Annotated in this window: 49 protein-coding genes and 2 rRNA genes (2 of these 51 cut by a window edge); 33 read left to right on the forward strand and 18 right to left on the reverse strand. The window is 69.7% G+C overall.

What is annotated here, in order from left to right:
* The 3 genes from L3Q67_RS20320 to L3Q67_RS20330 form a co-directional block, all read left to right on the forward strand.
* Positions 1-2,604: ribosomal RNA gene (locus L3Q67_RS20320) — 23S ribosomal RNA — on the forward strand (it extends 512 nt beyond the left edge of the window).
* 83 nt (positions 2,605-2,687) lie between these two features.
* Positions 2,688-2,804, forward strand: a 5S ribosomal RNA gene (gene rrf / locus L3Q67_RS20325).
* A gap of 272 nt (positions 2,805-3,076) precedes the next feature.
* Complete coding sequence (locus L3Q67_RS20330; RefSeq protein WP_499190972.1) at positions 3,077-3,709, forward strand: hypothetical protein; 633 nt, start codon at positions 3,077-3,079, stop codon at positions 3,707-3,709.
* A gap of 62 nt (positions 3,710-3,771) precedes the next feature.
* On the opposite strand, the gene L3Q67_RS20335 is transcribed toward L3Q67_RS20330, so the two are convergent.
* The gene (locus tag L3Q67_RS20335) at positions 3,772-5,112 is read right to left on the reverse strand and encodes a DUF6801 domain-containing protein (protein WP_499190973.1); all 1,341 of its coding nucleotides are present in this window, start codon (positions 5,110-5,112) and stop codon (positions 3,772-3,774) included.
* A gap of 88 nt (positions 5,113-5,200) precedes the next feature.
* Positions 5,201-5,830 carry a DUF6801 domain-containing protein gene (locus L3Q67_RS20340; RefSeq protein ID WP_499190974.1) on the reverse strand — a complete coding sequence of 210 codons (630 nt, stop codon included), beginning with the start codon at positions 5,828-5,830 and terminating at the stop codon, positions 5,201-5,203.
* 411 nt (positions 5,831-6,241) lie between these two features.
* Here L3Q67_RS20340 and L3Q67_RS20345 point away from each other — a divergent pair, with 411 nt between their 5' ends.
* Complete coding sequence (locus tag L3Q67_RS20345) at positions 6,242-7,222, forward strand: RCC1 domain-containing protein (RefSeq protein WP_499190975.1); 981 nt, start codon at positions 6,242-6,244, stop codon at positions 7,220-7,222.
* Here the strand turns inward: L3Q67_RS20345 and L3Q67_RS20350 are convergent.
* Positions 7,203-8,198 carry an LLM class flavin-dependent oxidoreductase gene (locus L3Q67_RS20350; protein ID WP_499190976.1) on the reverse strand — a complete coding sequence of 332 codons (996 nt, stop codon included), beginning with the start codon at positions 8,196-8,198 and terminating at the stop codon, positions 7,203-7,205. The two genes, L3Q67_RS20345 and L3Q67_RS20350, sit on opposite strands and share 20 nt — an antisense overlap.
* Positions 8,199-8,376: 178 nt before the next feature.
* Positions 8,377-10,506, reverse strand: a complete 2,130-nt coding sequence (locus tag L3Q67_RS20355; protein ID WP_499190977.1) for a HelD family protein — start codon at positions 10,504-10,506, stop codon at positions 8,377-8,379.
* 108 nt (positions 10,507-10,614) lie between these two features.
* Here L3Q67_RS20355 and rsmD point away from each other — a divergent pair, with 108 nt between their 5' ends.
* The 10 genes from rsmD (at position 10,615) to L3Q67_RS20405 (ending at position 17,191) form a co-directional block, all read left to right on the forward strand.
* Entirely contained in the window at positions 10,615-11,175 is a 561-nt protein-coding gene (rsmD, locus tag L3Q67_RS20360) for an RsmD family RNA methyltransferase (protein WP_499190978.1), read from the forward strand.
* Between the two features lie 10 nt (positions 11,176-11,185).
* On the forward strand, positions 11,186-11,668 hold the full coding sequence (coaD, locus tag L3Q67_RS20365) for a pantetheine-phosphate adenylyltransferase (protein WP_499190979.1): 483 nt from the start codon (positions 11,186-11,188) through the stop codon (positions 11,666-11,668).
* A 99-nt stretch (positions 11,669-11,767) separates the two neighbouring features.
* Entirely contained in the window at positions 11,768-12,178 is a 411-nt protein-coding gene (locus tag L3Q67_RS20370; protein WP_499190980.1) for a guanyl-specific ribonuclease, read from the forward strand.
* A gap of 123 nt (positions 12,179-12,301) precedes the next feature.
* Positions 12,302-13,018 carry a flotillin family protein gene (locus tag L3Q67_RS20375; protein WP_209669608.1) on the forward strand — a complete coding sequence of 239 codons (717 nt, stop codon included), beginning with the start codon at positions 12,302-12,304 and terminating at the stop codon, positions 13,016-13,018.
* A gap of 85 nt (positions 13,019-13,103) precedes the next feature.
* The gene (locus L3Q67_RS20380) at positions 13,104-13,697 is read left to right on the forward strand and encodes a YceD family protein (protein WP_499190981.1); all 594 of its coding nucleotides are present in this window, start codon (positions 13,104-13,106) and stop codon (positions 13,695-13,697) included.
* A gap of 69 nt (positions 13,698-13,766) precedes the next feature.
* Positions 13,767-13,949: a 50S ribosomal protein L32 gene (rpmF, locus tag L3Q67_RS20385; protein WP_209669604.1), complete on the forward strand. Its 183-nt coding sequence runs from the start codon at positions 13,767-13,769 to the stop codon at positions 13,947-13,949.
* 16 nt (positions 13,950-13,965) lie between these two features.
* Complete coding sequence (gene rnc, locus L3Q67_RS20390) at positions 13,966-14,712, forward strand: ribonuclease III (protein WP_209669602.1); 747 nt, start codon at positions 13,966-13,968, stop codon at positions 14,710-14,712.
* Positions 14,696-15,562: an Fpg/Nei family DNA glycosylase gene (gene mutM / locus L3Q67_RS20395; protein ID WP_499190982.1), complete on the forward strand. Its 867-nt coding sequence runs from the start codon at positions 14,696-14,698 to the stop codon at positions 15,560-15,562. Before rnc ends, mutM begins: the two co-directional genes overlap by 17 nt.
* A gap of 88 nt (positions 15,563-15,650) precedes the next feature.
* Complete coding sequence (locus L3Q67_RS20400; protein ID WP_153036910.1) at positions 15,651-15,974, forward strand: PadR family transcriptional regulator; 324 nt, start codon at positions 15,651-15,653, stop codon at positions 15,972-15,974.
* On the forward strand, positions 15,971-17,191 hold the full coding sequence (locus tag L3Q67_RS20405; protein WP_499190983.1) for a DUF1700 domain-containing protein: 1,221 nt from the start codon (positions 15,971-15,973) through the stop codon (positions 17,189-17,191). Before L3Q67_RS20400 ends, L3Q67_RS20405 begins: the two co-directional genes overlap by 4 nt.
* A 78-nt stretch (positions 17,192-17,269) precedes the next feature.
* Here the strand turns inward: L3Q67_RS20405 and L3Q67_RS20410 are convergent, their stop codons facing one another.
* The 3 genes from L3Q67_RS20410 to asnB all read right to left on the reverse strand — a co-directional run bounded on the left by L3Q67_RS20410 (position 17,270) and on the right by asnB (position 21,339).
* Positions 17,270-17,788, reverse strand: a complete 519-nt coding sequence (locus L3Q67_RS20410; RefSeq protein ID WP_499190984.1) for a YflT domain-containing protein — start codon at positions 17,786-17,788, stop codon at positions 17,270-17,272.
* A 314-nt stretch (positions 17,789-18,102) separates the two neighbouring features.
* Positions 18,103-19,404: an ROK family protein gene (locus tag L3Q67_RS20415; protein WP_499190985.1), complete on the reverse strand. Its 1,302-nt coding sequence runs from the start codon at positions 19,402-19,404 to the stop codon at positions 18,103-18,105.
* A 96-nt stretch (positions 19,405-19,500) separates the two neighbouring features.
* Positions 19,501-21,339 (reverse strand): asparagine synthetase B family protein, encoded by a 1,839-nt coding sequence (asnB, locus tag L3Q67_RS20420; RefSeq protein ID WP_499190986.1) that lies wholly within the window; start codon positions 21,337-21,339, stop codon positions 19,501-19,503.
* A 187-nt stretch (positions 21,340-21,526) separates the two neighbouring features.
* On the opposite strand from asnB, the gene L3Q67_RS20425 reads away from it, so the two are divergent.
* Genes L3Q67_RS20425 through L3Q67_RS20455 form a run of 7 tightly spaced genes read left to right on the forward strand, consistent with a single transcriptional unit; the run spans position 21,527 to position 29,279 of the window.
* A complete protein-coding gene (locus L3Q67_RS20425) occupies positions 21,527-21,685 on the forward strand; it encodes a hypothetical protein (protein ID WP_499190987.1) in 159 nt (52 codons plus the stop codon).
* Positions 21,682-21,777, forward strand: coding sequence for a K(+)-transporting ATPase subunit F (gene kdpF, locus L3Q67_RS20430; RefSeq protein ID WP_308159028.1), 96 nt, complete (start codon positions 21,682-21,684; stop codon positions 21,775-21,777). Before L3Q67_RS20425 ends, kdpF begins: the two co-directional genes overlap by 4 nt.
* The gene (gene kdpA, locus L3Q67_RS20435) at positions 21,777-23,438 is read left to right on the forward strand and encodes a potassium-transporting ATPase subunit KdpA (protein ID WP_499190988.1); all 1,662 of its coding nucleotides are present in this window, start codon (positions 21,777-21,779) and stop codon (positions 23,436-23,438) included. Before kdpF ends, kdpA begins: the two co-directional genes overlap by 1 nt.
* The gene (gene kdpB / locus L3Q67_RS20440) at positions 23,435-25,444 is read left to right on the forward strand and encodes a potassium-transporting ATPase subunit KdpB (RefSeq protein ID WP_499190989.1); all 2,010 of its coding nucleotides are present in this window, start codon (positions 23,435-23,437) and stop codon (positions 25,442-25,444) included. The genes kdpA and kdpB overlap by 4 nt, the downstream gene beginning before the upstream one ends.
* A gap of 56 nt (positions 25,445-25,500) precedes the next feature.
* A complete protein-coding gene (locus L3Q67_RS20445) occupies positions 25,501-26,025 on the forward strand; it encodes a potassium-transporting ATPase subunit C (protein WP_499191596.1) in 525 nt (174 codons plus the stop codon).
* 15 nt (positions 26,026-26,040) lie between these two features.
* Positions 26,041-28,554 (forward strand): sensor histidine kinase, encoded by a 2,514-nt coding sequence (locus L3Q67_RS20450; RefSeq protein ID WP_499190990.1) that lies wholly within the window; start codon positions 26,041-26,043, stop codon positions 28,552-28,554.
* 29 nt (positions 28,555-28,583) lie between these two features.
* Positions 28,584-29,279 (forward strand): response regulator transcription factor KdpE, encoded by a 696-nt coding sequence (locus tag L3Q67_RS20455; protein ID WP_499190991.1) that lies wholly within the window; start codon positions 28,584-28,586, stop codon positions 29,277-29,279.
* A gap of 116 nt (positions 29,280-29,395) precedes the next feature.
* On the opposite strand, the gene L3Q67_RS20460 is transcribed toward L3Q67_RS20455, so the two are convergent.
* Complete coding sequence (locus L3Q67_RS20460) at positions 29,396-29,959, reverse strand: hypothetical protein (RefSeq protein WP_499190992.1); 564 nt, start codon at positions 29,957-29,959, stop codon at positions 29,396-29,398.
* A gap of 130 nt (positions 29,960-30,089) precedes the next feature.
* On the opposite strand from L3Q67_RS20460, the gene L3Q67_RS20465 reads away from it, so the two are divergent.
* The 3 genes from L3Q67_RS20465 to L3Q67_RS20475 all read left to right on the forward strand — a co-directional run bounded on the left by L3Q67_RS20465 (position 30,090) and on the right by L3Q67_RS20475 (position 34,711).
* Entirely contained in the window at positions 30,090-30,410 is a 321-nt protein-coding gene (locus tag L3Q67_RS20465) for an acylphosphatase (RefSeq protein WP_499190993.1), read from the forward strand.
* Between the two features lie 97 nt (positions 30,411-30,507).
* On the forward strand, positions 30,508-34,281 hold the full coding sequence (gene smc, locus L3Q67_RS20470) for a coiled-coil domain-containing protein (RefSeq protein ID WP_499190994.1): 3,774 nt from the start codon (positions 30,508-30,510) through the stop codon (positions 34,279-34,281).
* Positions 34,282-34,324: 43 nt separating this feature from the next.
* Entirely contained in the window at positions 34,325-34,711 is a 387-nt protein-coding gene (locus L3Q67_RS20475; RefSeq protein ID WP_499190995.1) for a VOC family protein, read from the forward strand.
* On the opposite strand, the gene L3Q67_RS20480 is transcribed toward L3Q67_RS20475, so the two are convergent.
* The 3 genes from L3Q67_RS20480 to L3Q67_RS20490 are packed head-to-tail and all read right to left on the reverse strand — an operon-like array spanning position 34,708 to position 37,321.
* Complete coding sequence (locus L3Q67_RS20480) at positions 34,708-35,286, reverse strand: LppA family lipoprotein (RefSeq protein WP_499190996.1); 579 nt, start codon at positions 35,284-35,286, stop codon at positions 34,708-34,710. The genes L3Q67_RS20475 and L3Q67_RS20480 overlap by 4 nt on opposite strands.
* Entirely contained in the window at positions 35,283-37,010 is a 1,728-nt protein-coding gene (locus L3Q67_RS20485) for an alpha/beta hydrolase (RefSeq protein ID WP_499190997.1), read from the reverse strand. Before L3Q67_RS20485 ends, L3Q67_RS20480 begins: the two co-directional genes overlap by 4 nt.
* Positions 37,010-37,321: a hypothetical protein gene (locus L3Q67_RS20490; RefSeq protein ID WP_499190998.1), complete on the reverse strand. Its 312-nt coding sequence runs from the start codon at positions 37,319-37,321 to the stop codon at positions 37,010-37,012. The genes L3Q67_RS20485 and L3Q67_RS20490 overlap by 1 nt, the downstream gene beginning before the upstream one ends.
* A 127-nt stretch (positions 37,322-37,448) precedes the next feature.
* Here L3Q67_RS20490 and L3Q67_RS20495 point away from each other — a divergent pair, with 127 nt between their 5' ends.
* Entirely contained in the window at positions 37,449-38,240 is a 792-nt protein-coding gene (locus tag L3Q67_RS20495) for a DUF3239 domain-containing protein (protein WP_499190999.1), read from the forward strand.
* A gap of 113 nt (positions 38,241-38,353) precedes the next feature.
* Here the strand turns inward: L3Q67_RS20495 and L3Q67_RS20500 are convergent, their stop codons facing one another.
* Together L3Q67_RS20500 and L3Q67_RS20505 are read right to left on the reverse strand one after the other, a co-directional pair.
* Positions 38,354-39,922: a sodium:solute symporter gene (locus L3Q67_RS20500; protein ID WP_499191000.1), complete on the reverse strand. Its 1,569-nt coding sequence runs from the start codon at positions 39,920-39,922 to the stop codon at positions 38,354-38,356.
* A gap of 9 nt (positions 39,923-39,931) precedes the next feature.
* Positions 39,932-41,143, reverse strand: a complete 1,212-nt coding sequence (locus L3Q67_RS20505; protein ID WP_499191001.1) for an anhydro-N-acetylmuramic acid kinase — start codon at positions 41,141-41,143, stop codon at positions 39,932-39,934.
* Between the two features lie 142 nt (positions 41,144-41,285).
* On the opposite strand from L3Q67_RS20505, the gene ftsY reads away from it, so the two are divergent.
* Both ftsY and L3Q67_RS20515 read left to right on the forward strand, forming a co-directional pair.
* Positions 41,286-42,638 (forward strand): signal recognition particle-docking protein FtsY, encoded by a 1,353-nt coding sequence (gene ftsY, locus L3Q67_RS20510; protein ID WP_499191002.1) that lies wholly within the window; start codon positions 41,286-41,288, stop codon positions 42,636-42,638.
* 127 nt (positions 42,639-42,765) lie between these two features.
* Positions 42,766-43,260 (forward strand): GNAT family N-acetyltransferase, encoded by a 495-nt coding sequence (locus L3Q67_RS20515; protein WP_499191597.1) that lies wholly within the window; start codon positions 42,766-42,768, stop codon positions 43,258-43,260.
* Here L3Q67_RS20515 and L3Q67_RS20520 read toward each other — a convergent pair.
* On the reverse strand, positions 43,247-44,008 hold the full coding sequence (locus L3Q67_RS20520) for an IclR family transcriptional regulator (RefSeq protein WP_499191003.1): 762 nt from the start codon (positions 44,006-44,008) through the stop codon (positions 43,247-43,249). The two genes, L3Q67_RS20515 and L3Q67_RS20520, sit on opposite strands and share 14 nt — an antisense overlap.
* 54 nt (positions 44,009-44,062) lie before the next feature.
* Here L3Q67_RS20520 and aceB point away from each other — a divergent pair, with 54 nt between their 5' ends.
* Together aceB and L3Q67_RS20530 are read left to right on the forward strand one after the other, a co-directional pair.
* Positions 44,063-45,640, forward strand: coding sequence for a malate synthase (aceB, locus tag L3Q67_RS20525; RefSeq protein ID WP_499191004.1), 1,578 nt, complete (start codon positions 44,063-44,065; stop codon positions 45,638-45,640).
* A 4-nt stretch (positions 45,641-45,644) separates the two neighbouring features.
* A complete protein-coding gene (locus tag L3Q67_RS20530; protein ID WP_499191005.1) occupies positions 45,645-46,856 on the forward strand; it encodes an aldolase/citrate lyase/malate synthase family protein in 1,212 nt (403 codons plus the stop codon).
* Between the two features lie 16 nt (positions 46,857-46,872).
* On the opposite strand, the gene L3Q67_RS20535 is transcribed toward L3Q67_RS20530, so the two are convergent.
* A complete protein-coding gene (locus L3Q67_RS20535; protein ID WP_499191006.1) occupies positions 46,873-48,315 on the reverse strand; it encodes a helix-turn-helix domain-containing protein in 1,443 nt (480 codons plus the stop codon).
* A gap of 124 nt (positions 48,316-48,439) precedes the next feature.
* Here L3Q67_RS20535 and L3Q67_RS20540 point away from each other — a divergent pair, with 124 nt between their 5' ends.
* The 4 genes from L3Q67_RS20540 to L3Q67_RS20555 are packed head-to-tail and all read left to right on the forward strand — an operon-like array spanning position 48,440 to position 53,449.
* On the forward strand, positions 48,440-49,321 hold the full coding sequence (locus L3Q67_RS20540) for an FAD binding domain-containing protein (protein WP_499191007.1): 882 nt from the start codon (positions 48,440-48,442) through the stop codon (positions 49,319-49,321).
* Positions 49,312-49,833 carry a (2Fe-2S)-binding protein gene (locus L3Q67_RS20545; RefSeq protein WP_499191008.1) on the forward strand — a complete coding sequence of 174 codons (522 nt, stop codon included), beginning with the start codon at positions 49,312-49,314 and terminating at the stop codon, positions 49,831-49,833. The genes L3Q67_RS20540 and L3Q67_RS20545 overlap by 10 nt, the downstream gene beginning before the upstream one ends.
* Complete coding sequence (locus L3Q67_RS20550; protein WP_499191009.1) at positions 49,830-51,185, forward strand: amidohydrolase family protein; 1,356 nt, start codon at positions 49,830-49,832, stop codon at positions 51,183-51,185. Before L3Q67_RS20545 ends, L3Q67_RS20550 begins: the two co-directional genes overlap by 4 nt.
* Complete coding sequence (locus L3Q67_RS20555; RefSeq protein WP_499191010.1) at positions 51,182-53,449, forward strand: xanthine dehydrogenase family protein molybdopterin-binding subunit; 2,268 nt, start codon at positions 51,182-51,184, stop codon at positions 53,447-53,449. The genes L3Q67_RS20550 and L3Q67_RS20555 overlap by 4 nt, the downstream gene beginning before the upstream one ends.
* Before the next feature lie 385 nt (positions 53,450-53,834).
* Here L3Q67_RS20555 and L3Q67_RS20560 read toward each other — a convergent pair whose 3' ends face one another.
* The 3 genes in view from L3Q67_RS20560 to pucL are tightly spaced (at most 15 nt apart) and all read right to left on the reverse strand, a layout consistent with a single transcriptional unit that may run on beyond the window.
* Positions 53,835-54,407: a TetR/AcrR family transcriptional regulator gene (locus L3Q67_RS20560; RefSeq protein ID WP_499191011.1), complete on the reverse strand. Its 573-nt coding sequence runs from the start codon at positions 54,405-54,407 to the stop codon at positions 53,835-53,837.
* A gap of 15 nt (positions 54,408-54,422) precedes the next feature.
* Positions 54,423-55,733, reverse strand: coding sequence for a nucleobase:cation symporter-2 family protein (locus L3Q67_RS20565; protein ID WP_395902100.1), 1,311 nt, complete (start codon positions 55,731-55,733; stop codon positions 54,423-54,425).
* Positions 55,730-56,579, reverse strand: partial view of a urate oxidase gene (gene pucL, locus L3Q67_RS20570; RefSeq protein ID WP_499191012.1) — the 3' portion only. 23 nt of this gene lie beyond the right edge of the window; only the last 850 of its 873 coding nucleotides appear in the window; the start codon falls outside the window, past its right edge; the stop codon is at positions 55,730-55,732. Before pucL ends, L3Q67_RS20565 begins: the two co-directional genes overlap by 4 nt.

Consider the following 56,579-nt stretch of genomic DNA (forward strand, 5'->3'; position numbering starts at 1 on the left):
ATACTTCCTGATGACCGATAGCGGACTAGTACCGTGAGGGAAAGATGAAAAGTACCCCGGGAGGGGAGTGAAAGAGTACCTGAAACCGTGTGCTTACAAGCCGTCAGAGCTGTAATAAGTGATGGCGTGCCTTTTGAAGAATGAGCCTGCGAGTTAGTGCTGCGTGGCGAGGTTAACCCGTGTGGGGTAGCCGTAGCGAAAGCGAGTCTGAATAGGGCGTTTGAGTCGCGTGGTCTAGACCCGAAGCGGAGTGATCTACCCATGGCCAGGGTGAAGCGCCGGTAAGACGGTGTGGAGGCCCGAACCCACTTAGGTTGAAAACTGAGGGGATGAGCTGTGGGTAGGGGTGAAAGGCCAATCAAACTCCGTGATAGCTGGTTCTCCCCGAAATGCATTTAGGTGCAGCGTCGCATGTTTCCCATCCGGGGTAGAGCTACTGGATGGCCTAGGGGCCTTACCGGGTTACCGAAGTCAACCAAACTCCGAATACGGGTGGGTGAGAGTGCGGCAGTGAGACGGCGGGGGATAAGCTTCGTCGTCGAGAGGGAAACAGCCCAGAACACCAGCTAAGGCCCCTAAGTGTGTGCTCAGTGGGAAAGGATGTGGGATTGCCCAGACAACCAGGAGGTTGGCTTAGAAGCAGCCACCCTTGAAAGAGTGCGTAATAGCTCACTGGTCAAGTGGTCCTGCGCCGACAATGTAGCGGGGCTTAAGCACACCGCCGAAGCTGTGTCATTGACACATTCGATCCGCTCAGCCTTTCGGGGTTGTGTGTAGTCGTGTTGATGGGTAGGGGAGCGTCCTGCATCCAGGGAAGCCGCGGTGTAAACCAGCGGTGGAGGGTGTGGGAGTGAGAATGCAGGCATGAGTAGCGAATGCAGAGTGAGAAACTCTGCCGCCGGATGACCAAGGGTTCCTGGGCCAGGCTAATCCGCCCAGGGTAAGTCGGGACCTAAGGCGAGGCCGACAGGCGTAGTCGATGGACAACGGGTTGATATTCCCGTACCCGAGCACGTGCGTCCCTGATGAGGCAGTTGATACTAACCACCCAAAGCGCATGGTGAAGTCTTCGGATGGATCTGTGTTGTGGAGCGTGGGGCCTGATTCTGTAGTAGTCAAGTGATGGGGTGACGCAGGAAGGTAGCTCCGCCAGTGAATGGTAGTACTGGTGTAAGCGTGTAGGCCGTCATGTAGGTAAATCCGCATGGCATATAGGCTGAGACGTGATGCGTAGCCGATTGAGGTGAAGTAGAGTGATCCTATGCTGCCGAGAAAAGCCTCTAGCGAGTGCGTGCACGGCCCGTACCCCAAACCAACACAGGTGGTCAGGTAGAGAATACCAAGGCGATCGGGTGAACTGTGGTTAAGGAACTCGGCAAAATGCCCCCGTAACTTCGGGAGAAGGGGGGCCAAACATCCTGAAGTCCTTGACGGACTAGGGGTGGGTGGCCGCAGAGACCAGCGGAAAGCGACTGTTTACTAAAAACACAGGTCCGTGCGAAGAAGTAATTCGATGTATACGGACTGACGCCTGCCCGGTGCTGGAACGTTAAGAGGACCGGTTAATCCCTTCGGGGGTGAAGCTGAGAATTTAAGCGCCAGTAAACGGCGGTGGTAACTATAACCATCCTAAGGTAGCGAAATTCCTTGTCGGGTAAGTTCCGACCTGCACGAATGGCGTAACGACTTTCCGGCTGTCTCAACCACAGGCCCGGCGAAATTGCAGTACGAGTAAAGATGCTCGTTACGCGCGGCAGGACGGAAAGACCCCGGGACCTTTACTATAGTTTGGTATTGGTTTTCGGTTCGGTTTGTGTAGGATAGGTGGGAGACTGTGAAGTGCTCACGCTAGTGGGTGTGGAGTCGTTGTTGAAATACCACTCTGACCGGATTGGGAATCTGAACCTACGCCCATGATCTGGGTGAGGGACAGTGCCTGATGGGTAGTTTAACTGGGGCGGTTGCCTCCCAAAGAGTAACGGAGGCGCCCAAAGGTTCCCTCAGCCTGGTTGGCAATCAGGTGTTGAGTGTAAGTGCACAAGGGAGCTTGACTGTGAGACTGACAGGTCGAGCAGGGACGAAAGTCGGGACTAGTGATCCGGCACCACCTGGTGGAAGGGGTGTCGCTCAACGGATAAAAGGTACCCCGGGGATAACAGGCTGATCTTGCCCAAGAGTCCATATCGACGGCATGGTTTGGCACCTCGATGTCGGCTCGTCGCATCCTGGGGCCGGAGTAGGTCCCAAGGGTTGGGCTGTTCGCCCATTAAAGCGGCACGCGAGCTGGGTTTAGAACGTCGTGAGACAGTTCGGTCCCTATCCGCCGCGCGCGTAGGATACTTGCGGAAGGCTGTCCCTAGTACGAGAGGACCGGGACGGACGAACCTCTGGTATGCCAGTTGTCACGCCAGTGGCATGGCTGGTTAGCTACGTTCGGAAGGGATAACCGCTGAAGGCATCTAAGCGGGAAGCCTGTTCCTAGATGAGGTATCCCACCCCTTTGTGGGTTAAGGCCCCCAAAAGACGATTGGGTTGATAGGCCAGAAATGGAAGCGCAGTAATGTGTGGAGTTGACTGGTACTAATAGGCCGAGGACTTGCCTACAAAGACGCTTCGCATCCACTCTACGGCTCTGAAACACCACACCAGAGACGTGTTACAGCACTTGTGTGTTTGTTTCGTAGTGTTTCGGTGGTTATAGCGGCGGGGAAACGCCCGGTCCCATTCCGAACCCGGAAGCTAAGCCTGCCAGCGCCGATGGTACTGCACTCGAAGGGGTGTGGGAGAGTAGGACGCCGCCGAACTCAACTCAGGGAGCGGGGTTCCAGCCAGAGATGGCTGGGACCCCGCTCTTTTGCGTGCCGTGCCGGTAGGCCGAACGGCCCTGCCCGCGGAGGCGTCCGCCCGCCGGGGCGCCCGCCTTGCACCGGGATGACAATTCCGCTCTCCACATTTGTGTGGATTTGAGCAAAGAATAGTGCTCGCAATTGTCGTGTCTTGTATCGCGGACCTCGGCAGAACTAGCATACTCGTCAGTAAGTTGCACTTCCGCCGACCCCCGAACAGAGGAATTGCGATGTCGAGAATGTTGACCAGGTTGCGCAGACCCGCCGCGGTGATGGCGATGACCGCCGCCGTTTTCGGTGCCGGGGTGCTCGCGGCGGCGCCGGCTTCGGCGGCGACGATCAAGGTGCAGTACCCGGTCTCCGGCGAGTCGGTGGTGAAGAAAACCGGTAGCACGCTCAAGCTGGGCCCCGGCACCCTGAACACCACCGTGACCACCAAACCCGGCGGTGGGGACGTCTCCGGCGTGCTGAGCATCCCGCCCGCCAAGGCCTCCTTCAACGTCCTGGGCTTCATCCCGGTCAAGGCCACCGTCACGGTCATCCCGACCGGCCCGGTCTCCGGTGAGCTCAAGCAGGGCGTCATCACCACCCACGCCGACGCCTACATCCAGCTCAGCGACATCTGGATCGCCGGCATCTTCTACACCCCGGTCGGGAACGAGTGCAAGACGCAGAACCCGGTCGGCATGGACCTCAAGTCCGAGGGCGACTTCACCATTTTCAACGGCGGCACGGTTTCCGGTAGCTACACCATTCCGGAGTTCAAGAACTGCACCATTTTCTCCGGGCTGCTCAGTTCACTGGTCTCCGGCCCGGACAACACCATCAAGCTGGTGCTCGGCAAGGCGTCTTCCCTGCCCTGATCCGCACACCGCGAAAAGGCCCGCCTTCCCGGATCCGGGAGGGCGGGCCTTCTCTCGTGCCGCTACTTGCCGACGGTCTTGAGCACCAGGGTCACCTGGTTGCCGTCGCCGGAGATCAGCCCGGTGAGGATCGGCGAGATGTCCTCGGTCACCCCGCACCCGGTGAACGGCGGGATGGTGAAGCCCCGCTGCTCCGGCAGTGGCGCGTCCGGGTGCGTGCCGATGGTGCCACCGGCGGTCACCAGGTACTGGCCCCACAGGTGCAGCGAGATGTCGCCGGTGCGGCAGTCCGGGCCGACGTCGTAGGGCACGCCGTTCAGCTGGACCTCGCTGACCCGCAGGAAGACCTCGGTGTGCGCGAACAGCATGCTGTCCGGCTTCGGGAAGGTGCCCTCGGTGAAGGTGAGCTTGCCGCCGGCGTCGTTCGCGGGCAGGAACTCCGCCAGCCCGGTCACCGGGAGGAAGTCGAAGGCGTAGAACGGCGTCTTCGCCTTCGGCAGAGCCACGTCACCGCGGATGCCCGGCGGGTTGATGTACTGCCCGCCGTTGATCATCAGGCCCGGCCCGAGCACGACCTTCGCGCCGGTCTTCGCGACCGTCGACTCGCCGTTGATGTACTGCGCGGTGAGCGGGAACAGCGGCGCGGCCATGATGCCCGGGCCCGCCTCGGCGGCCTGCGCGCCAGGTCCGGACGGCATGCCCGGCAGCACCCCGCCGGAACCGGGCATACCCGGCAGCGGGGCCGTGCCCGGCGGTGGCACGGGCTCGCCGGGCAGCAGGACCGCCACCGAGCCCAGCAGGAAGTCCTGCTCGGGTGCCGGTTCACAGACCGACTCGACCGGTGCTTCGCCGAGCTGGGTGCCGTCGGCGGCGTGCGGGGTCAGCACGATCGACGGCGGGCCGACGGAGACGGTCAGCGAGCCCGCCTCGGAGGTCTGCCACGCGGGGATCGCGCCGGTGGTCTTCACGCTCAACGCGCCGGTTTCCGGCACCGGGGTCGATACCACCGGCAGCTCGGCGCTCACCGCCTCGGGCTTCTCGCCCTGCACACCGAGCAGGTTCGCGGTGACCGTGCCCTCGACCGAGGCCGGTGCGCCCAGCGCGGGCCACAGCGTCTCGGGGAGCACCAGTTCCGCGTTGAGCGGGCCGGGCGTGACCTGTTCGCCGACGAGCACCGAGCCGGGGAGCGTGGTGTCGATGGTGAGGTTCACCGCCTGCGGCTCGCTCGCGCCGAACACGCAGTCGTAGGTCAGTGCCAGCGACACCGGGATGCTCTCCACCGGAGCTTCGGGCGCCTCCGGGGCGGCCGAGCCCGCCCCGGTCAGCCCGCTGGTCAAACCGGCGGCGAGCAGCGCGACGGCCGCTCCGGTGCCGAGCCGTTCCCGGAGTTCTTTCTGTGCCATCGCGTTCCTTCGCCGGAAATGCCGGAAGCTCCGGCCACGCGTCGGGGGCGTGGCCGGAGCACCGGGGTATCTAGTGGGGTACTGCAGGTCAGCCGATGGTCAGCGACGGCGAGAACGCCGCGTTCTGCCCGTCGTTGAGCGTGCAGTCGAAGGCTTCCGGACCCTGCCACTCGGGGGTGGCGTTGGTGTAGTGGAAGTCCAGCGACGCCGAGAAGGTCTCGCCGAGCGCGGCGGTCAGCACCTGGCCGGTGGAACCGGCGGTGATGGCCGGGACCACGGAGCTGGAGGTCTGGGCCGCGTTGACCGGGAACGCCGCGTCCGGGTCGGGGACGAACTGCTCGCCCACCCCGAGGTCGGTCACGTTCACCGTGGCCGGGGTCCCGTTCGTCACGCCGACGCTGGCGTCGGCGCTGCCGCGGACACCGTCGATGCCGCCGAGGTAGTACAGCGCGCTGACCACGTCCGCGGGCACGGTGGCCACGGCCGTCACGCCGTAGGCCTGGAAGGTGCCGCCACCGGTGACCGAGCTGGGGCCCTGGAAGCTGGCCTGCACCTCGAGGAGGTTCTCACCGATCAGCGGGTAGTTGCAGGTGTAGGTCAGCGTGGGGCTGGTGTACGCCTGGTCGGCCAGTGCGGTGCCGGCACCGGCCACGGTCAGGCCGAGCACCATGCTCACGGTCGCCGTACCGGCGAAGAGTCTGCCGAATCGTCGTGACATTTGCGATAATCTCCTCAATCGTTCTGCTGTTCCGCGTTAAGCGGACACGGCGGGCGCTCGCCGATTCTTCGGCGGCCGAGTAAAGTGGAGATCGATCCCGGGTAGAGCTGATGCCGGACGGCAGAGTCCCCCTTTTATACCGTCCGTTCTCGGGTTACCCGCTAGTAGATTACGAGCGCGTGTCCTGGTGAATCAAGGGCTGACCTGGAATCCAGGGCAAACTCGGCAGCTGTATCGGTGAATTTGTCACCCGCGCCGGATCGGCAATCCCGGCTTTGTCACCAGCGTATGAAAAACGGCGTTCGCTCTCGCGACCGTCCGTGTTCGGTGTTGCTCTGCCGTAAAGTCGGACCGTCTTCTACCCAGGCGGCCGTTCGGCCGAACGGCCGCAGGTGATGGTCCGGAGGAACAATGCGGAAATCGGCTTCGCTCGTGGTGGGCGCGCTCGGCGCGGGCCTGTTGCTGGCCGGCGCGCTGACCGCGGTGTCGGTGGAACCGGGCCCCACCGCGCCGTCACCGGCGACCGCGCCTGCTTCTTCCGCGCCGCCGGTCGAGGCCGCCGCGGCGGCGGACGGCACGGGCGGGGTGATCGGCTGGGGCAACGGCCTCTGGCAGCAGCGGCCGGTGCCCGCCGGGCTGACCGCGGGGGTCGCCGAAGTGCGGGTCGGTGGCCTGCACGCGCTCGCCCGCAAGGCGGACGGCACCGTCGTCGCCTGGGGTAACAACGTCTACGGGCAGACCGTCGTGCCCGCGGCCGCGCAGGGCGCGACCGCGCTCGCCGCCGGTTGGGCCCACAGCCTCGCGCTGAAGAACGGTGGCGTCGTCGGCTGGGGCAACGACTGGTTCGGCCAGCTGAAGATCCCCGACGCGGCCAAGTCCGGCGTCACCGCCATCTCGTCGTACGGCTACCACAACCTCGCGCTGAAGCAGGGCGGGCAGGTGATCAGCTGGGGCATGCGCGACGACGTGCCCGCGGAGGCGAAATCCGGGGTGACCGCGATCTCCGTCGGTGGCGATCACAACCTGGCGCTGAAGAACGGTGGTGTCATCGCCTGGGGCGCCAACGAATGGGGACAGCTCAACGTGCCCGACGCGGCGAAGTCCGGGGTCACCGCGATCTCCGCGGGCTGGGACCACAGCCTCGCGCTGAAGTCCGACGGCACGGTGATCGCCTGGGGCAACGACGAATACAAGCAGAGCACCGTGCCCGCCACCGCCACCGGCGTCACCGCGATCGCGGCTGGCTGGACGCACAGCGTCGTGCTGCTGTCCACCGGCAAGGTGATCGCCTGGGGCTGGAGCAACAGCAGCGCGATCGCGGTGCCGGCGACGGCGGGATCGGGTGTGTTCGCGATCGCCGCCGCCGACCGGTTCAACCTCGCACTGAAGTGACCAGTTCGTAGGAGCGCTTCCGGTCCTCGTCGCCGTGGACCATGGTGGTGACCATCAGCTCGTCCGCGTCGGTTTCCTCGAGCAGCGCTTCGAGGCCCTTGCGCACGGTTTCCGGCGAGCCGAGCACGGTGGTGCTGAGCCGTTCCTCGACGAACATGGTGTCGATGTCGCTGTACTCGTACGCGGCGGCTTCTTCGGGCGTCGGCAACGGGATCGGCCTGCCACGGCGAAGGCTCAGGAAGGTCAGCGCGCTCGGCCCGGCCAGGTAGCGCGCGTGCTCGTCGGTGTCCGCCGCGAGCACCGAGACGCCGAGCATCACGTACGGCTCGTCGAGCACCTCGGACGGCTGGAACGCCTCGCGGTACAGGCGCACCGCGGGCACCGTGTTCTGCGCGCTGAAGTGGTGCGCGAAGCTGAACGGGAGGCCGAGCGCGCCGGCGAGCTGGGCGCTGAACCCGCTCGAGCCGAGCAGCCACACCGGGACCTTGAAGCCTTCGGCGGGGAACGCGCGCACGGCACGGCCTTCGCCGGGCTCGAAGTAGGAGCGCAGCTCCTGGAGCTTCTGCGGGAAATCGTCCGCGGACAGCCCGGCGGCGCCGCGCAGGGCGAGCGCCGTGCGCTGGTCGGTGCCCGGCGCGCGGCCGATGCCGAGGTCGATCCGGCCGGGGTGGAACGCCTCGAGCATGCCGAACTGCTCGGCGATCACCAGCGGCGCGTGGTTGGGCAGCATGATGCCGCCGGAGCCGACGCGGATGCGCTCGGTGGCCGTGGCGATGTGGCTCATCAGCACCGAGGTGGCCGAGCTGGCGATGCCCGGCATGTTGTGGTGCTCGGCCACCCAGTAGCGGTGGTAGCCGAGGCTCTCGGTGTACTTGGCCAGCTCGACGCTGCTCCGCAACGCGGCCCGCGCGTCCGACCCGCTGACGATCGGCGCCAGGTCGAGCACGGACAGGGGGACTTCAGACAAGGAACTCACGCCAAGGACCAACGCCGCGGCCGCCCCAAACCTTCCCACGCGGCAGCCCTATTCGGGTGGCAGAGATCTCGCGCCCCGGGGCCCCCGGTGGGACACAAATGTGGCTTTCGGGGCCGAATCCGCCCCCAAAGCCACATTCGTGTCCACCGCCCCACCGCCGCCCGGGGACCCCGTCCGGCTAAGGCAGCCAAGAAGGGTCGGACGCGAGTACGGTCAGCTGCTGCGTCGCGCGGGTCAGGGCCACGTAGAGCACCCGCCGTCCCGTAGACGACTCGGTGATCAGTTCGGCCGGTTCGACCAGCACCACCGCGTCGTATTCCAGGCCCTTCGAGTCGAGGCTGCCGACCACCTTGAGCCGTTCGTCCGCCTGCCCCGACAGCCAGCGCTCCACCTCGGGCACCCGGTCCATGGCGCAGATCACGCCGACCGTGCCCTCGACCGCGCCCATCAGTTCCTTGGCCGCCGCCTGCACCGAGTTTTCCCACGCGGCCGGGTCGACCGGGCGCACCTCGGGCTCCAGCCCGGTGGTGCGCACGGCCTTGGGCAGCTCGTCGGCCTCGGCCTGGTTCGCCACCACCTTCGCCGCCAGGTCGAAGATCTCCGCGGAGTTCCGGTAGTTCGTGCGCAGGGTGAACCGCCGGTGCGCGGTGCCGCGGCCGAACGCCTGCTCCCTGGCCTGCGCGGCCTCCGGCGGGTCCGGCCACGAGCTCTGCACCGGGTCGCCGACCACGGTCCAGCTCGCGTACTTGCCGCGCCGCCCGACCATGCGCCACTGCATCGGCGAGAGGTCCTGCGACTCGTCGACCACGATGTGCGAGTACTCGTCGTAGTGCTCGGGCCGCTGCGGGCCGGTGCCGGTGGTGCCGCGCGCGATCGGCGCGGCGTCCAGCTCGATCGACTGGGCGCGGCGGCGACGCTTCGGCGGCGGGCCGATCAGCACGCGCAGCTCGTCGAGCAGCGCGATGTCCGCCACCGACCAGCCGTTGCTCCGGTCGGCAAGCGAGCCGGCGAGCAGGGTGATCTCCTCGCGGTTCAGCAGCCCCTTGCCCACCTTGGCGAGCCGCTTTTCGTCGGCGAGCCAGCGCAGCACCTCGGCCGGGTGCAGGATCGGCCACCACACCACCAGGAAGCGGTGGAAGTCGATGCGCTCACCCAGTTCGGTGATCAGCTCGGCGCGGTCGGAGCTGCGGCCGTCGTCCTTGGCGTGCTCGTCGGCCTTGTCGGCGAGGGCTTCGAGCAGGGTCTCCGCGGCGCGCACGCGGGACCGGTTCGGCGGCCCGCCCTGGGTGTGCACCTTGCGCCGGACCTTCTCCAGCTCCTTCGCGTCCAGCTTGAGCACCTCGCCCTTGTAGACGATGCGCATCTCGGTCTGCGCGTCCGGCGGGGCCTCCCGCATGGCGCGCGCGAGCAGCTTGCGCATCCGCGAGGAACCCTTGATCGCGGCGAGCCGGGCGGGGTCCTGGTGCGTGCCGGTGGCGCCGTCGAGCAGTTCGCCGAGCGCGCGCAGTTCGACGTTCGTCTCACCCATCGCGGGGAGCACGCGCGAGATGTAGTTGGTGAACACCCCGGACGGGCCGACCACCAGCACGCCGGCGCCGCCGAGCTGGCGGCGGTGGCGGTAGAGCAGGTAGGCGGCGCGGTGCAGGGCGACCGCGGTCTTGCCGGTGCCAGGGCCGCCGGTGATCTCGGTGACCCCGCGCCACGGCGCGCGGATGACCTCGTCCTGCTCGCGCTGGATGGTGGCGACGATGTCGCGCATCTTCTCGCCGCGGGACCGGCCGAGCGCGGCCATCAGCGCGCCCTCGCCGACGACCTGCATGTTCTCCGGCACGGCTTCGGCCATCAGCACGTCGTCGTCCACGTCGAGCACGGTCTGCCCGGAGCAGCGGATCACCCGGCGGCGCACCACGTCCATCGGTTCCTCGGCGGTGGCCTGGTAGAACGCGGCGGCGGCCGGGGCGCGCCAGTCGGTGACCAGGTTGTCGAACTCGGCGTCGCGGATGCCGAGCCTGCCGACGTAGATCGGCTCGTCGTCCGAGGCGTGGTCGAGCCTGCCGAAGACCAGGCCCTCGTACTCGGCGTCGAGCGTCTGCAGGGTCTGGTTGGCGTGGTAGACCATCATGTCCCGCTCGAAGAGCATGGACGCCTGCTCGAACACGGCTTCGCGCTGGGCGCCGTGGCCGAGTTCGTAGCCCTTGGCACGCATCGCCTCGGCTTGGGTCCGCAGTTCCGCGAGACGGGTGTAGACCCGATCGACGTGGGTCTGTTCGATGGCGATCTCGGCCCGTCTGACCCGAGGTTCCGACACGCAGCGCTCCTACAGCTCACTCGCCGGGAAGGGGAAGAACGACAATACGCGTCCCCGTCGCGGGGTACAGCCAGTCCTGCCCAAAAACACAGGTGCGACCATTCCGGGGTGACCAGGATCGTGGCGGGGACCGCCGGTGGCCGGAAGCTGAAGGTGCCGCCGAAGGGGACCAGGCCGACGTCCGAGCGGGTGCGCGAAGCCTTGTTCAACGCCCTGGAAGTGGCCGGTGAGCTGGACGGCGCGCGGGTGCTCGACCTCTACGCCGGCACCGGAGCGCTGGGACTGGAGGCCCTTTCTCGGGGTGCGAGCGAGGCGGTGTTCGTCGAGGCCGACAAACGCGCGGCCGACGTGCTCCGCGGCAATGTGACCACCCTCGCACTCGGCGGCGCGGTGCGGCACGGGAAGGCCGAGACGGTGCTGGCCGCCGGCGCGGAAGCGCCGTTCGACCTGGTGCTCGCGGATCCGCCGTACGACCTCGGCGCGGCACAGCTGGCCACGGTGCTTTCCGCGCTGGTCACCGGGGGGTGGCTGGCCCAGGGCGGGCTGGTGGTCGTCGAGCGGGCGCTGCGCGACGGCGAACCGCCCTGGCCGGACGGCCTGCAGCCGTTGCGCACCAAGCGCTACGGCGACACGGCGCTGCACTGGGCCGAATTCACCGGGAGTTGGTAGCGTCCGCGTCATGCGGCGCGCGGTCTGTCCCGGCTCCTACGACCCGGTCACCCTTGGGCACATCGACGTCTTCGAGCGGGCGGCCAAGCTGTTCGACGAGGTCGTGGTCACGGTGATGGTCAACCCGAAGAAGCACGGCCTGTTCTCCATCGACGAGCGGATGGATCTGATCACCTCGTCGGTCACCGGCATCCCGAACGTGCGGGTGGACTCGTGGCACGGCCTGCTCGTCGACTACTGCCGCGAGCACGACATCGTGGCCATCACCAAGGGCCTGCGCGCGGTCAGCGACTTCGACTACGAGTTGCAGATGGCACAGATGAACCACCGCCTGACCGGGGTGGAGACGCTGTTCATGCCGACGAACCCGGAGTACAGCTTCCTGTCCAGCTCGCTGGTCAAGGAGGTGGCGACCTACGGCGGCGACGTCTCGCACCTGCTGCCGGACGTCGTGCACGACCGCCTGGTCGCGCGGCTCGCGGCGAAGAGCTAGGCCGTTCGGCCCAGTCGCGCCGCCGAATGGTTCCGTTCGCTCGGCCCGAGTTCACGTTCCTGTCTCCCGATGATCACGTGATCGGGCTACGGTCCGAAAATGATTAACCAAAAGTCGCGTCTAGCAGGCGTTCTGTTCGCCATCCTGGTCGCCTTCTTCGGCGGGGTCACCGCCGTTTCGGCGGCTCCGGCCGCGCCGGTGACCGTCCAGGCCGAGTGCGGGGACACGTCCGGCTTCGACGAGGCCGCGCTGGGGTCGCTGCCGGCGGAGGCCGGTGAGACCTACGACCTCATCCAGCGGAACGGGCCCTACCCGTACCCGCAGGACGACACCGTCTTCCAGAACCGCGAGCAGTTGCTCCCGCTCTGCGACTCCGGCTACTACCGCGAATACACCGTGGAGACGCCGGGCAGCTCCGACCGCGGTGCCCGGCGCATCGTCAAGGGCGAGGGCGACGAGTACTTCTACACCGCGGACCACTACGAGAGCTTCGTGCTGGTCACCGTCTGACGGCCGGTGGGGTCACCCGGTCGTGGCGGACACGCCGGGTGACCCTCCTTCACGCCGATCCACCCGGGCGGCGGGCAGACTGGGAGCTGGCGAAGTGGGAAGTTCTGCCGTGAGGGAGTTGCCGTGTACCGGGTGTTCGAGGCCCTAGACGAACTGGTCACCATCGTGGAAGAAGCCCGTGGTGTGCCGATGACGGCCAGCTGCGTGGTCCCGCGTGGTGATGTCCTCGAACTGCTCGACGACGTCCGCGACGCGCTGCCCGGCGAGGTCGACGACGCCCAGGACGTGCTGGACAAGCGGGACGAGCTGATCACCAAGGCCCGCCACGAGGCGGAGACCACGGTCACCGGCGCGAACGCCGAGGCCGAGCGCACCATCTCCGACGCCGCCGCCGAGGCGGACCGGCTGGTCGCCGAGGCCCGCGCCCGCGCCGAGCAGATGCTCGCCGACGCGCACAACGAGGCCGACCGCACGGTCGCCGCGGGCCAGGCCGAGTACCAGAACCTGACCGAGCGCTCCCGCGCCGAGTCCGAGCGGATGATCCAGGCCGGGCGCGACGCCTACGACCGGGCCATCGACGAGGGCCGCGCCGAGCAGGCGCGCCTGGTCGCCCAGACCGAGGTGGTCCAGGCCGCGCACGCCGAGGCCGCCCGCATCGTCGACGAGGCGCACGGCGAGGCCGACCGCCAGCGCGCCGACTGCGACGCCTACGTCGACGGCAAGCTCGCCGAGTTCTCCGAACTGCTCGCCACCACGCTGCGCACGGTCGACTCCGGCCGCAACCACCTGCGGGCCCCGACCAGCCTTGGACGCAACACCGTCTACGACTACCAGGCGTGATGCCGGCGCCCGGCGTCGCGTACAGTGGTGAGGTTGCGCGCACTCCGTTTGAGTGCTGCCCCAAAACCTCGTAGCAGAGAGAGCGATGTCTGAAGACAAGAGCGCGCCGCACGTCGACGCGCGCAGTCCCTGGGTGCTCGACACCCGCGAACTCGGCCGCCGCGCCGGGCTCAGCCGCCCCGTGCAGCGCGAAGTCGAAGTCACCAAGCCGCTCGGCGTGCCCGACGTGATCGTGGTGCCCGGGGGCGCGAAGGTGGAGCTGGACCTGCTGCTCGAGTCCGTGGTCGAAGGCGTGCTGGTCACCGGCACCGCGACGGCCCCGGTCACCGGGCACTGCTCGCGCTGCCTGGACCCGATCTCCGACGAGGTCGAGGTCGACCTGACCGAGTTGTACGCCTACCCGAACTCGACCACCGAGGAAACCACCGACGAAGACGAGGTCATGCGCCTGGTCGACGACCGGATCGACCTCGAGCCCGCGGTGCGGGACGCGGTGGTGCTCGCGCTGCCGCTGGCCCCGCTGTGCACCGAGGACTGCGCTGGTCTGTGCAGCGGGTGCGGGGTGAAGTGGGCCGATCTCGAGCCCGGACACGGGCATGAGACCATAGACCCTCGGTGGGCCGCGCTGGTCGAGCGTTTCGACGACGACCCGGCGTCCGGCCCGGACAAGCAAGCCTGACGAGCGCCAGCTCGTAGACCGCAAGCATGCCCGCGCACGCGGGCAGATCGTGATTGAGGAGATCGAGTCGTGGCCGTCCCCAAGCGGAAGATGTCGCGTTCCAACACCCGCTCGCGCCGCGCCCAGTGGAAGGCCGCTCCGGTGCAGCTGGTGCCCTGCCAGAACCGTGCCTGCAAGGCCCCGAAGCCGCAGCACATCGCCTGCCCGACCTGCGGCCAGTACGGCGGTCGTCAGGTCGTCGAGCCAGCCTGATCGAGGTAGCCCAGACATGGGGGGAAAGTCGCCCACCGGTCAGGCCAGCGATCCGACGCCCTTGCTCGAGGCGCTCGGCGTCACTCTGGACGCCGAGCTGCTTCGGCTTTCACTGACCCACCGCTCCTACGCCTACGAGAACGGCGGCTTGCTGCCGAACGAGCGGCTGGAGTTCCTCGGGGACGCGGTGCTCGGCCTGGTCGTCACCGACCACCTGTACAACGAGCACCCGGACCTGCCGGAAGGCCAGCTGGCGAAGCTGCGCGCGAGCGTGGTCAACATGCACGCGCTGGCCGGGGTCGCCCGCGGGCTCGGTGAAGGTGGGCTCGGTGCGCACCTGCTGCTCGGCAAGGGCGAAGAGCTGACCGGCGGACGGGACAAGGCGAGCATCCTCGCCGACGGCCTCGAAGCCGTCATAGGAGCCACCTACCTGGCGCACGGCATCGAGACCGCGCGCAAGCTGGTGCACCACCTCTTCGACAGCCTGCTGGCCGAGGTCCCGCTGCGCGGGGCCGGCCTGGACTGGAAGACCAGCCTGCAGGAGCAGACCGCGTCGGCCGGGCTCGGCGTGCCCGAGTACCAGGTCGAGGACACCGGTCCCGACCACCGCAAGGAGTTCAGCGCCAAGGTGATCATCGCCGGGCGCACCCTGGGGCACGGGGTCGGCAGCACGAAGAAGGAAGCCGAGCAGAAGGCCGCCGAGGCGGCCTGGCGCACCCTCAACGAAGAACTCAACCAGCAGGGCGATGCCGGAACTCCCTGAGGTCGAGGTCGTCCGGGCCGGGCTCGAGAAGCACGTCTCCGGGCGCACCATCGCCGAGGTCACCGTCCTGCACCCGCGCGCGATCCGGCGGCACGTGGCCGGCGCGGCGGATTTCTCCGGCAGGCTCGCGGGGGAGCGGGTGGTCGCCGCCCGCCGCCGCGGCAAGTACCTGTGGCTGGAGCTGTCCGGTCAGGACGCCGTGCTCGCCCACCTGGGCATGAGCGGGCAGATGCTGGTGCAGCCCGACGGCGCGCCGGACGAGAAGCACCTGCGTGTCCGGGTGCGCTTCGACGACGACGGACCCGAACTGCGGTTCGTCGACCAGCGCACCTTCGGCGGGCTGGCGCTCGCCGAACTCGTGGACGCCGACGGCACGCTGCTGCCGAGCACGATCGCGCACATCGCCCGTGACCCGATGGACCCGGCGTTCGACCCGGTGCTCGGGGTGAAGGCGCTGCGGTCCCGCCGCACCGAGGTCAAGCGCGCGCTGCTGGATCAGACCCTGGTCTCCGGGGTCGGCAACATCTACGCCGACGAGGCGCTGTGGCGGGCGCGCCTGCACTGGGCGCGACCGGCCGACAAGCTCACCACCAAGCAGGGCGCGGCCCTGCTCCAGGCCGCCACCGACGTGATGAACGAGGCGCTGCTGGCCGGTGGCACCTCGTTCGACGCGCTGTACGTCAACGTCAACGGCCAGTCCGGCTACTTCGAGCGGTCGCTGGACGCCTACGGCCAGGAGGGCCGGGCCTGCCGCCGCTGTGGCACGCCCATCCGGCGCGACCCGTTCATGAACCGCTCGTCGTTCTCCTGCCCGCGCTGTCAGCCCAAACCCCGGCTGGCCAGGGCCTGAGCAAAAACCTACCGCCGAATGGCGCCCTCTTGTGCACACTACTGCGCATTGCGTGCTAGTGTTCGCGGCGCAGGACTGGAGGGAACCGGTGGAGATCAGTCAGTTACTCAAAGGGGTGCTCGATCTCGCGGTGCTCGCGGTGCTCCGCGGGCACGACGGTTACGGCTACGACGTCCTCCGCCGGTTGAGACAGGCCGGGCTGGAGGAGGTCGGCGACGCGTCGGTGTACGGCACGCTGCGGCGGCTGTACAAGGCGGGGTTGCTGACGTCGTACGTCGTACCGAGTGAAGAAGGACCCCACCGCAAGTACTACAGCTTGAACGAGTCGGGACGCCAGCGGCTGGCGGAGTCCGGGAAGACCTGGACCACCTTCGCCAAGACGATGGACAGCCTGTTGGGAGAGGCAGCATGAGCACCCAGACTCCCGCCGTCGTGCGGGACTACCTGGCCAGGGTCCGGACCGCGCTCGCGGACCTGCCGCAGGCCGAGGTGGACGAGATACTGGAGGACGTCCGCCCGCACTTGCTTGAAATCGGTGCCGAATTCGGGGAAGGCGCCACACTCGCGGCGATGACCGAACAACTCGGCTCGCCGGAGAGCTACGCCGCCGAACTGCGGGCGGCGGGGGACTACCCGGCGCCGGACCAGGGCGACGGCGTCCGGAGGAACACCCACCTCGGCGCGCGGCTGGCGGTGTGGAGCATGGGCGTGATGCTCCTCATCCTGCTGCCGTTCGGGGCGGTGGTGGCCGCGAGCCTGGCCGCCGAGCCGCTGGCCCTGCTGATCCCGGCGACAGTGGTGCTGGTCGCGGGCGGCTGGTACCTGGCGCGCCACGGTGACGGTGTGCTCAGCAAGCTGCCCGAACTGAAGCCGGTGCGTTCGGCGATGGGGCGCGACTCGAAGGCGCTGGCGTACCTGAGGTCGCTGCGCCCGGCGTGGTGGTTGCTGTGCGCGGCGGTGCTGGTCGTGTTCGGGCTGCTGCTGTTCGTGGACGACGGCCGCGAAGGCATCCTGGCGCTGGCGGCACTGGCCGTGGTCGCCGCGGTGATCGTCTGGTTCGGGCCGAAGTCGGTGACCGACCGGAAGTGGCTGTGGCTCAGCCTGCCGGTGTCGGCGCTGGTGGTGGGGGTGATGCTCGGCCTGGTCACCGAGGGCATCTTCAAGGTGGCGAACGGGCGGTACGGGCCGTACTACGGGGGGTCGTACTCGACGTCGAGCACGTCGGACGGGCAGCCGATGCTGAGCTACGGCAACGCGCAGGTGGACAACATCTACGCGTTCGACGCCCAGGGCAAGCCGCTGACCGGGGTGTACCTGTTCGACCAGGCGGGCAACCCGCTCACGCTGCCGAGGTACGGCTGTGAACCGGTGTCCGGCACGCGTCAGCGCAGGGGGGCGGACAACCAGTACCCGCGGCCGGACATCGACCAGTACGGCTACGACGACCAGGGCAACTACAACGGGTACAACGCCTACCGGCCGGGGTGCCGGGAAGTGCCGGGTGTGCCGTTCAGCGCGGCGATCCCGAAGCAGGTGACCCCTCCCGGCCCGCCGCCCGCTCCGGCACCGGCGCCGGCACCGTCTTCGCCTCCGGCGGCACCGAGCACCGCACCGACGCCCACGGGCTGAGGGTGCGCGCGCGAAGCGAGGAGCGGGGGTCGGGGGCCCGCTCCTCGCTTCACCTATGTCCTATTCGGACTGTCCTGATCAGAGTGACTGGTGGCTGAACGCGAGCTTGCTGAGCAGCTCACGGCCCTTCTCCGCGTTGCGCGGCTGGGAAAGCACGTCGTAGCGGCGGGCCACCAGCTGGCTGCTGGAGACGAAGTCGCGCTTGCCGCGGGTGGCGCCGTAGCTGATCGCCGAGAACACCATGCCGAAGCCGACACCGGAGAGCAGGCCGATCAGGATCGGCGCGAACCCCGCCCCGGCGGTGAACATGCTCAGCAGCAGCCCGACGAACAGACCGAACCAGGCGCCCGACAGCGCCCCGCTGGTCAGCACCTTCCCCCAGCTCAACCGCCCGGCTACGCGCTCGACCAGCATCGGCTCCACGCCGACGATGGTCAGGTCCTGGACCGGGAACTTGCTGTCGGCCAGGTGGTCGACGGCGCGCTGGGCTTCGGCGTAGGAGTCGTAGGAGCCGATCGGCCAGCCGCTGGGCATGGTCGGCAGTTGCGGCGTGCCCGCGGATCGGGTGAACGTGGTCTGCGAGAAAGCTGTGGTCATTGTTCTCACCTCTCTGCTCCGCACAACGCGCCTACCCGCCAGGACATGCCCGAAAACCACCAGTTCACAGCCACTTCTCAGACTGTGACCCCCGTCGCCCACCCGAATGTGGAGTTCGGCTACCTGAACGTGGGATTCGCAGGCCTGAGTGTGGGGTTCGGGCGCGCGAACGTGGGTTTCGGCTTCCTGAGTGTGGGGTTCGCGGTATGGCGAGTTCCACGTTCAGGCAGCCGAGTTCCACGCTCGGGTAGTTGAAGTCCACACTCGGGTAGCCGAGTTCTGCGTTCGGGTGGCTGAAGTCCACGTTGGGGAGGTCAGACGGCGGTGGCCAGGAGTTCGGGGCGGCCGGCGGGGGAGCCGTCCGGGAGCCAGCGGGCGAAGAAGTCCGGGTCGAAGAGTTCGTCCAGGACCATGTGCGCGGCCCCGATGAGGCCGCCTTCCTCGCCGAGGCGCGCCTTGTCGATGCGAAGCTCCCTTGTGGACAGTGGGAGCGAGCGGCGGTAGATGGTTTCCCGGATGGTGGCGAGGAAAAGATCCCCGGCGCCGGCGATCTTGCCGCCGAGCAGGATGGTCGACGGGTTGTAGAAGTTGACCATGGTCGCCAGCATCGAGCCGATCCGCTTGCCCGCCGCGACGAGCAGTCGCACGGCCTGGTGGTCGCCCGAGCGTGCGGCGGCGGTGACGTCGCCGGCGGTGATCCGGCCCGTTTCGGCCAGTACCCGCGCCAGCGTTTCGCTCTGCCCCGTGCGCGCCAGTTCTTCGCCGTCCCGCGCCAGTGCCGAACCGCCCGCGAGGGCTTCCAGGCACCCGGTTTTCCCGCAGCGGCAGACGACTTCGCCCGCCGGGCCCTCGTCGGCGACCGCGGCGTGGCCGATGTCGCCCGCACAGCCCTGCGCCCCGCGGTGCAGCGAACCCCCGTTGCTGATGCCCGCGCCGATGCCCGTGCCGATCTTGACGTAGAGCAGGTCGCCACCGTGCTCGTGCCCGCGGGCGGCCGGGTCGCGCAGTTCGCCGAGGCAGAGCAGGTTCACCTCGTTGTCGACCCACACCGGCGCGCGGTACTTGGCGCCGAGCCGGTCGCGCACCGGGTAGTTGTTCCACCCGGGCATGATCGGCGGCTCCGACGGCCGCCCGGTGGCGAACTCGACCGGCCCCGGCAGGCCGAGGCCGACGCCCCAGATGCCGAGCGACTCGTCACCGTGTTCGGCCCACAGCTTGTCGAGCTGGGATTCGACCTCTTCGAGCACGATCTCCGGCCCGGCCGCGATGTCGCAGTCGCAGTGCGCGACGGCGAGCACGGTGCCGGCCAGATCGGTGATGCCCGCGGTGAAACTGGTGGCCCCCAGTTCCGCGGTCAGGATGCGCCCGGCGTCCTTGCGGAACCGCAGCGTCCGCGCCTGGCGGCCACCGGTGGAGGGGTTCAGGTCCCCCTCTTCCAGCAGCCCGGCGTTCAGCAGGGTGGTGATGCGCTGGGTGACCGCGGTCCGGCCGAGCCCCGTCCACTCGGACAGGGCCGGCCGGGTCTGCGCCTGCCCACTGCGGACCAGCCGCAATAGCTTGCCGTAACTCGCGACCAGCTCGGAGTTCGGCGTTTCGCCTCCGGGCGGCTCTCCCATGGGGATCCCCTTCTGCGTGACTCCTTTCATCATATACGCATGGGCGTCACACTTCTGTATGGAAAAGACATTTCGCCCGGTAGCAACGGCGAAAGGTTAGCCGAGCGTAAGAGTTGGGCGATATTCCTCGAACCAGGTCTGCAGTTCCAGCACCCGGTCCAGGCCGTGGCGCACCTCGGGAGTCACCTCCGCCGAGTCCGACTCCGCCGCCTTGGTCACCCATTCCCGGTCCGCCAGCTGGAACACCCCGGCGTCCCGGTCGGCCACCAGTTCCCGCGCCTGCTTCTGCAAGGCTTCGGCGTAGTGCGGGTCCTGCGTCGACGGGTACGGGCTCTTCACCCGCGAGGCCACCGACTCCGGCAGCACGTGCTTGGTCGCGTGCCGCAGCAGGCTCTTTTCCCGGCCGTCGAAGGTCTTCAGCGACCACGGGGTGTTGTAGACGTATTCGACCAGCCGGTGATCGCAGAACGGTACGCGCACCTCCAGGCCGACCGCCATCGAGGCGCGGTCCTTGCGGTCGAGCAGCGAGCGCACGAACCGGGTCAGGTGCAGGTGGCAGATCGTGCGCATCTTCCGCTCCAGCTCGCTTTCGCCGTCCAGGTGGTCGACCTGGGCGAGCGCGGTGCGGTACTGGTCGTCGATGTAGCTCTCCAGCTGCAGCCCGTCGGTGACCTCCTGGCGCAGCATCGCCGTCCGGCTGCCGGTCAGCTCGCTGTAGGCCAGCCACGGGAAGGTGTCCGCGTCGCGCGCGGCCGGGTCGTGGAACCACAGGTACCCGCCGAAGACCTCGTCGGCCGATTCCCCGGACAGTGCCACGGTCGACTGCTCGCGGATCGCTTTGAACAGCAGGTACAGCGAGGTGTCCAGGTCGCCCATACCGCCCGGCATGTCGCGCGCCCGCACAACGGCCCGCCGCACTTCCGGGTCGCTCAGCGTGGACGAATCGAGCACCACGTTCTGGTGCGCCGAGCCGACCAGATCCGCCACGTCGCGGATGTACGGCGAATCCGGGGTGGTGCGGATCCGGTCGGGCTGGAAGTTCTCCTCCTGCCCGGTGAAGTCGACGGAGAACGTACGCAGTTGTCCGCCTTCGTTGCGCACGTACGGCGCAGCCAAGCCGGTGACCGCACTGGAATCGAGCCCACCGGAGAGCAGCACGCACCGCGGCACGTCGGCCACGAGCTGCCGGTGCACGATGTCGGTCATCAGCTCGCGGACCTTCGCCACGGTCTCTTCCTGCGAGTCCGTGTGTTCGGTGGCGTCGAGCTTCCAATAGGTGCGGCCTCGGATGCCGCGGTCGTCGACGGTGACCGTGCTGCCCGGCTCGACCTCGTGCATGTCCTTCCACAGCGACCAGCCGGGCGTCTTGGTGAACGCCATCAGCCCGCGCAGGCCGTCGAGATCGACTTCACGCTTGGCCAGCGGGTTGGCCAGGATCGCCTTCGGCTCGGAGCCGAAGAGCACGCCGTCGCGGGTGGGGTAGTAGTACAGCGGCTTGATGCCCATCCGGTCGCGCACCAGCAGCAGCTTGCGCGTGCGCTCGTCCCACACGGCGAACGCGTACATCCCGTTCAGGTGCTCGGGCACGCCTTCGCCCCATTCCAGGTAGGCGTGCAGCACGACCTCGGTGTCGCTGCTGGTGGTGAACCGGTGCCCCTTGGCCGCCAGTTCCTCGCGCAGTTCGGCGAAGTTGTACGCCTCACCGCTGTAGACCAGCACCACCTCGCCGGACGGGGTGCGCTCGGTCATCGGCTGGCGCCCGCCGGGCAGGTCGATGATGGCCAGCCGCCGGTGCCCGAGCGCCGCGTGCTCGCCGAGCCAGGTGCCTGAGTCGTCCGGGCCGCGGCAGGACATGGTCGCGGTCATCGCGTCGACCACGTCGTTTCTCGTCCGCAGATCCGATTCGTAGGAGATCCAGCCGGTGATACCGCACATGTGCCCGCCTCCTCGGTTACTTAGCTATGCGAAATATCCGTAACACCGTTGTAACGCGTGGCGGCGGAAATGTCTGCCCGGTATGCCTGCTGCGCCCGAAGCGTCACCGCGGTTGTGGCCGGACTCACCGCGCGTCAAAAAGGCGTAAATGGCCAGGGAAACGGCATCAAGGACCCGTTAGCCGGCCGTGGACACGGACCGTCATCAGCGCAGGGTCGAAGCCGTCACCGATTCGGGTGATGGATCGATCGAGAGGTGCGAATTGGCCGACTTGCTCTACGCCGTGCTGCTGATCGGCGTCTTCGTGGTGCTGGCGCTCACCCTGCGCGGGCTGGAAAAGCTGTGAGCGGCACGGTGGCCAACGTCGTCGGCGGGGTGCTGGCGCTCGGGCTGCTCGGCTACCTGTTCGCCGCCCTGATCAAGCCGGAGAAGTTCTGATGTCCGACACCACGGCCGGTCTGCTGCAGACCGGCCTGCTCCTCCTCGCGCTGGCGGTGGCCTACAAACCGCTGGGCGACCACATCGCCAAGGTGTATTCCAGCGAGAAGCACGCCAAAGGCGAACTCGTGCTCTACCGCCTCTTCCGGGTGAATCCGGAATCGTCGCAGCGCTGGAGCACCTACGCGCTCAGCGTGCTGGCGTTCTCGCTGGTTTCGGTGGTTTTCCTGTACCTGCTCCAGCGGTTGCAGCCGTTGCTGCCGTGGGACCTGGGCCGCGGCTCGGTCGACCCCGGCACCGCCTTCAACACCGCGGTCAGCTTCGTCACCAACACGAACTGGCAGTCCTACGTGCCCGAGACGGTGATGGGGCACGGGGTCCAGATGTTCGGGCTGACCGTGCAGAACTTCCTGTCCGGCGCGGTCGGCCTGGCGGTGGCGGTCGCGCTGGTCCGCGGGTTCACGCGGGCTAAGACCGACCGGCTCGGCAACTTCTGGGTGGACCTGACCCGCGGCACCGTGCGGATCCTGCTGCCGCTCGCCTTCGTCTTCGCGATCGTGCTGATCGCGCTCGGCGTGGTGCAGAGCCTGTCGGCGGGGATCGCGGTGACCAACCCGGACGGCTCGTCGTCCACCATCGCGCTGGCGCCCGCCGCCAGCCAGGAGGCGATCAAGGAACTGGGCACCAACGGCGGTGGCATCTTCAACGCCAACTCCGCGCACCCGTTCGAGAACCCGAACTCGTGGTCGAACCTGGTCGAGGTCTTCCTGCTGCTGGTCATCCCGGTGGCCATGCCGCGGGCCTTCGGCAAGCTGGTCGGCAGCCACAAGCAGGGGTACGTGCTGCTCTCGGTGATGGGTGCGCTGTGGGCGGCGATGCTGGCCGTGTCCTGGCTCGGCGAAACCCACCCGAACGGCCCGGCGGCGCTGCTGGCCGGGTCCGCCATGGAGGGCAAGGAGCAGCGGTTCGGGCTGAGCCTGTCCTCGCTGTTCGCCACCAGCACCACCGGCACCTCCACCGGCGCGGTCAACGCGACGCACGACAGCTTCACCGGCCTCGGCGGCGGGGTCCCGCTGGTGCACATGCTCTTCGGCGAGGTGTCGCCGGGCGGGGTGGGCACCGGGCTCTACGGAATCCTGGTGATGGCGATCATCGCGATGTTCCTGGCCGGGCTGATGGTGGGCCGCACGCCGGAGTTCCTCGGCAAGAAGCTCGGGCGCCGCGAGGTCACCTGCGCGGCCGTGGCGATGCTGGCCATGCCGGCGGTGGTGCTGCTCGGCACCGGCGCCGCGCTGACGCTGCCGGGTACCACGGAAGCGATGACCAACAGCGGGCCGCACGGCCTGTCGGAGGTCCTCTACGCCTACGCCTCCACGGGCAACAACAACGGCAGCGCGTTCGGCGGGCTGACCGTGACCGGTGACTGGTTCCAGTCCTCGCTCGGCGTGGCCATGCTGCTCGGGCGGTTCGTGCCGATCATCGCGGTGCTGTGCCTGGCGGGCTCGCTCGCCGCGCAGCCGAAGGTGCCGGTGACCGCGGGCACGCTGCCCACCACCGGACCGCTGTTCGGCTCGCTGCTCGCCGGCACGGTCGTGCTGGTCGCGGCGCTGACCTTCGTTCCGGCACTCGCCCTCGGACCCATCGCGGAGGCACTCGCATGAGCGCGTTCGGCCCACGGCAGCTGCTGACCTCGCTGCCCGGGGCGCTGCGGAAGCTCGACCCGCGCCACCAGGTGCGCAACCCGGTCATGTTCGTGGTCTGGGTGGGCTCGGTGCTGGTCACGGTGTTCGCCGTGGCCGAGCCGAGCGTGTTCACCGTGCTGATCGCGGTCTGGCTGTGGTTCACCGTGGTGTTCGCGAACCTGGCCGAAGCGGTGGCCGAGGGGCGCGGCAAGGCGCAGGCGGAGTCGTTGCGGCGCACCAAGAAGGAGACCGTGGCGCGGCGGCTGACCGCGGACGGCGCCGAGCAGGAGGTGCCCGGTGCCGATCTGCGCGTCGGTGATCTGGTGGTGGTCGAAGCGGGCGAGGTGATCCCGGGCGACGGTGACGTGGTCGAGGGCATCGCGACCGTGGACGAATCGGCCATCACCGGCGAATCGGCCCCGGTGATCCGGGAGTCCGGCGGCGACCGCTCGGCGGTCACCGGCGGTACCACCGTGCTGTCCGACCGGATCGTCGTGAAGATCACCACCAAGCCCGGCGAGTCCTTTGTGGACCGCATGATCGGCTTGGTGGAAGGCGCTTCACGGCAGAAGACGCCGAACGAGATCGCGCTGACCATCCTGCTGTCCACGCTGACCGTCATCTTCCTGCTCGCGGTGGTCGCGCTGCAGCCGATGGCGGCGTACTCGGGCAGCGAGCAGTCGGTGGTGGTGCTGACCGCGCTGCTGGTCTGCCTGATCCCGACCACCATCGGCGCGCTGCTTTCGGCGATCGGCATCGCCGGGATGGACCGGCTGGTGCAGCGCAACGTGCTGGCCACCTCCGGCCGCGCGGTCGAGGCGGCGGGTGACGTGTCCACCCTGCTGCTGGACAAGACCGGCACGATCACCTTCGGCAACCGCAAGGCGACCGAACTGCTCCCGGTCGGTGAGTCCACTGTGGAGGAACTCGCCGCGGTGGCCAGGTTGTCCAGCCTCGCCGACGGCACGCCCGAAGGCCGCAGCATCGTGGAGCTGACCGGGGACACCGAGCCGTCCGAGGAGGAACGGCTCGCCGAATTCGTGCCGTTCACCGCGCAGACCCGGATGAGCGGGCTGAACCTCGGCGACCGCGAGATCCGCAAGGGCGCGGCGGGCGCGGTGCGGGCGTGGGTGCGTGAGCGCGGTGGTGAAATGCCGGACAAGACCGAGCGCATCGTCGACGAGGTCAGCCAGCAGGGCGGCACCCCGCTGGTGGTGGCCGAATGCGTGACCGGCGGCAAGGCCGTGGTGCGCGGGGTGATCCGGCTGTCCGACGTGGTCAAGCCGGGCATGCGCGAGCGGTTCGCCGAACTGCGCTCGATGGGCATCCGGACGGTGATGATCACCGGCGACAACCCGCTGACCGCCAAGGCGATCGCCGAGGACGCCGGGGTCGACGACTACCTGGCCGAGGCCAGGCCCGAGGACAAGATGGCGTTGATCCACCGCGAGCAGGAGGGCGGGCGGCTGGTCGCGATGACCGGCGACGGCACGAACGACGCGCCCGCGCTGGCCGCCTCCGACGTCGGGGTGGCGATGAACACCGGCACGTCGGCCGCGAAGGAAGCGGGCAACATGGTCGACCTCGATTCGGACCCGACCAAGCTGATCGAGATCGTCGGCATCGGCAAGCAGTTGCTGATCACCCGCGGCGCGCTGACCACCTTCAGCGTGGCGAACGACCTGGCCAAGTACTTCGCCATCCTCCCGGCCATGTTCCTGGCGATCTACCCGCAGCTCGGCGGGCTGAACGTGATGGGGCTGGCCACGCCGGCCTCGGCGATCCTGTCCGCGGTGATCTTCAACGCGCTGGTCATCGTGGCGCTGATCCCGCTGGCCCTGCGCGGGGTCCGTTACCGGCCGTCCGGCGCGGCCGCGCTGCTGCGGCGGAACCTGCTCGTCTACGGCGTCGGCGGCGTGCTCACGCCGTTCGCCGGGATCTGGCTGATCGACCAGCTTGTCCGACTGATTCCCGGAATCGGGTGAAGAACGTGAAGAACCTGTTCAACCAGGCCGCCGCGGGACTGCGGGTGCTGCTGGTGATGACCGTGCTGCTCGGCGTGGCGTATCCGCTCGGGGTGTGGGCGGTGTCCCGCGTCCCCGGATTGCAGGCCAACGCCGAGGGCTCGATCGTCACGCGGGACGGCCGGGCGGTCGGGTCGGAGCTGATCGGTATCGACCCGGTGGCCGCGGATCCGGCCACCGACCCGTGGTTCCACACCCGGCCGTCGGCCACCGGCGATCCGTCGGTCTCGGGCGGGTCCAACAAGTCCGGGTTCAACGAGGACTTGGTCGCGGAGGTCGGCGAGCGCCAGGCGGTGATCGCGGCTCGGGAGGGCGTCGCGCCTTCGGTGGTGCCGGCGGACGCGGTGACCGCCTCGGCCTCCGGTGTGGACCCGTCGATCAGCGTGGCCTACGCCGAACTGCAGGTGCCGCGCGTGGCCAGGAACACCGGCCTTCCACCCGATCGGGTGGCCGAGCTGGTCCGCGAGCACACCACCGGGGTCCTCCCCGGGGTGAATGTGCTGCAGCTCAACCTCGCGGTGCGGCACGCCGCGGGCCGGTGAGCGGAGACTGGTCGAGTGGAGCCGGAAACCGAAACCCCGCCGCGCCGAGGTGAGCTGCGCATCTACCTCGGCGCGGCGCCGGGCGTCGGCAAGACCTTCGCCATGCTCGGCGAGGCGCGACGGCGGCTGGAGCGGGGCACGGACGTGGTGATCGGGCTCGTCGAGACGCACGGCCGCAAGAAGACGGCCGAGCTGCTCGACGGGCTCGAGGCGGTGCCCCGGCGCACCAGCGCGCACCGCGGGCGCGAGTTCACCGAGATGGACATCGACGGCCTGCTCGCGCGCAAACCCGAGGTCGCGGTGATCGACGAGCTGGCGCACACCAACGTGCCCGGCTCGCGCAACGAGAAGCGGTGGCAGGACGTCGACGAACTGCTGGACGCCGGGATCGACGTGCTGTCCACGGTCAACGTCCAGCACCTGCAGAGCCTCAACGACGTGGTGCAGCGCATCACCGGCGCCACCCAGTACGAGACCGTGCCGGACGAGGTGGTGCGCCGCGCGGAGCAACTGGAGCTGGTGGACATCACACCCGAGGCGTTGCGGCGGCGCCTGGCGCACGGCAACGTCTACCCGGCCGACCGGATCGACGCCGCGCTGGGAAACTACTTCCGGCCGGGCAACCTCACCGCGTTGCGGGAGCTGGCCCTGCTGTGGGTGGCCGACCAGGTCGACGTGGCGCTGCAGCGCTACCGCGCGGAGCAGAAGATCACCGACACCTGGGAGGCCAGGGAACGCGTGGTCGTCTCGATCACCGGCGGGCCGGAGAGCGAGACGCTGATCCGGCGCGGCAGCCGGATCGCCAACCGGGCCGGCGCGGAGCTGCTGGTGCTGCACATCCTGCGCGGGGACGGGCTGGCCGGGCTGGGGCCGACCGCGGTCGGCCGGTACCGCAAGCTCACCGACGAACTCGGCGCCACCTTCCACACCGTCGTCGGTGACGACGTGCCCAACGCGCTGCTCGACTTCGCGCGCGGGGTGAACGCGACGCAGCTGGTGATCGGCACCTCGCGGCGGTCGCGGGTGGCGCGGCTGTTCGACGAGGGCATCGGCGCGACGGTGGTGCAGCGGTCCGGGTCGATCGACGTGCACATGGTCACCCACGACGAGGCGGGCGGGCGGCTGCGAGCGCGGCTGAGCCGGAGCCCGCTGACGCCGTCGCGGCGGCTGCTGGGCTGGGTTCTCGCGCTGGTAGCGCCCGGTGTGGCCACCACGCTCGGACTGCTGCTGCGCAACCAGGTCGACTTCTCCACCGACGTGGTCGGTTACGTGCTCGCGACCGTGGTGGTCGCGCTGGTCGGCGGCCTCGGCCCGGCGTTGCTGGCGGCGGCGTTCTCCGGTGGCCTGCTGAACTTCTTCTTCACCGAACCGCGGTACCAGCTGACCGTGCAGGAACCGCGGAACGTGGTCACGCTGGTGGCGATGATCGTGGTGGCGATCCTGGTCGCGGCCGTGGTCGACGCGGCGGCCCGGCGGGCGGTCCAGGCGGCGCGGGCGCGCACGGAGGCCTCGCTGCTGGCGTCGTACGCGCGCACGGTGCTGACGCACGCCCAGCCCGTCGACCGGCTGCTGGAGAAGGTGCGGGAGAACTTCGGGCTCACCTCGGTGGCCTTGGTGGAGAAGAAATCCGGGAGCTGGCGGCAGGTGGCCTGCACCGGGACCGACCCGTGCACCCGGCCCGACGACGCGGACGTCGACATCCCGGTGACCCACGAGGTGCACCTGGTGCTGCGCGGGCGGGCGCTGGCCGCGCACGACCGCGGGGTGCTGGAGGCGGCGGCCGGGCAGGCGCTGCTCGCCCTGCGCCAGCAGCGCATGGCGGCCACCGCGGACGAGGCGCAGCGCAAGGCCGAGGCCACCGAGCTGCGGACGGCGTTGCTCTCGGCGGTCGGACACGACCTGCGCACGCCGTTGACCTCGATCAAGGCCGCGGTCGGCAGCCTGCGTGCCTCGGACATCCAGCTGTCCGAAGAGGACACCGGGGAACTGCTGGAAGCGATCGAACTCTCCGCCGACCGGCTCGCGGGCCTGGTGGACAACCTGCTCGACTCCTCACGGCTGGCCACCGGCGCGGTGCGGCCGCACCTGCGCGCGGTCGGCTACGACGAGGTGGTCGCGCTTGCTCTGTCCACAGTGGATGGATCGGCGACGGTACGGGCGGAGGTGCCCGACGACGTGCCGTGGGTGCTCGCCGATCCGGGACTGCTGGAGCGGGTGGTGGCGAACGTGGTGGACAATGCGCTGCGGCACGGCTCGCCGCCGGTCTCGGTGCGGGCGAGCGCACACGCGTCCTATGTGGAGCTTCGTATCGTCGACCACGGGCGGGGGTTGAAGAAGGGCGCCGCCGATTCGGCGTTCGCCCCGTTCCAGCGGCTCGGCGACCGCAACGCCACGACCGGGGTCGGGCTGGGCCTGTCGGTGGCGAAGGGGTTCACCGAGGCGATGGGCGGCACGATCAGGGCGGAGGACACCCCCGGCGGCGGGCTGACCGTGGTGGTGTCCTTGCCGAAGTGGAACGGAGAATCATGAGCGGTTCGGGGGTCCGGGGGTCGTCCCCCGTGCAGACGGCACAGAGCACCGTGCTGGTGGTGGACGACGAGCCGCAGATCGTGCGCGCGCTGCGGATCAACCTGTCCGCGCGCGGGTACAAGGTGATCACCGCGCACGACGGCACCGCCGCGCTGCGCGCGGTCGCCGAGACCAAACCGGACGTGGTGGTCCTCGACCTCGGCCTGCCGGACATGGACGGCACCGAGGTGATCGCCGGGCTGCGCGGCTGGACCACGGTGCCGATCATCGTGCTGTCCGCCCGGGGCGATTCGTCCGACAAGGTGGCCGCGCTGGACGCCGGCGCGGACGACTACGTGACCAAACCGTTCGGCATGGACGAACTGCTGGCGCGGCTTCGCGCGGCGGTCCGGCGCTCCGCGGTGAGCGGGACCGAGGACGGCAGCGCGGTGGTGGAGACGGACGCGTTCACCATCGACCTGGCGGCGAAGAAGGTGCTGCGGGACGGCACCGAGGTGCACCTGACCAAGACCGAGTGGGGCGTGCTGGAGCTGCTGGTCCGGAACCGGGGACGGCTGGTGGCGCAGAAGCAGCTGCTGCATGAGGTCTGGGGACCTTCGTACGACACGGAGTCGCACTACCTGCGGGTGTACGTGGCGCAGCTGCGGCGGAAACTGGAGCGGGAGCCCTCACGGCCGCGGCACCTGCTCACCGAACCCGGCATGGGCTACCGCTTCGAACCGTAGGCGGTGTCACGAATGCGGCTTCGGGGCCAAGACCGCGCGCAGCTCCGTTGAGGGTGGCGGCGGGTGACGGGTGGGCGGATTCGGCCCCCAAAGCCACATTCGTGACATCTGGCTCGCTACTGGGTCGTGCTGCCCGGGTCGCCGGAGCCGGGGGGCGGGTCGACCGGATCGCTGGTGGGCGGGTCCTCGCTGGGCGGGTCCGTCGGTGACGGCGGCTTCGAGGTGCTCGGCGGCAGCTCGCTCGACGGCGGGTCGTCGCTGCTCGGCGGCTTCGGCGGATCACCGGGGCCGGGCGGGTTCCCGGGTGCCGGGGGCGCGGGCGGCGGGGTGACCACCGTGGTGGTCGGGACGCCGTCCGGGCCGGTGGTCACGATGGTCGTCGGCGCGGCGCTCGGCGAGGTGCCGGGCACCGGCACGCCGCTGACCAGCACCGGGTCCTGGTTGACCGGCGGGGGCACCATGGCACCGGGACCGCCGCCGGGGCCGGCTTGCAGCGCGGGCGGCACGTCTTCGGCGGAGCTGGGGCTGGAGAACTGCGCGATGGCGCCGAACGCGGTGGCGAGCGCGAGCCCGCTGGCGGCGAGGATGACGTACCCGGTCCGGTGCAGGCGCCCACCGGGTTCACTGGGCGGGGCGACCACGGCCGGGCGGCTCGGGGAGGACCCCGGCGACTGGGGCATTGGTGGTTCTCCTTGCGATGCGGGGGGTGACCCGGACGAGCACTCCTGCGCCGGATCCGAGGGGACCGTATCACCGTCGGATGACCCTGTGCGAGCGAACCGTCTCCGGTTGTTGACCCAGGGTAGCGGAATGGGATTTGCCGACGTAGGGCACGATGGGTTCGTGAGCGAGGAACAGGAGACCGCGCGCCTGACGGCGTGGGTGCACGGGCGCGTCCAGGGAGTCGGTTTCCGCTGGTGGACGCGCAGTCGCGCGCTCGAACTCGGGCTGGTCGGCAGTGCGGGGAACCTGGCGGACGGTCGTGTCGAGGTGGTAGCGGAGGGTAGGCGAGACCACTGTGAGCGGCTTCTGCTCGCTTTGCGCTCCGGTGAATCACCCGGTCAGGTGGACACCGTGGTCGAACGGTGGAGCCCGCCGCGAGGCGGTCTGAGCGGCTTCGTCGAGCGCTGACGGCCCGCCTCCCCGGTGCCGGGAGGTCACCCAGGTAGCATCGGGCGATTGAACCGAGTCCCCGGCCCCCGCGCCCGGACCGAGAAGGATTGGCCGCGTGCACCTCAAGAGCCTGACGCTCAAGGGCTTCAAGTCCTTCGCTTCGGCGACCACGCTGCGGTTCGAACCCGGCATCACCTGCGTGGTCGGCCCCAACGGCTCCGGCAAGTCCAACGTGCTCGACGCGCTGCGCTGGGTGATGGGCACCCAGGGCGCGAAGGACCTGCGCGGCGGCAAGATGGAGGACGTCATCTTCGCCGGCACCTCCGGCCGCGCCCCGCTCGGGCGCGCCGAGGTCAGCCTGACCATCGACAACTCGGACGGCGCGCTGCCGATCGACTACACCGAGGTCTCGATCACCCGCCGCATGTTCCGCGACGGCGCCAGCGAGTACGAGATCAACGGCAGCACCTGCCGCCTGATGGACGTGCAGGAACTGCTGTCGGACTCCGGTATCGGCCGCGAGATGCACGTGATCGTCGGGCAGGGCCAGCTGGCCCAGATCCTCGAGGCCAAGCCGGAGGAGCGCCGCGCCTTCATCGAAGAGGCGGCCGGGGTGCTCAAGCACCGCAAGCGCAAGGAAAAGGCGCTGCGGAAGCTGAACGCGATGCAGACCAACCTCGACCGCCTCGGCGACCTCACCACCGAGCTGCGCCGCCAGCTCAAGCCGCTGGGCAAGCAGGCCGAGATCGCGCGCAAGGCGCAGTCCGTGCAGTCCGAGCTGCGGGATTCGCGGCTGCGGCTGTTCGCCGACGACCTGGTCACCCAGCGCGCCACGCTGGCCAGGGAAGAGGCCGACGAGAACGCCGCCCGCGCCCGCCGCTCCGAGGTCGAGCAGGCACTGGAAATCGTCACCGCGCAGGAGAACGAGCTGGAAAGCTCGCTCGCCGAGGACGCGCCGCGGCTGACCACGGCCCAGGAGACCTGGTACAAGCTGTCCGCGCTGGCCGAGCGCCTGCGCGGCACGGTCCGGTTGGCGGTCGAGCGGCAGCGGCACCTTTCCGCCGCGCCCGACGCGCATTCCAGCGGCCGTGATCCCGAGGAGCTGCTCGCCGAGGCGGAGCAGGTCGCCGAGCGCGAGCAGGAACTGGCCGAGGCCGTCGAAGAAGCACGCATGCTGCTTTCCGACACCATCCAGCGGCGTGAGCAGCTCGAACACCAGGTGCAGGCGGCCGAGCGCGCGCACATGGCCGCCGTCCGCGCGATAGCCGATCGCCGCGAGGGCCTGGCCAAGCTGACCGGCCAGGTGGAGGCGCTGCGCAGCAAGAACGGCGCCACCTCCGACGAGATCGACCGCCTGACCGTGTCGATCGACGAGGCCAGTGAGCGCGCCGAAATCGCGGCCGAAGAACTCGAACTGACCAAGACCGAGGGCGGCGTCGAGGAATCCGACGACGCCGACCTGCAGGGGCACCACGACCGTGCCGTCGAGGCGAACAACGCGGCGAAGGCCAGGGTCGAGGAACTGGTCAAGGCCGAGCGCGCCACCGAGCGGGAGATCGCTTCGGAGCGGGCGCGCGTCGACGCGTTGTCGATGGGCTTGCGCCGCAAGGACGGCGCCGGCGTGCTGCTCGCCGCGGCGGACCAGTTGCCCGGACTGCTGGGCTCGGTGGCCGCGCTGCTGACCGTGGAGCCGGGGCACGAGGTGGCGCTGGCCGCCGCGCTCGGCCCGGTCGCCGATGCGATCGCGGTGACCGGCGGCGAGGACGCGCTGGCCGCGCTGAAGTTGTTGAAGAGCAACGAATCCGGCCGGGCCGGCATCCTGCTCGGCGGCGACGAGTACACAGTGGACACAGCGGACTGGCCGAGCCTGCCGCCGGGTGCGCGCTGGGCTCGCGAGGTGGTCACCGCGCCGGTCGCGCTGCGCCCGGCCGTGGAACGCGCGCTGGCCCGAGTGGCCATCGTGGACGATCTGGAGACGGCTCGGCGGCTGGTCGCCGTGCAGCCGTCGATCAGCACGGTCACCGCCGACGGCGACGTGTTCGGCTCGCACTGGGCGATGGGTGGCTCGGCTCGCCAGGAGAGCGTGATCGAGGTGCAGGCGGCCGTCGACGAGGCGCAGAACCGCCTGGCCGCCGCGGAACGCACGCTCGAACGCACCGCCGCCGAACTCGAAGGCGCGCGGGCGGAACAGCAGGCGCGGCGCGAGGAAGTCGGTCAGGCGAAGGACGCGCTGGGCGAGGCGAAGGTCCGCCGGGCGCGGTCGTCCGAGCGGCTCAACCGCGTGCAGCAGGCGGCCCGGTCCGCCGAGGCCGAGGTGACCCGCCTGCGCGAGCAGCGCGCGAAGGTGGAGCGCTCTCGGGAGCAAGCGCTTGCGCAACTGGCTGAGCTGGAAGAACGGCTGGACGCCGTCGCCGAGCAACCGGTCGACGAGGACCCCGACACTTCCGAGCGCGACCAGGCGAAGGACGATCTCGCGGCGCTGCGGCAGGAGGAGGTCGAAGCGCGGCTCGCGCTGCGTACCGCCGAGGAGCGCTCACGTGGGTTGGCCGGTAAGGCCGAATCCCTGCGCCGGGCCGCGTTCAACGAGCGGCAGGCCCGGGAGCGCGCGGCCAAGGCGCGTGAAGCCAGGGCTCGCGGGGCGGAAATCGCGGCGGCCGTGGTCGAGGCCGGTGAGTACGCGCTGGACCGGATCGAGGTGTCCGTGCAGCGGGCCGCCGCCGAGCGCGACGAGATCCAGGGCGAGCGGCAGCGGCGCGAAACCATGCTGGCGCAGGTGCGAGGCAAGGCCCGCGAGTTCGCCGGTGAATTGGAGAAGCTGACCGACGCCGTGCACCGGGACGAGGTGCTGCGCGCGGAACAGCGGCTGCGGCTCGAACAGCTGGAAACCAAGATCGCCGAGGACTTCGGCATCGGGCTCGAGGACCTGGTCGCCGAATACGGCCCCGAGGTGCCGGTGCCGCCGAGCGCCGGGGAAGTGGCCGAGTACGAGGCCGCCAAGGAACGCGGTGAGCAGGTCAGCGCACCGCAGCCGATCCCGTTCGACCGGCCGACCCAGCAGCGCCGCGCCAAGCGCGCCGAACGCGACCTGACCCTGCTCGGCAAGGTCAACCCGCTGGCACTGGAGGAGTTCGCCGCGCTGGAGGAGCGCTACAAGTTCCTGTCCACGCAGCTGGAGGACCTCAAGGCCACGCGCAAGGACCTGCTGACGGTGATCAAGGAGGTCGACGACAAGATCCTCGAGGTGTTCAGCACCGCCTACGAGGACGTGGCACGCGAGTTCGAGGTGGTGTTCTCCGTGTTGTTCCCTGGTGGGGACGGGCGGATGGTGCTCACCGAGCCGGACGACCTGCTTGCCACCGGCGTCGACGTCGAGGCGCGGCCCCCCGGCAAGAAGGTCAAGCGGCTTTCGCTGCTCTCGGGCGGGGAGAAGTCCCTGGTCGCGGTGGCCATGCTGGTGGCCATCTTCCGCGCGCGGCCGTCGCCGTTCTACGTGATGGACGAGGTCGAAGCGGCGCTGGACGACACGAACATGCGCCGGCTGATCGGGCTGCTGGAGCAGCTGCGGGAGAGTTCGCAGCTGATCATCATCACCCACCAGAAACCGACCATGGAAATCGCCGACGCGCTGTACGGCGTCAGCATGCAGGGCGACGGCATCACGAAGGTGATCTCGCAGCGCCTGCGCACCGAACCGAAGCCCGCACCGGCTCGGGTGGCGGCTCCCGTGGTGGAGGCCGAGGTGGCGCCTGCTCCGGAACCCGTGCCTGTTCCGGAGGCTGCTGCGCCCGAAGTCGCTGTGCCCGAAGCCGAGGTTGTGCCTGCATCGGAAGCCGTGCCCGAGGGGGCACCGGTGCCGGAGCCCGTCGCCGAAGAGTCGTCGCCCGCCTGACAAACCGCTGGCGGCACCGGCCGGTTTGCGGCACGGTCGGCGCATGACTTCGCTACTGCAGAACGTCGCGATCGATGCGGTCGACGCCTACGAACTGGCCCGCTTCTGGAGCGAGGTGACGGGCTTTCCCCTGCACCCGGAGGACAAACCGGGTGAGGAGGAGACGCAGGTGATGCTCCCGGAGGGGCCGCTGCTGCACTTCAACCAGGTCCCCGAGCCGAAACCCGCGCAGAAGAACCGGATCCACCTGTGCCTGCGCCCGGAAACCTCGCGGGAAGAGGAAACCGAACGCCTGCTGGCGCTGGGCGCCACCCTGGTCGCGGACCGCCGCCAACCCGACGGCTCCGGTTGGGTCGTACTCGCCGACCCGGAAGGCAACGAATTCTGCGTCCTGCGCAGCACAGCCGAACGAGAAGCCCAAGCCGGCTAGGAGGGGCGGGGGACCCCGCGCTGCTTCGCTTCGGGGAGCAGGTGGCAGCCGGTGAACACGCCGATGACCGTGTTCGCCTTCTCGGTGCCGGTGGTCACCAAAAGGTTCGCGGCATAGCCGTCGTGGAGGTTCACGATGTGGAAATCGCCTCTGTCGACGGCCAGGCCCGGTGTGGTGAACCCGTAGGCCGAGGCCACCCGCTTGATGGTCTCCACCGCACGCGGCCACTGGTCCGTCGGGATCACCGCCGGGGTCAGGCTCCCCGGCAGGATTTCGGACATCGCGTCCCAGGCATCCACCTTGCCGAACGCGCCGCACCCCGGGTTGCCGCTGCTCTGGGCGCCGGCTTCCCACGGCGGCAGCCCGAATTCGGTGCTGAGCGCGCTGGTGATCTCCCCTTCCATTTTTTTGTACCGTGCCACGGCTTCGTCGATGTCCGGCCGCTGCATGAGTTCGGCCCACTGCTGTTCGATGGTCATGTCTTCTCTCGAACTGTCGTTGCCGGGGTAGTCGCTTCCGCAGGCGCCGAGGACGAGGGCGCAGGCCACCGCGTTCAGGAGCAGCCGCTTCCTCACTTCGGGATCGCCATTTCGGGGTGGCCGGACACGATGGCGGCCATGTTGTGCTCGCTGGTGGCCAATACCCCGTCGCCGACGGCGTATTCGCTATGCCCGTGCGAACCGATCATCGGACCCAGCGGCCCGTTGTGTGCCTCGGTGGACAGCTGGTTCACCCCGGGCATGTCGCTGACGTGGGGTCCGTACCTGCCGCCATAGGGCACCGCGTCGGCGACGGCGTCGCCTTCCGCGGCCAGGTTGTAGGCGTGGCCTCCGGGAACGTTCAGGTCCCCGCCGTGGAAAATCGGATTGTGCCCGGGTGAGATGCCGGGTGAGCCGAAGAACACCGCGTCGTCGACGCCATGGCTTTGCCCCAGTGCGATTCCGGTGGTGGTGGAGCCGTACGAGTGCCCGAGCGCGGTGAGATGCGGGTCGTCGGGCCGAGCGGCGTTGATGCCTTCCTGGAACCTGGCGAGTTTCTCCGCGCCTTCCTCGGCGGGTGCTCCGGTTATGAGGCCATCCAGATCGTCGGCGCGAGTGGTCGGTGGTTCGTAGCCCAGCCAGGTCACCATCGCCACGGAATCGCCCGCCGTGACGTCTCCGGCCAGCGCGTTGGCGTAGGCGCGCACCTCGGCCATGTCGTTCACGTACCCGGGCATGTTGTGCTGGACGTTCGAGTTCATGCCCGGCGTGAAGACACCGACGTGCTCGGCCTTGTCCACGTCACCGGTGGCGACCGCGGCTTTGGGCCGATCACCGCCCATGTCGAGCGAAAGCAGTTGCCGATCGGGGTGCGGCTGTCCGGTGCGGGGATCGAGCATCATGCGGTCGACCGAATCTAGGCCCGCGAGTTTGTCGTCGATCTTCGTGATTTCCGACTGCAGGACGTTGCGCGTGTTTTGGTGACCAGGCCCGTTGGTGAGCCCGGCCAGTTGCCGCTGCAGATCCGCGCGGGCGCTCTGCAGGCTGGTCCGCTGTTCGCCGACGAGCGCCAAGTTGGCTTCGCTGCGGGCTGATGCCGGGAGGCCGTCGCGATTGCCGACCAGTTCGGGCAGGTCGTGGATCAACCGGCGTTGCTGGTTGGGCGAAAGAGCCGCCCACCAGCCCGCGTTCTGCGCCACGGTCGCCCCGTCCGCCGGCGGGGAAAGGATGGACAAGCCACCGACGGTGAAACCCGCGTCGCCGAAAGCGGCCAGGCCGGTATGCGAATTGTCGTTGCCGGAGGCGTCGATCGTGGTTCCGGTCAGCACCCGGTCGAGGACCGCGCAGCCGTCGGCATCGATGTCCTCCGCCTGCCGGATGACCTGGGCCACGCGATCGGCGAGTTCCGCGGCGGTGCGCTGCCGCTCAGCGGTGACGGCTTCGGCTTGTTCCGGCGGTGTGCCCGCGGGTGGACCCAGATCGGTCACCGAACCGTCAGCCGAAATGGTGAAGTTCTGTTTTTTCGCGATTTGCAGCAATTCCTCACGGCCGTGCACTACGCCCGTAATGGCGTCGCCCACGTCACCGAACGCGCGGCGCGCGGCGCCCAATTCGGCGGCCAGTTCTTCGGTGCCGTCCACCAGTTCGGTCACCCGGCTCAGCGCCACTTCGGCCGCCGGACCGGACCACCCGTCGACACCGGAAACGGTGCGCAACTCGTCGGAAGCGGCGACGAGCTTGAGGTATTCGCCGTTGAGGGTGCCGACCGCGTTCTGGGTCGGCGCGGGGTCCCAGCGCAGGATGTCCGCCCAGCTGACCATCAGACCGGCCGCCGTCCACCGGCGGCTTCGCGCAGGTCCGCCCGCGCGGCCTCGTCGTTCGTCTCGTAGTGCTGTGCCGCCTGGCTGAACGCGCCGGACACCTCGGAGAACCCGTTGACCAGTTCGGCGGTGCGGGTTCGCCAAGTGGTGCGCACGGAATCGACCAGGCCGATGATCCGCGCACCCGGCATACCGGCTTCGCCGCCGGGCAGACTGCCCGCCGCGTCCACCTCGGCGAGGGTGTCCGAAGCACCCCGGGCGGCCCCACCCGCCCGTCGCAAAGCCTCGAGCGCCGCGCTGTATCCGCTCATGACAGTCGCTCCCCTCCCGAAGTAACCGCGACTGTGACGGTACGACGTCGAACGGGTGCTGTCAGCTACGTTGGCCCGGACGGCGGATCGGCGATCGTGACCCGTTTCGGGGCGTCGTTCTGGCAGGATGCCCCGGGTGAGTGAATCTGCGTGGCCTGCGGGTGACCCGCGGCGGTTCTTCGATGCTCCGATAGACGCGGATCAACTGCGTGCCAGTAGTCCCAACATCCATGCCAGGGCGATCGCGTTGCTCGTCGGCGTGGTGGCCGGGGTGGTGGCGATCGCGCTGGGGTGGTGGGCCATCGCGGACGGGCGGTGGTGGTCGGTGGTGCTGGGCGTGCTCGTGCTGATCGCCGGGATCTACGCGATCGTGCGCGGATTGCGCGCCGAGCACGCGGTCAAACCCTTCCGCGGCGGGCAACTCGTGCCGGGGGTGGTGGTGCAGCAGGCCGACGGCAAGGTCGAAATCCTGGTGCTCGGCGACATCTCCCGCGATCCCGTATCGCCGCCGCGCTTCGCGTACCGGCTGATCGCGTTCCGCGCGCGCGAAGGCACGCAGTTCGTGCCGGGGCAGTGGGTGCCGTGCGTGATGCACGGGTTCGTCGGCCCCGGCCGCCGGGACACCTGGTGGAACTTCGAGGCTTCCCCGGTTTCGTGGGCCACGGCCGACGCATCGGTGCTCGAAAGCGCGGACCGGATGATCCCCGAGGCCGAATGGAACCAGTTGCTCGCGGGCGCGGAGCGGATCACCGAACTGCGCCGCCGGGCCAGCAGGCTCCTGCTGATCCCCGACGCCGAACTGCCCGACGGCCTGCGCCGCCCGCCGAGCCGGATCGGGGTGCCGGTGGAGTGGCAGGAAACGGGCCGCGCCCGGTTCGTCGGCTCGCTCTCGGACCGCGTCCACCCCGCGCTGCCCTGACTCCGGGTCCCGATGTCACGAATGTGGCTTTCGAGCCGCGATGTAACAGTGCGCAGCTCCGCTGAGGGTGGTGGCGGGCGACGGGAGGGCGTCCCGAAAGCCACATTCGTGACCTAGACGGATTCCTTGGCCGAGGTGGCTTCCGTGGACTTCGGGTCCGGGGTGGCGTGCCGCAGCGAGAGCAGGCCGCCGACCACCAGGGTGATGATCACCCCGGCCAGCGTGTACCACGGGAACGCCAGCGCCACGTTGCTCCCCGCCGCCTTCGAGAAGTCGATGCCGAGCAGCGTGCCGCTCGCCTTGTCGAACTTCACGCCGAGGATCACGAACGCCATCACCACCACGGTCACCACGAACGCGACGATCGCGTCGGGCTGGCGTGCCTTCTTGAACAGCAGCCCGAGCAGGAACGCGCCGAGCAGCGCGCCGTAGGTGTAGCCGGTGATGCCCAGCGCCTGCACGACGATCGGGTCGCTGGTCGAGGTGAACGAGGCGAAGAAACCGGCGAACACGATCAGGATCCCGGCCCAGATGATCGTCCAGATGCGCCCCTGCTTCAAACGGTCCACATCGGACAGTTGCCTGCCGATCACGCGCTCGTACACGTCGGTCACCGTCGAGGACGCCAGCGCGCCGAGTGAGGAACTCAGTGCGGCGGCGAGGATTCCGGCGATCACGAAACCGGACAACCCGCTCGGCAGTTCGGTCACGATGAAGTTCGCGAACAATTCGTCATTGGTGTTCAGCCCCAGCTGCTTGACCGGGTCGAGTCCGTTGTAGAACGCCCACAGCATCACGCCGATGAACAGGAACAGCGCGAACTGGAGGAAGACCACCACACCGGAGGCGATCAGCGCCTTCTGCGCCGCGCGCAGGTCGTTGGTGGCCTGCAGCCGCTGCACGATCAGCTGGTCCGAACCGTGCGAGGCCATCGACAGCACCGCGCCACCGATCACCGCGGTGATGATCGCGTACGGCCCGGTCAGCGGGTTCGACGAGAAGTCGAGCAACTGGAACTTGTTGGCGTCCACCGCCTTCGAGAACCAGCCGTCGGGCAGGTTCGCCGCCAGCACCCAGATCACCACGACGCCGCCGAGCACGTACCAGAGCATCTGGATCGCGTCGACCCAGACCACGGCCCGCACGCCGCCGAAGAAGCTGTAGATCACCATCGCGATGCCCAGCGCGACCACGATCGCCCAGTACGACACGGTCAGGCCGTACGCGCCGAGCACCACCTTGACCGGGATCGCCGTGGCGAACAACCGGATCCCGTCGGCCGCGGTGCGGGTGAGCAGGAAGGTCACCGAGGCGGTGCCCTGCAACCCGCTGCCGAACCGCTTGCCCAGGAAGGCGTACGCGGTCACCAGGTTGCCTGCCACGTACCGCGGCAACAGCACGAACGAAACCACGATGCGGCCGAGGATGTAGCCGATCGCCAGTGACAAATAGGTCATCCCGCCCGCACCGGGCGTGGCTATGTAGGCGACCGTGGGCACCGAGAGCACGGTCAGCGTCGACGTTTCCGCCGACACCACCGAAAGGCACGCCACCCACCACGAGATCTTGCCCTCGCCGACGAAATAGTCGTTACCGGACTTCTGCCGGCCGCCGATCACGATGCCGAGTACCGGCATCCCCACCAGAAAGATCGCGATTATCGCGAGGTCGACTGCACGCATTGACATCTCCTACCGTGTTTTTCCCCGGGGCGCCATACGCAAACGGGTAATGGCCGCGGGCAAGGGGGGCGGGAGCACCGCCGGGTGCGCGCCGGGGGTGATGCTGCCGAGCAGCCGCGGACCGGCGGCGCCGGTGGCGCTCGGCAGGTTGGCCGGTTGCCCGTGCCAGGTCAGCCAGCCCAGCAACGCGGTCAGGTAGGCCTCTTTCGCCGCTCGTGGCAGGCCGAGGTCGTCACTGGTGCGCAGCGCGGCCCCGGTCAGCCGGGCGCCGAGTGCGTGCATCAGCACCGGGTTTTCCACGCCACCACCGGAAGCGACCACGGTGCCCGCGCCGTGGCGGGCGCATTCGGCGGCGATGGTGGCGGCGGTCAGCTCGGTCAGGGTGGCGAGCAGGTCTTCTCCGGCGAGTTCGAGCCCGCTCATCTGCGTACGCAGGTAATCGCGGTGGAAGTGCTCCTTGCCGGTGCTTTTCGGTGGCGGCGCGGTGTAGTACGGATCGGCCAGCAGGCGTTCCAGCAGTCCGGAGTGGACCCGTCCGGCCGCGGCGAGCGCGCCGCCGAGGTCGCTGCGCTGCCTGCCTCCGGTGATGTCGTGGGAGGCCAGGTCGAGCAGCGCGTTCCCCGGACCGGTGTCGTAGGCCACGGCGTCGGCGCCCGAGCGGACCACGGTGATGTTGGCGATGCCGCCGATGTTCAGCCCCACCGCGGGCGCGCCGGTGTCCTCGGCGAGACCGCGCAACCACAGCTGGTCGAGCGTGCTGGCCAGCGGCGCGCCGTGCCCGCCCGCCGCGACGTCGCGCGCCCGCAGGTCGGCCACCACCGGCAGGCCGGTGCGTTCGGCGATCCACGCGGACCTGCCGAGTTGCAGGGTGCCGCGGGCGCGGCCGTCCTCGACCCAGTGGAACACCGTCTGCCCGAGCGAGGCGACCAGGTCGGCGCCACCGGCCAGGTCGACGCCGGTGGCGGCCGCTTCGCCGAACGACTGGCCGACGAGCGTGTCCAGCCGGGTCAGTTCCTCGGCGGTGCACGGGTTCGGCGGCAGCGCGGCGAGCAGCCGTTCGCGCAGTTCGTCCGGATACGGCAGTTCCGCCTCGGCGAGTGGGGTCAGCACCACCTCGCCGCCCTCGGCGGACAACCGGGCGGCGGCCACGTCGATGCCATCGATCGACGTGCCCGAGATGAGCCCCACGACGGTGAGGGGCTCGCCAGAACGAGCAGTCACGGAGAGGTGGTCTAGTCCTCGGCGAGGGCGGGACGCAAGCGCAATCGTTGCTTCTTGTCCAAACCGAGTTCACCTCGGTGGATGTTTGCCCTGGGTGCGGGGGCGGATCGGCCGGACCGGCGCCGGATGCGAGGATGGCCGCGTGTCGAGCAACCTCTGGTTCTGGATCATCGTCGTAGCCGTCGTGGTGCTGGTGGTGGCCCTGGTCGCGGGGCTGGTCATCGCGCGCAAGCGCAAGATCAGCCTGGCCGCGGACCGGGCCGCCGAGAAGGCCAAAGAGGTCAAGCCCAAGGGGGGCGGGTACCAGGCGGGCGGCGGTATCGCGCTGGCTCCGGGCGGGGAAAAGACCGAAGAACCGGTGCACCCGGCGGGGGAGCGCACCGAGGTCGACGGCCAGCCGGGCGTCGGTGACGACGCTTCGGTGCCGCGGGACGCGCCGCGGCGCGGGATCGTCGACGTGGTCCTGCCCGACGAACCCGTGGCGCCGGAAAAGCCCGAGGTCAAGCCCGAGCCGGTACCCGAGCCCGCACCCACGCCTGAGCCTGAGCCGGTCGAGGAGATCGCCCCGGCCGGCGGCCGGATCGAGCGGCTGCGCGGCCGCCTGTCGAAGTCGCGCTCGGCCTTCGGCCAGAGCCTGCTCGGCCTGCTCGGTGCCGGTGACCTGGACGAGGACTCCTGGCAGGACGTGGAGGACACGCTGCTGGTCGCCGACCTCGGCGCGGCGACCACCACGGAGATCGTCGAGAAGCTGCGCGCGGAGCTGTCCGTGCGCGCGGTCCGCACCTCCGAAGAGGCCAGGACCGTGTTGCGCGAGGTGCTGATCGGCGCGCTGAAGACCGAGGGCGACCGCGCGGTCCGCGCGCTGCCGCACGGCACCGGTGACGACAAGAAGCCCGCGGTGGTGCTGATCGCCGGGGTCAACGGCACCGGGAAGACCACCACCACCGGCAAGCTCGCCCGGGTGCTGGTGGCGCAGGGCCGTCACGTGCTGCTCGGCGCGGCCGACACCTTCCGCGCCGCCGCCGCCGACCAGTTGCAGACCTGGGCCGACCGCGTCGGCGCCGAGGTGGTCCGCGGCAAGGAAGGCGCCGACCCGGCCGCGGTCGCCTTCGACGCGGTCAAGCGCGGTACCGAGGCCGGCGTGGACGCGGTGCTGATCGACACCGCCGGCCGCCTGCACACCAAGACCGGCCTGATGGACGAGCTGGGCAAGGTCAAGCGGGTGGTGGAGAAGCAGGCCAAGGTGGACGAGGTGCTGCTCGTGCTCGACGCCACCACCGGGCAGAACGGGCTGATGCAGGCCCGCGTGTTCGCCGAGGTGGTGTCCGTGACCGGCATCGTGCTGACCAAGCTGGACGGCACGGCCAAGGGCGGCATCGTCTTCCAGGTGCAGCGCGAGCTGGGCGTGCCGGTCAAGCTGGTCGGCCTCGGTGAAGGCGCGGACGACCTGGCGCCGTTCGAGGCCGGTGCCTTCGTCGACGCCCTGCTCGGCTGAAAAATCAGGTGCCCCGGCCCCCGTGGCCGGGGCAGGATGTCCCGCATGCCTGGTTGACGCACTTCCCGTGCCCCGCCTCTTCGAACGGTTCGCCGCATTCCGCAACCGCTTCGAGGAGGACTTCACCATGAACATCACCCTGCGCCGGATCACCGCCGAAGACGCCGCTCGCGTCCGCGAGATCCTGTCCACCCCCGAGGTCGCCGCCTGGTGGGGCGATCCGGACACCGAGACCGCCGAACTGGTCGCGCCCGAGGACCCGGACACCACCTCGTACGCCATCGAGTTCGAGGGCACCGTGGTCGGGCTCATCCAGGGCTCGGAAGAGACGACCCCGGCCTACCGGCACGCGGGCATCGATCTCGCGGTGCACCCGGACTGGCACGGCCGCGGCATCGGCACAGCCGCGATCCACCGGCTGGCCACGCACTTCATCGAAGAACGCGGCCACCACCGGCTGACCATCGACCCCGCCGCGGAGAACGCACGGGCGATCTCGGTCTACGCCAAGCTCGGTTTCAAACCGGTCGGCGTGCTGCGGCAGTACGAGCAGCGCCGGGACGGCACCTGGCGCGACGGCCTGCTGATGGAACTGCTGGCCGGCGAACTCACGAAGCCGTGATCCGCTCGGACAGCTCCTTCGCCACCCGCTGAACCACGGGCGCGATGCGGGACACCGTCTCCTTGGTGAGCCTGCCTTCCGGGCCGGACACCGAGACCGCGGCCGGGGTCGGCGTGCCGGTGAGGGCGACGGCCACGCACCGCACGCCGATCTCCTGCTCGCTCTCGTCCAGCGCGTAGCCCTGCTCGGCCACCTCCCGCAGGTGGTCGAGCAGGGTGTCCGGGTCGGTGATGGTGTGCGTGGTGTACGCGGGCGTCCCGGTGCGGGTGAGCAGCGCGCGGGTCTCGTCGGCGGGCAGCCGCGCGAGCATCGCCTTGCCGACGCCGGTGCCGTGCGGCAGCAGCCGCCTGCCCACCTCGGTGAACATGCGCATCGAGTGCTTCGACGGGACCTGGGCGACGTAGACGACCTCGTCGCGTTCGAGGATCGCCAGGTTCGCCGTCTCGCCGGTCTCCTCGACCAGTTCCGCGAGCAGCGGCCGGGTCGAGGTGCCGAACTGCACCCCCGCGTGTTCACCCAGCCGGATGAGCCGGGCGCCCAGCGCGTACCGGCGATTGGTGTGCTGCCGGACGTAACCGAGGTCGAGCAGGGTCCGGATCAGCCGGTGGATCGTGGGCATCGGCAGGCCGGAGAGGGTGGCCAGCTCGGAGAGACTTGCCTCACCCCCGGCGTCGGCCAGGCGTTCCAGCAGCTCAAAGGCCCGCTCCAGCGACTGCACGCTGCCCGGCCTGCGTTGAGTTTCCGCCATGCAGAAACTATAGTCCGCGAAATAGAAAACGTCTCCCAGTTGGGGTGTTCACACATGTCTGAAGTTCGTGTCCTCGGAGATTCCGTCGAAGGCAGCGACGAGATCTTGACGCCCGAGGCGCTGGAGTTCCTCGCCGGTCTGCACTCCGCGTTCGCCGCCCGCCGGGACGAGCTGCTCGAAGCTCGCCGTGCCCGCCGCGAGGAAGCCGCGCGCACCGGGAAGCTCGACTTCCTGCCGGAGACCCAGCAGGTGCGCGAGTCGGAGTGGAAGGTGGCCGACGCGCCGCCCGCGCTGCGTGACCGGCGGGTGGAGATCACCGGGCCGACCGACCGCAAGATGACCATCAACGCGCTGAACTCCGGGGCCAAGGTCTGGCTGGCCGACCTGGAGGACGCCAACACGCCGCACTGGCGCAACGTGGTCGGCGGGCAGCTCAACCTGCGTGACGCCGTCCGCGGCGACATCTCGCTGACCACGCCGGAGGGCAAGAGCTACCAGCTGCGCGACGACGTCGAGCACGCCACCATCGTGGTCCGCCCGCGTGGCTGGCACCTCGACGAGCGCAACCTGGAGTTCGACGGCCGTGCCGGGGTGGGCGCGCTGGTCGACTTCGGCCTGCACTTCTTCCACAACGTGCGTGCCCTGCTCGCCTCCGACAAGGGCCCGTACTTCTACCTGCCGAAGATGGAAAGCCACCTCGAAGCGCGCCTGTGGAACGACGTGTTCACGCACGCGCAGAAGGAGCTGGGCATCCCGCACGGCACCATCCGCGCCACCGTGCTGATCGAGACCATCCCGGCGGCGTTCGAGATGGAGGAGATCCTCTACGAGCTGCGCGAACACGCCTCCGGGCTGAACGCGGGCCGCTGGGACTACCTGTTCAGCGTGATCAAGTACTTCCGCGACGCCGGTGAGAAGTTCGTGCTGCCGGACCGCAACAGCGTCACCATGACCGCGCCGTTCATGCGGGCCTACACCGAGCTGCTGGTGCGCACCTGCCACAAGCGCGGCGCGTTCGCGATCGGCGGCATGGCCGCGTTCATCCCGAGCAAGGACCCGGAGGTCGCGGAGAACGCGTCGAAGAAGGTCCACGCCGACAAGGCACGCGAGGCGGGCGACGGGTTCGACGGCTCGTGGGTGGCGCACCCCGGCATGGTCGGGCTGTGCAAGGAGGAGTTCGACAAGGTGCTCGGCGACAAGCCGAACCAGCTCGAGCGCACCCGTGACGAGGTGAGCGTGACCGCCGAGCAGTTGCTCGACGTGGCGTCCACCGAGGGCGGCGCGACCGCGGCCGGCCTGCGTGGCGCGGTCGACGTCGGCGTCCGCTACATCGCCTCCTGGCTGAGCGGGAACGGTGCCGCGGCGATCCACAACCTGATGGAGGACGCGGCGACCGCGGAGATCTCGCGTTCGCAGATCTGGCAGTGGGTGCGCAACGGCACCGAGCTGGACAACGGGCAGAAGGTGACCCGTGAGCTGGTGCGCGAGGTGCTCGCCGAGGTGCGCCAGGAGCTGACCGGGACGGTCCAGGACGACCTGCTCGAGCCGGCGGTCGAACTGTTCGAAGAGGTCGCGCTGGCCGACGAGTTCGTCGACTTCCTGACCCTGCCCGCCTACGAGCGGATCAAGTAACGCGATGGCACCGGGTCGGCTCACCGAGGACGTCTACGCGCACATCGACGCCCGCCTCGCCGAGGTGGACGCCCGCGTCGCCGGGCTGTACCCCGGTGAGCCACCCGGTCGTCAGCCGGTGCACACGGTCTACGTGCCGGCCGGCCGGTTCCACGCGGAACTGGCCGGGCGGTGGGGCACGCAGGCCGCCGCCGCGCTGGCGGAGCACGGTCCACTTGAGACGGATGACGCGGTCGCGGACCGCGTGCGCGCGAAACTCGCCGCGGAACCGATCGAGGACCTGCGGATCGACTTCGAGGACGGCTATGGCCGTCCGGACGACGACACCGAGGACGCCGACGCGGTCTCGGCCGGTGCCGCGCTGGCGGAGTCGGTGGCGGGCGGCCACGCGCCGCCGTTCACCGGCATCCGGTTCAAGAGCTTCGAACAGCCGACGCGGCGGCGTGGCATCCGCACGCTGGACCTGTTCCTGAGCGGGCTGCTCGGTGGCGGTGGCCTGCCCGGCGGGTTCGTGGTGACGCTGCCGAAGGTCACCGCGGTCGAGCAGGTGGAAGCCTGCGCGGCGGTGCTCGAGCAGTTGGAGGCCGCGTACGGACTGGCCGCCGGTGCGCTGCGCTTCGAGGTGCAGGTGGAGACGGCGCAGTCGATCCTCAGCGAGGACGGCACGGTCGCCGTCGCCCGGATCGTCCAGGCGGGTGGCGGGCGGATCGGCGGGCTGCACTACGGCACCTACGACTACAGCGCCGGGCTCGGGATCAGCGCCGAGTACCAGAGCATGGAGCACCCGGCGGCGGACTTCGCCAAGGCGTTCATGCAGGTCGCGGCCGCCGGAACGGGCGTGCGCCTGTCGGACGGCTCGACGAACAAGCTGCCGGTCGGGGACACCCCGGCCGTGCGTGCCGCGTGGCGCGAGCACGCGCGGTTGATCCGGCGATCCCTGGAACGTGGGTTCTACCAGGGCTGGGACCTGCACCCGCACCAGTTGCCGAGCCGGTACGCGGCCACGTACGAGTTCTTCCGCGCGGGCTTCGAACCGGCGGCGGACCGGCTGCGCGCCTACGCCTCGAAGGCCGAAGGCGGCTTCCTCGACGAACCGGCGACCGCGCAGGCACTGGCCGCCTACCTCTGCCGAGGCCTGGACTGCGGTGCTCTGACCGCCGCCGACCTGCCGGACCTGGACCGAGCGACCCTGGACCGGTACGTCCGCCGGGCTTGACATGGGCACCGGGGTGTCAGCCGCTGATGCGCAGGGCCAGGTAGACGTCGACCTGGTTGGTGAAGTCGGTGAGGTCCAGGCCCAGGAGTTCCCCGGCGCGGCCGATCCGGTAGCGCAGGGTGTTCACGTGGATGTGCAGGGCTTTCGCGGCCACCGCCGGTGAGCCGGAGGATTCGAGGAACACCCGCACGGTGCGCACGAGGTCGCTGTGCTGCGCGGCGTCGTAGTCCAGCAGCGGGCCGAGCACCCGCCGCCGCAGTGCGGTGCGCAGTTCGTCCGACACCCCGGCCAGCACCAGCCGGTGCACGCCGATCTCCGCACCCGGCACCACGGCGATGCGTTCGTCCCGTCCGGCGCCGACTTCCAGCGCGTGCACGGCTTCCTCCAGCGCACCCCGGACCCCGGTCAGCGCCGCCGGGCCGCCGATGCTCACCAGCACCCGGTCCGCGGTCAACGCGGGTTCCACTATGGACAAAGCGCGGGTGGCGGCCGACGGCCAGTCGTCCGGCCAGCCCTCCGCCGCGACCAGCGCGCACGCGCTTCCGCCGAACCGTCCACGCAGGACGCGCACCGGGTAACCGGCGAGCAGTTCGTCGAGCAGGTCGCCCTCGACGCCCCCGGCGCGGGCGAGCACCACGCGGACCGGCGTGTCCGGCGGCCAGCCCGCCGAGGCGAAGGACTCGCCGAGATCCCCGCCTTCGGCCAATACCCGGAAGAGTGATCTTTCGACCTCGTGCTGCCGGACCGAACCCCGGTGCCTGCCGACCAGGGTGGCGACTTCGGCCGCGATCTCGTGCTGTTCGTTGGTCCAGTTCGCCGAGCCGCCGACCACCAGCGCCCACGGCACGGTGAACCCCTCGCCCGCGGGCAGCACGGCGTGCCTGCCGTCGACCGCCGTGCCCATGCTGAACGCGGCGGCCAGCGGCTCGGCCTCGGGCAGCAGCAACCCGGTGCTCGCCACCACCCGCCCGGTCCCGGCCAGCACCCAGCACGGCAGGCCGAGCTCGGCGGAACCGAGCCGCAGCAGTTCCGGCAGCGGGAGGTCCGCCGCGTGGGCGGGCAACCGGCCGGCCGGGGCGTCGCGGCCGGCGGCCAGCGCCAGCACCACCCGTTCGACGATCACCGCGAACGACAGGTCGGGCGGCACTTCGAGCAGCGGGATGCGGTGGCGTTCGCACGCCCGGACCAGGTCTTCGGGGATGCCGCCGGAGTCCGCGCCCGACGCGGCCAGCGCGGCGGTGCCCGCGCGGGCCAGCGCCGCCACGAACGGCTCGGCGTCCCCCGGACCGCGCCACCACAGCAGCCCGGTGAGCACCAGTTCACCCGCCGAGAGGTACCGGCTGGGGTCCGGCAGCTCGGTGCCGTACACCCTGGTGACCCGCCGGTCGAGCAGGTCGCCGCCGCCACGCAGGCGCAGGCGCAGCTCCGGCAACTCCAGCAGAGTTTTCACCACGGTCATAGGCTTTGTAGAAAACCACAACACGGGGGTGTCGCGCTCAGGGAGTTTCGTGTCCGGCCACCGTTGCAGGCGCGGGGTACCCGCTGTCTACTGGGGTATCCACCAGGAAAGGGACGGGGTAGAAGTGGAATTCCTGCGGCCGGCCACCTTGCCGGAAGCGCTCTCGGTGAAGGCCGAGCGGCCCGGCGCGGTGCCGATCGCCGGGGGCACGGACGTGATGGTCGAGCTGAACTTCGACCACCGCAGGCCCGAGGCGCTGCTCGACCTGACCGGGATCGCCGAACTGGCCGAGTGGAACGCGGAGGACGGCACCATCCGGCTCGGCGCGGGCGTGCCCTACACACGGCTGATCGAGCAGCTCGGCCAGCGGCTGCCCGGGCTGGCGATGGCCGCGCGGACGGTCGGTTCGCCGCAGATCCGCAACCGCGGCACGGTCGGCGGGAATCTGGGTGCCGCTTCGCCCGCCGGGGACACCCACCCGGTGCTGCTGGCCACCGGCGCCACCATCGAGGTGGCCTCCGTGCGCGGCACCCGGACGATCGCCGCCGAGGACTTCTACCTCGGGGTGAAGCGCAACGCCCTCGGACCCGACGAGCTGATCACCGCGGTGAATCTCCCCGAAGCCAAGGCGCCGCAGCAGTTCTCGAAGATCGGCACGCGCAACGCGATGGTGATCGCGGTGTGCTCGTTCGGCCTCGCGCTGCACCCGGAGCAGGGACGCGTCGGCGCGGCGATCGGATCGGCGGCGCCCACCCCACGCCGCAGCCGGGCCGCCGAGGACTTCCTCTCCGGCGAGCTGACCGACGCCGGTTTGTGGGAAACACCCGAACCGCTGCGGGATTCGGTGTGCCGCCGGTTCGGCGAGCTGGTGGCCGAGGGCACCGAACCGATCGACGACGTCCGCGGCAGCGCGGCGTACCGCAAGCACGCCCTGTCCGTGCTCGCCCGCCGCACGCTGGGCTGGGCCTGGCAGGAGTACCGAGCAGGGGAGCGTTCATGCGCGTGAACATGACCGTCAACGGCGAACAACGCCAGGCCGACGACGTCTGGGAAGGCGAAAGCCTGCTGTACGTGCTGCGGGAGCGCTTGGGCCTCCCGGGCTCGAAGAACGCCTGTGAGCAGGGCGAATGCGGCTCGTGCACGGTGTACCTGGACGCGGTGCCGGTGTGCGCCTGCCTGGTCGCGGCCGGGCAGGCCGAGGGTCGTGAGGTCCGCACGGTGGAGGGCCTCGCCGACAAGGGGCAGCAAGCGCCGCGAAGCGGCTCCGTTGAGGGTGGTAGTGGGCCGGCGGGCGGGCTCCATCCGGTCCAGCAGTCCTTTGTGGACGCGGGCGCGGTCCAGTGCGGGTTCTGCACGCCCGGGCTGGTGGTGGCCGCGCACGACCTGCTCGACCGCGTGCCCGAGCCGAGCGACGAGGAGATCCGCGAGGCGCTGGCCGGGAACCTCTGCCGCTGCACCGGGTACGAAAAGATCCTGGACGCGGTGAAGCTGGCCGCGACGCGAGGGGCGGACGCATGAGCCGGATCGCGATCGAGGGTGTCGCGGTGTCCACTGTGGATGACGCGGGTACCGAGCACCTCGACGGTCACGTGGTCGTCGAGAACGAGCTGATCACCGCGGTGGGGCCGGGAGCGGCACCCGACGGCGACTACGACGAGCGCCTCGACCTCGGTGGCGCCGGACTGGTCACGCCCGGTCTGGTGAACACCCACCACCACCTCTACCAGTGGGCCACGCGCGGGTACGCCGTCGATTCGACGCTGTTCGAGTGGCTGGTCGAGCTGTACCCGATCTGGGGCCGCCTCGACGCCGACCTCACCCACGCCGCCGCGACCGCCGGGCTGGCCAAGCTCGCGCTGTCCGGCTGCACCACGGTCGCCGACCACCACTACGTCTTCCCGGCCGACGCCGGTGACCAGGTGGAGGCGCTGGTCGCGGCCACCGGCCGGATCGGGGTGCGCAGCCACATCGTGCGCGGTTCGATGGACCGCGGCGAATCCGACGGCGGGCTGCCGCCGGACAACCTGGTCGAGGACACCGAGGCCGCGCTGCTCGGCACCGAGCAGGCGATCGACCGGCACCACGACACCTCGAAGAACGCGCACATCCGCATCGCGGCCGGGCCGTGCTCGCCGTTCACGGTCAGCCGCGCCCTGATGACCGGGGCCGCGGAACTGGCCCGCCGCAAGGGTGTCCGGCTGCACACCCACCTCGCCGAGACGATCGACGAGGAGGAGCAGTGCCTGGCCGAAGAGGGTTGCACCCCGGCCGAGTACGCGGACGACATGGGTTGGCTCGGCGACGACGTCTGGCTCGCGCACACCGTGCACCTGGCGCCGGAGGCCATCAGGCGGATGGGCGAGACCCGCACCGGCTCGGCGCACTGCCCCACGTCCAACGGCCGCCTCGGCACCGGCATCGCGCCGGTCCGGGACCTGCTCGACGCGGGTGCGCCGGTCGGCCTCGGCGTGGACGGCGCGGCGTCCAATGAGGACGGTGGGCTGGGCATCGAACTGCACGCGGCGCTGTTGCAGGCGCGCCAGCGCGGCGGGCCCCAGGCGCTGTCGGTGCGCGAGGCGCTCTGGCTCGGCACGATGGGGGGCGCGCGCTGCCTCGGGCGGGAGTCGGAAATCGGCTCGATCGAGCCCGGCAAGCTCGCCGACCTGGTGATCTGGGACCTCGGCGGCCTGGACTACGCCGGAATCGCCGATCCGGTGGCGTCGCTGGTGCTGGGCACCACGCCGACCCCGCACCGCGTGTTCGTCGGCGGGAAGACCGTGGTCTCCGGAGGCGCGCTGCGGACCGCCGACACCGCGGCGATCGCCGGTGAGCTGCGCAAGGCGAGCGCCCGGCTGCGGGAGGCACGATGAGCACCACCACCACCACCACCACCGAGGTGAGCACCGCGGGCGGCATCGGCACCAGCCCGCAGCGGCCGGACGGCACGGTCAAGGTGCGCGGGGAGTTCGCCTACTCGTCGGACCTGTGGCACGAGGACATGCTGTGGGGCGCCACGCTGCGCAGCCCGCACCCGTACGCGCGCATCCGCGGGCTCGAGATCGGCGAGGCGCTGGCGGTGCCCGGGGTCTACGCGGTGCTGACCCACGAGGACGTGCCGGGCAGCAACGCCTACGGCCTGGAGCACCTCGACCAGCCGGTGCTCGCCGTGGACGTCGTGCGCTACCAGGGGGAACCGGTCGCCGTGGTGGCCGCGGACCACCCCGAGACGGCTCGCCGCGCGATGGACCGGATCAAGGTCGACTACGAAGTGCTGGAGCCGGTCACCGACGCGGAGACCGCGGTCGATGGCGTGGGCCCGAGGCTGCATCCGGGCGGGAACGTGGTGCGCCACGTGCCGATCCGCCGCGGGGACCAGGCCGCCGAAGCGGCGGTGGTGGTCAGCGGGACCTACGAGGTCGGCATGCAGGACCAGGCGTTCCTCGGGCCGGAAAGCGGGCTCGCGGTGCCCGCCGAGGACGGCGGGATCGACCTGTTCGTGGCCACCCAGTGGCTGCACGTGGACCAGCAGCAGATCGTCGCGGCGCTCGGCCTGCCGCCGGAGAAGGTGCGGCTGACCCTGGGCGGGGTCGGCGGGGCGTTCGGCGGACGCGAGGACCTGTCGATCCAGGTGCACGCCTGCCTGCTCGCGCTGCACACCGGCAAGCCGGTGAAGATGGTCTACAACCGCGAGGAGTCGTTCTACGGTCACGTGCACCGGCATCCCGCGCGGATGTACTACGAGCACGGCGCCGACTCGGACGGGAAGCTGGTCTACGTCCGGGCGAAGCTGTACCTCGACGGCGGGGCCTACGCGTCGTCGACCGGTGCCGTGGTGGCGAACGCGGCGACGCTCGGCGTCGGGCCGTACGACGTGCCGAACGTGACCATCGACTGCTGGGGTGCGTACACGAACAACCCGCCGTGCGGTGCCATGCGTGGCTTCGGGGCCGTGCAGGCGGCCTTCGCGTATGAGTCGCAAATGGACAAACTCGCCGAGGCGTGCGGGCTGGACCCGGTCGAGGTGCGCGTCCGCAACGCGATGAGCGAGGGCTCGGTGATGCCGACCGGGCAGGTGGTCGACTCCGCGGCGCCGGTGGCGGAGCTGCTGGACCGGGTGCGCCGCAAACCGTTGCCCGTGCAGCGCGATTTCGATCTGCGGCACATGCCCGGCGGGGTGTCGAACACGACCCACGGCGAGGGCGTGGTGCGCGGGGTCGGCTACGGCGTCGGCATCAAGAACATCTGCTTCTCCGAGGGGTTCGACGACTACTCGACCGCGCGGGTGCGGCTGGAGGTGGTCGGCGGGGAAGCCGCGGCGACGGTGCAGACCGCCGCCTGCGAGGTGGGGCAGGGCCTGGTCACCGTGCTGCAGCAGATCGTGCGCACCGAGCTGGGTGTGGACCAGGTGACCGTGCTGCCGATGGACACCACGATCGGCAACGCGGGCTCGACCTCGGCTTCGCGGCAGACCTACGTGACCGGTGGTGCCGTGCGGGCGGCCTGCCTGGCGGTGCGGGCCGCCCTGCACAAGCGCGTGGCGACGCCGCTGGCCGCCGACGTCAGCCTGGCGCAGGCGCTCGGGGACACGGTGCTCGAGGAGACCGTCGAATGGCGGCACCGGCCGACCACGGGGCTGGACCCGGCGACCGGCGAAGGCACCGCGCACGTGCAGTACGGCTTCGCCGCGCACCGGGCGGTCGTCGACGTGGACACCGAACTGGGGCTGGTGAAGGTGGTCGCGCTGGACTGCGCGCAGGACGTCGGGCGGGCGCTCAACCCGCAGGCCGTGCTCGGCCAGATCCAGGGCGGTTCGGCGCAGGGTCTCGGGTTGGCGGTGATGGAGGAAATCCTCGTCAGCGGCGGCAAGGTGCGCAACCCGTCGTTCACCGACTACCTGATCCCGACCGTGCTGGACATGCCGCCGATGTCGATCGACGTGCTGGAACGGGCCGACCCGCACGCGCCGTACGGGCTGCGGGGAGTGGGGGAGCCGCCGACCATCTCGTCGACCCCGGCGATTGTTGCGGCCATCCGGGCTGCGACGGGGGTTGCGTTGAGCCGGGTGCCGGTTCGGCCGGAGCATTTGACGGTTGATCGGGTTGGGGGCTTGGGGGTTCAGGGGCTTGGGGCTTAGGGGGCCACCCCGGTTTTTTAGTGTGACTACGGCGAAGACCTCGATGTCAAGGCGGGAAAGATGCCTTGACATCGAGGTCTTCGCCGTGTTTTTGGCTTTGGACCGGGGATGGGGAGGGGTGGGTGGCTCTGGTGCTCGGGTGTGCTGGCCGGGCGCCGGTTTGCTGGTGGGGGTGGGGCGCTCTGGTGCTCCGGTTTGGTGGCGGGCCCGGTTTGCTGGTGGTGGGGTGGCGTGGTGGTGGGCTGCCGTCGCCGGGGCGCCGGGGTGGTGCCGTGAATGTGGCTTTCACGGCACCGGGGGCGATTCCCCGGCTGGGGAGGGACACGAATGTGGCTTTCGGGGCGGAATCGGCCCCCAAAGCCACATTCGTGACATCGAAGAGGGGCTAGGGGGTCGGGAGGGATTTGGCGTAGGCGACGCAGGAGGCGGAGGCGGCGGTCATGGGTTCGGTGTCCCGCATGGCGCGGCACAGGACGAAGGCGCCTTCCAACGCGTTGATCACGGCGAAGGTGAGCTTCCGCGCGTCCGCCTCTGCCACGCCCAGTTGTTCGAAGGCGCGTGTGCCCGCGTCGATCCAGGCGGTGAAGACGTCCGAAGTGGCGATTCGCAGTTGTTCGTTCGTGCTGGCTACTTCCAGTGCCACCGTGGCGATCGGGCAGGCGTCCGCGTAACCGGTCTCCACGAGCATTTCGGCGGCGGCGGTGAAGAAGGTTTCGATGCCCGAGATCAAGTCGGGCGCCGGGGCGATGAGTTCGTCGATCAGGGCGATGTAGGCCATGCCCGAGGTGCGGATGACCTCCTCGCCGAGCTGTTCCTTGCCACCGGGGAAGAAGTGGTAGAGCGAGCCGAACGGCGCGTTCGCCTCGGCGACGATCTGCTTCAGCCCGGTGCCGGTGTAGCCGTTGCGGCGGAACAGCTCGGCGCCGGCGGTCATGATCCGTTCCTTGGTGTTTCCCACGACCCCAGGGTACCGCTAGAGCGATCTATCCAGAGCCGGTTCCCGCGTGCGTTCGCCGAACACCAGGTTCAGCAGTACCGCGGCCACGCACCCGGCGCTGATGCCCGAGTCGAGCACGGTCCGCACGGCCGACGGGAAGTGCTCGTAGAAGCCCGGCGCGGCGATCGGGATCAGGCCGATGCCCAGCGCCGCGGCCACCACCGCGATGTGCGCCGGCCGGTCGAACGACGCCTTCGACAGCGTCCGGATCCCGCTGACCGCGACGCTGCCGAACAACACCAGACCGGCCCCGCCGAGCACCGGCTGCGGCACCAGCGCGACGATGCCGCCCGCGATCGGGAACACGCCGAGCAGCACCAGCACCACCCCGCCCGCGGCGACCACGTACCGGCTGTACATCCTGGTCAGCGCCACCAAGCCGACGTTCTGCGCGAACGCGGTCGCGGCGAACCCGCCGAAGATGGTGCTCACCGCGGTGGCGAAGCCGTCCGCGCGCAGGCCGTCGGCGATCGTGCGCGGGGTCGACGGGCGGTCCACGATCTCGCCCAGCGCGAGCATGTCCGCCGTGCTTTCGACCATGATCACGATCATCACGATGGCCATCGACACCACCGCCGCGATGTCGAAGGCCGGGACGCCGAAGTGGAACGGGCTGGCGATGCCGAAGGCGGGCGCCTCCCGCAGCGTCGCGGTGTTCACCTCGCCGAGCGGCCACGCCAGCAGCGTGCCCACGACCAGTCCGAGCAGCAGCGCGATCCGGCTGAAGAAGCCCGGCAGGAACCGAGTGAACGCCAGCACCGCCAGCAGCGTGACTCCGGCCAGCAGCAGCCCCGACGGTGAGGCCGCGTCCTGCTGGTTCGCGATCCAGCGCACCGCGACCGGCAGCAGCGAGACACCGATCAGCGTGATCACCGTGCCGGTGACCAGCGGCGGGAAGAAGCGGGTGAGCCGGGAGAAGAACGGGGCCGCGAGCACCATCACCGCGCCGCCGATCAGCGTGGCGCCGTAGACCACGCCGAGCGCGTTCTCCCCGCCGTGCTGCTTCACGATCGCCAGCACCGGTGCCACGGTCGCGAAGGTCACGCCGTTGACCAGCGGCAGGCGCGCGCCGAACCGCCAGAACCCCAGCGTTTGCAGCAGGGTGGCGAGCCCGGCGGTGAACAGGCTCGCGCTGATCAGCAGGCTCAATTCACCGGGGCTCAGCCCGACGGCGGCGCCGATGATCAGCGGTGGCGCGACCACCCCGGCGTACATGGCGGCGACGTGCTGCACGCCGCCCGCGATCAGCTGCCCCTTGGACGGGATGGTGTCTACGGGATGAGTCACTGGACGTCCACCTCGGCTACTTCTCCGTCCCGCAGCACCGTGCCCTCGATCAGCCCGTACGGGCGGTCCGCGGCGAAGAAGACCTCGTTCTCGTTGGTCAGCCCGAACGGGCTCAGGTCGACCGGGAAGTGGTGCTTGTTCGGCAGCGAGAGCCGGATCTCGGCGATCTCGTCGCGGGCCAGCAGCGCGGCTTCACCCATGGCGTAGAGCGTCTGCTGCAGGGAGAGGCTGTGCTTGGTGGCGAAGGTTTCGAGCAGGGTGCGGCGGATCTCGCCGAAGGACGCGGCCCAGTCACCGGTGGTCCCGTGGTGGCGCCAGCGGGCGGTGACCGCGGTCGCCAGGATGCGGTCGCCGGTCTCGGCCAGGGTGGTGTACCGGTCGCGGGGGAACCCGTGGAACTCCGAGCCGGTGGACTTGAGCACGGTCAGGCCGGTCAGGCCGGAGATCACCCGGACCCGGTCGCCGTCGAAGGTGACCTCGGTGGTCCGGCGTTCGTCCCCGGAGCGGGAGAAGGAGTGGTCGTGCGGTTCGCCGTCGACGCTGATGCGCTGCCAGCCGTGCTCCTCGATCCGGATGCGCGCGCCGGTGATGTGGCTGAACTCGCCGGTGAAGTGCCTGCCCAGGCGCAGCGCGAAGTCCTCGATCTCGCCGACCGGCTCCTGCTTGGCGAAGGCGTAGACGGTGTTCTTCTGCGTGTCGGTGGCCACCACGTCGGAGTTGTCGCCGGTGAGGTGGGTGCGTTCGAGGCGTCCCCGCAGCGCGGTCGACACGGTGAGGTCGCGGAGTTCGTGCACCGGACCCGAGCGCCGCACGGTGACCATCCGGACTTCGGCTTTCCCGTACTGG

Origin of the sequence: Saccharothrix sp. AJ9571, from assembly GCF_021725495.1 — a bacterium.
GTDB lineage: Bacteria > Actinomycetota > Actinomycetes > Mycobacteriales > Pseudonocardiaceae > Amycolatopsis > Amycolatopsis magusensis.

What these genes read in the sequence shown, in the direction of transcription:
- L3Q67_RS20475 (WP_499190995.1), top strand. Translation starts at nt 34,325, where the DNA reads ATGACTTCGCTACTGCAGAACGTCGCGATCGATGCGGTCGACGCCTAC.
- L3Q67_RS20460 (WP_499190992.1), bottom strand. Translation starts at nt 29,959, where the DNA reads ATGCCCCAGTCGCCGGGGTCCTCCCCGAGCCGCCCGGCCGTGGTCGCC.
- coaD (WP_499190979.1), top strand. Translation starts at nt 11,186, where the DNA reads ATGCGGCGCGCGGTCTGTCCCGGCTCCTACGACCCGGTCACCCTTGGG.
- L3Q67_RS20415 (WP_499190985.1), bottom strand. Translation starts at nt 19,404, where the DNA reads ATGGGAGAGCCGCCCGGAGGCGAAACGCCGAACTCCGAGCTGGTCGCG.
- L3Q67_RS20490 (WP_499190998.1), bottom strand. Translation starts at nt 37,321, where the DNA reads ATGAGCGGATACAGCGCGGCGCTCGAGGCTTTGCGACGGGCGGGTGGG.
- L3Q67_RS20485 (WP_499190997.1), bottom strand. Translation starts at nt 37,010, where the DNA reads ATGGTCAGCTGGGCGGACATCCTGCGCTGGGACCCCGCGCCGACCCAG.
- L3Q67_RS20550 (WP_499191009.1), top strand. Translation starts at nt 49,830, where the DNA reads ATGAGCCGGATCGCGATCGAGGGTGTCGCGGTGTCCACTGTGGATGAC.
- L3Q67_RS20495 (WP_499190999.1), top strand. Translation starts at nt 37,449, where the DNA reads ATGCCCCGGGTGAGTGAATCTGCGTGGCCTGCGGGTGACCCGCGGCGG.
- L3Q67_RS20545 (WP_499191008.1), top strand. Translation starts at nt 49,312, where the DNA reads ATGCGCGTGAACATGACCGTCAACGGCGAACAACGCCAGGCCGACGAC.
- L3Q67_RS20515 (WP_499191597.1), top strand. Translation starts at nt 42,766, where the DNA reads ATGAACATCACCCTGCGCCGGATCACCGCCGAAGACGCCGCTCGCGTC.
- kdpB (WP_499190989.1), top strand. Translation starts at nt 23,435, where the DNA reads ATGAGCGCGTTCGGCCCACGGCAGCTGCTGACCTCGCTGCCCGGGGCG.
- L3Q67_RS20520 (WP_499191003.1), bottom strand. Translation starts at nt 44,008, where the DNA reads ATGGCGGAAACTCAACGCAGGCCGGGCAGCGTGCAGTCGCTGGAGCGG.
- L3Q67_RS20465 (WP_499190993.1), top strand. Translation starts at nt 30,090, where the DNA reads ATGGGATTTGCCGACGTAGGGCACGATGGGTTCGTGAGCGAGGAACAG.
- L3Q67_RS20555 (WP_499191010.1), top strand. Translation starts at nt 51,182, where the DNA reads ATGAGCACCACCACCACCACCACCACCGAGGTGAGCACCGCGGGCGGC.
- aceB (WP_499191004.1), top strand. Translation starts at nt 44,063, where the DNA reads ATGTCTGAAGTTCGTGTCCTCGGAGATTCCGTCGAAGGCAGCGACGAG.
- asnB (WP_499190986.1), bottom strand. Translation starts at nt 21,339, where the DNA reads ATGTGCGGTATCACCGGCTGGATCTCCTACGAATCGGATCTGCGGACG.
- L3Q67_RS20445 (WP_499191596.1), top strand. Translation starts at nt 25,501, where the DNA reads ATGACCGTGCTGCTCGGCGTGGCGTATCCGCTCGGGGTGTGGGCGGTG.
- L3Q67_RS20530 (WP_499191005.1), top strand. Translation starts at nt 45,645, where the DNA reads ATGGCACCGGGTCGGCTCACCGAGGACGTCTACGCGCACATCGACGCC.
- L3Q67_RS20330 (WP_499190972.1), top strand. Translation starts at nt 3,077, where the DNA reads ATGTCGAGAATGTTGACCAGGTTGCGCAGACCCGCCGCGGTGATGGCG.
- L3Q67_RS20405 (WP_499190983.1), top strand. Translation starts at nt 15,971, where the DNA reads ATGAGCACCCAGACTCCCGCCGTCGTGCGGGACTACCTGGCCAGGGTC.
- L3Q67_RS20345 (WP_499190975.1), top strand. Translation starts at nt 6,242, where the DNA reads ATGCGGAAATCGGCTTCGCTCGTGGTGGGCGCGCTCGGCGCGGGCCTG.
- kdpA (WP_499190988.1), top strand. Translation starts at nt 21,777, where the DNA reads ATGTCCGACACCACGGCCGGTCTGCTGCAGACCGGCCTGCTCCTCCTC.
- L3Q67_RS20380 (WP_499190981.1), top strand. Translation starts at nt 13,104, where the DNA reads ATGTCTGAAGACAAGAGCGCGCCGCACGTCGACGCGCGCAGTCCCTGG.
- L3Q67_RS20335 (WP_499190973.1), bottom strand. Translation starts at nt 5,112, where the DNA reads ATGGCACAGAAAGAACTCCGGGAACGGCTCGGCACCGGAGCGGCCGTC.
- L3Q67_RS20535 (WP_499191006.1), bottom strand. Translation starts at nt 48,315, where the DNA reads ATGACCGTGGTGAAAACTCTGCTGGAGTTGCCGGAGCTGCGCCTGCGC.
- L3Q67_RS20340 (WP_499190974.1), bottom strand. Translation starts at nt 5,830, where the DNA reads ATGTCACGACGATTCGGCAGACTCTTCGCCGGTACGGCGACCGTGAGC.
- rnc (WP_209669602.1), top strand. Translation starts at nt 13,966, where the DNA reads ATGGGGGGAAAGTCGCCCACCGGTCAGGCCAGCGATCCGACGCCCTTG.
- L3Q67_RS20410 (WP_499190984.1), bottom strand. Translation starts at nt 17,788, where the DNA reads ATGACCACAGCTTTCTCGCAGACCACGTTCACCCGATCCGCGGGCACG.
- L3Q67_RS20370 (WP_499190980.1), top strand. Translation starts at nt 11,768, where the DNA reads ATGATTAACCAAAAGTCGCGTCTAGCAGGCGTTCTGTTCGCCATCCTG.
- L3Q67_RS20500 (WP_499191000.1), bottom strand. Translation starts at nt 39,922, where the DNA reads ATGCGTGCAGTCGACCTCGCGATAATCGCGATCTTTCTGGTGGGGATG.
- mutM (WP_499190982.1), top strand. Translation starts at nt 14,696, where the DNA reads ATGCCGGAACTCCCTGAGGTCGAGGTCGTCCGGGCCGGGCTCGAGAAG.